Here is a 57,671-nt window from a genome sequence, read left to right as displayed (position 1 = left end):
GCCCGCTGACGACGCGGTGCGCCGCCTGGCCGCCCTGTCGGTGGAGGCGGGCGCCACGGCGCTGGTGTGCTCGCCCAACGAGGTGTCGGCGGTGCGGGCGGAGGTGGGGGAGGGGATCACGCTCATCACGCCCGGAGTGCGCCCCACGGGGGCCGACACGCAGGACCAGGCGCGGGTGGCCACGCCTGAGCAGGCGCTGGCGGACGGGGCGGATCTGCTCGTCATCGGACGGCCGATCACGGGCTCCCCGGATCCCGGCGCGGCGGCGGCCGCCATCGCCGCCTCCCTGCGCCGCGTGGCCTGATGTCCGCGTCGAGTCGTGTCGCGTCAAGTGGCGCGCGCGGGTCTTAGTGGCGCATGTCGCATTACCCCGTGTTGCTAACTCTGTGCTGTGCCTGACCCCCGCACGGTGCTCGGCGTCCGTGTTGCATCCTCGTGCGGTGCTGAGTTCTGTGCGGTGCTCGGCGTCCGTGTTGCATCCCCGTGCGGTGCTGAGCTCTGTGCGGTGCTCGGCGTCCGCGTTCCTCGGCCGCGTGTCAGCGCGCTCCTCTCCGCCGTGGCCGGCCTTCGCCGCGCCGTGCCCGTCGTCCCGCGTCAAAAGATCCTTTTACGGCAAGCCGGCCTGCCCGCACGCGCCGTAGCCGGTGGCCGTCCGTCATGGCCGGTCGTGAAGGCTCACGGGCTGCTCGCCGTGACGAGCGCACGCTCGGCCCACGCCGTGGTGAATCGGCACCCCGTCGCGCCCGTGTCGGGTGGCCGCCAACGCCCCGTCGCGGACCCTCGTACGCAAGATCATAATGCATGCCGCAGAGTCGCGCGCGCCGTTCCTGTACTGGGTTTCGGCGCTATACGGGCGGGATTTCGGACATCGACTTGGGACTCGAATGCGATCATCATTGCGTTTCCCGACATCGTCGCGTGCCGACGCGCGAACGGGGAAGTGGGGACGATTTGATCAGCACTGGGTGATTTTTCGGGCACGCATAGTGATGAAGTGGATTTTGTGGCGAGAGAAACCGCTCTTGACGTTGCTTAGGGGGCGATGACCAGCTAGTTTCCCTTCCCGTCCGAGTACATCGACAGAAATTCGAGGTGACCCGGCGTGGCTCTTCCTCCCCTGACCCCTGAGCAGCGCGCCGCAGCCCTGGAGAAGGCTGCCAAGGCCCGTAAAGAGCGTGCCGAGGTCAAGAACCGGCTCAAGCATGGCGCGGTTTCTCTGGCTGAGGTGCTCAAGGATGGGCAGACCGACGACGTCATCGGCAAGATGAAGGTGTCGGCCTTGTTGGAATCGCTCCCCGGCGTGGGCAAGGTCCGCGCCAAGCAGCTCATGGAGCGGCTTGCCATCGCCGAGTCCCGCCGCGTGCGGGGTCTCGGCGCGAACCAGAGGGCCTCCCTCGAGCGCGAGTTCGGTGGGAACGAGAGCTAATCTCTGTTCCAACGAAAGCGCAGGTTCAACGGGGGGTAGGAAAGTGACCGACAGGTCCTGGTCCGGCGATGCAGGTGCCCGCGAGGGGGTCGGACCAGGAGCGGAGGTCGATCTCCTGCCCATGAGCGAGCGGCGGCTGACGGTCCTCTCAGGGCCGTCGGGCGTCGGCAAGTCAACGGTCGTCGCCGAGCTCCGGCGGGCACACCCCGAGGTGTGGCTGTCGGTCTCGGTGACCACCAGGCGGCCCCGGCCCGGCGAGGTGCACGGGGTCCACTACTACTTCGTCGACGGCGAGGAGTTCGACCGGCTAGTGGAGGCCGGCGAGCTGCTCGAGTGGGCGGAGTTCGCGGGCAACCGCTACGGCACGCCGCGCGAGCCGGTGCTGAAGAAGCTGGCCGAGGGCGTGCCGACCCTTCTCGAGATCGACCTCGAGGGCGCCAGGCAGGTGCGCAGGAGCATGCCGGAGGCGCTGCTGGTGTTCCTGGCCCCTCCCACATGGGAGGAGCTGGAGAAGCGGCTGCGAGGCCGCGGCACCGAGCCCGAGGATGTCATCGCGCGCCGCCTGGCGGCCGGACGGGTCGAGATGGCCGCCGAGTCGGAGTTCGACCTCACGCTCGTGAACACGAGCGTCCAAGATGTGTGTCACCGGCTGATAGCCTTGATGACTGACCCTCAGGGGGTCACGACAACCACCAACCGAGAGGTCTGACAATCGTGGCAGGCACCACAGCGGCCGCGGAGGGCATCACCAACCCGCCGATCGACGCGCTGCTCGACATCGTCGACAGCAAATACTCTTTGGTGATCATGGGCGCGAAGCGCGCTCGCCAGATCAACGCCTACTACTCCCAGCTCGGCGAGGGCCTGCTGGAATACGTCGGCCCGCTGGTCGAGACGCACGCTCAGGAGAAGCCGCTGTCCATCGCACTGCGCGAGGTCTCCGAGGGCCTGCTCAATGCCGAGCCCATCGAAGGCGCGGTCTGACCCCTTCGATGAAGGTCGTGCTGGGCGTCAGCGGCGGCATCGCCGCATACAAGGCATGTGAGCTGCTGCGCCTGTTCACCGAGTCGGGGCACGAGGTGCGGGTCGTCCCGACCCGCGAGGCCCTCAAGTTCGTGGGCGAGCCCACCTGGGCCGCCCTGTCGGGCAACCCTGTGTCGGCCGAGGTGTGGGACGACGTTCACGAGGTGCCCCACGTGCGGATCGGCAAGCGGGCCGATCTCGTCGTGGTGGCGCCCGCGACCGCCGACGTGCTGGCCAAGGCCGCGCACGGGCTGGCCGGCGACCTGCTCACCAACACGTTGCTGACGGCCACGTGCCCGGTCGTGTTCGCGCCCGCGATGCACACCGAGATGTGGCAGCACCCCGCCACCCGCGCCAACGTCGCGACGCTGCGCGAGCGGGGGGCCGTCGTGATCGACCCGGCCGTGGGGCGCCTCACCGGCGCCGACACCGGCCCCGGGCGGCTGCCGGATCCCACCGAGATCTTCCAGGTCTGCCTGCGCGTGCTGCGCGGCCGGCCGCGTGACCTGGCCGGGCGCAAGGTGGTCGTCTCCGCCGGCGGCACCCGCGAGGCGATCGACCCGGTCCGCTACATCGGCAACCGCTCGTCGGGCCTGCAGGGCTACGCGCTGGCCCGCACGGCGGTCGCCAGAGGCGCCGAGGTGACCCTTGTGGCCGCGAACGTGGCGCTGCCGGACCCCGCGGGGGCCGCGGTGGTGCGGGTGGAGTCCGCGGCGGAGTTGCGCGAGGCCGTGCTGGCCGCCTCCGGTGACGCCGATGTGGTCGTGATGGCCGCCGCCGTGGCCGACTTCCGGCCCGCGAACAGGCACGAATCAAAGATCAAGAAGACCGATGGCGAGCCGGAGCCCATCCATCTCACCAAGAATCCCGACATCCTCGCCGAGCTTGGAGAGCGCCGCGGCCGGGCCCGTGCCGCCGCGCCGGGCGGGCCATCGGACGGTGGTGTCCGTGGAGGTCTCGCGGCGGGTGCCGGGATGGCCGCATCGGCCTCTGGTGATGCTGGACGGGCGCCGGACGCCGAGATTGTCGTGGATGGCGCGGGGGCGGCGTCCGGTGGCGGTCAAGGTCTTCGTGGCCGGGGGCGCGGGGCGTACCCTCTGGTGATCGTCGGGTTCGCGGCCGAGACGCACGACGTGCTCGCCAACGGGCAGGCCAAGCTCGCCCGCAAAGGCTGTGACCTGCTGGTCGTCAACCAGGTCGGGGAGGGGCTGGCCTTCGGCACCCCCGACAACGCGGCCACCGTGCTGGTCGCGGGCGGAGACCCGGTCGAGGTGCCGCGCGGGCCCAAGGAAGACGTCGCCGACGCGGTCTGGGACCTGGTCGCCGCCCGCCTGTCCTGACGGGTGCGCCCGGGCCGCGACGGCCCGGCGGAACGCGCCAAATGCTACAAGACCGATTACCCGATCAGCTGTTGCGACATCCCTCCATGCCTGCGGATACTTGGGGCAAAGGGGGACAGAATGCCGGTCGGTTCTGTTGTCAGAGATCGTTGTAGAACGTTGCTTGGTGATCGAGGGGCGATCCACTATGTCTTCCCCGCGCTATCCGCTGGGCCGGAGGAGGCGGGGAATTTCCTGATCGTGGTCACCGGCGTGTCCGTTACGGTGCTGGCCACGAGGACGCTCAGGAGCGATCGGCCGGTGTCGGTGGTCGCGGAGTTCTCGCGCCACACCAGACTCGGCCCGATCCTGCCTGGATTCGTCATCGAGCTGGGCTCCATGGCGTTCGAGTTCGATGAGGAGTACGCGGCGGTGGTCGCCGCCGCCGACGCGGAGATCTTCGCCCCGGAGATCTTGCCTGCCGATCCCTTGCCGGAACTATGATCGGAGCAGACCGTGTACAGTTTCGCGACCCGGCACCGGGTAGGGCTAGACTTCGGCGAGGCCCTGGCATGTCCATGCGTCCGGGGCCTTTCATCCGTCAGCAGCCGCTGCATGAGGAGCCACTGAGTTGTCACGTCGCCTGTTCACCTCCGAGTCGGTCACCGAAGGCCACCCGGACAAGATCGCCGACCAGATCAGTGACGCGATTCTCGACGCCATGCTCAAGGACGACCCCAAGAGCCGGGTCGCCGTCGAGACGATGATCACTACCGGCCAGGTCCACGTCGCGGGCGAGGTGACGACCGAGACCTATGTCGACATCCCCGGCGTCATCCGGGAGAAGATCCTGGAGATCGGCTACGACGCCTCCCACAAGGGCTTCGACGGCGCCTCGTGCGGCGTGTCGGTGTCCATCGGCGCCCAGTCGCCCGACATCGCCCAGGGCGTCGACGACGCCTACGAGCACCGGGTGGGCGGCGACGGCGACGAACTGGACCGGCAGGGCGCGGGCGACCAGGGCCTCATGTTCGGCTTCGCCTGCCGCGAGACCCCCGAGCTGATGCCGCTGCCGATCACGCTGGCCCACCGCCTGGCCCAGCGGCTGTCGCAGGTGCGCAAGAACGGCACCGTGCCCTACCTGCGTCCCGACGGCAAGACCCAGGTCACCATCGAATACGACGGCGACACTCCGGTCCGCCTCGACACCGTGGTCGTCTCCACGCAGCACGCTGCCGAGATCGACCTCAAGGAGATGCTGACGCCCGACATCAAGGAGCACGTGGTCGACCCCGTGCTCGCGGACCTCGACCTCGACACCGAGGGCTACCGCCTGCTGGTCAACCCGACCGGCCGCTTCGAGATCGGCGGCCCGATGGGCGACGCCGGCCTGACCGGGCGAAAGATCATCATCGACACCTACGGCGGCATGGCCCGCCACGGCGGCGGCGCCTTCTCCGGCAAGGACCCGTCCAAGGTGGACCGCTCGGCCGCCTACGCCATGCGCTGGGTCGCCAAGAACGTCGTGGCGGCGGGGCTGGCCGACCGGTGCGAGGTGCAGGTGGCGTACGCGATCGGCAAGGCCCAGCCGGTGGGCCTGTTCGTGGAGTGCTTCGGCACCGAGAAGCTGCCGGTGGAGCAGATCCAGGGCGCCGTCCTGCAGGTGTTCGACCTGCGGCCGGCCGCCATCATCCGCGACCTGGACCTGCTGCGCCCGATCTACTCCGAGACCGCCGCCTACGGGCACTTCGGCCGTGAGGGCTTCTCCTGGGAGTCCACCGACCGCGCCGAGGCCCTGAGGACCGCCGCCGGTCTGTGACATGACCTCGGGCTCAGAGGCGCCGCGCCAGGACGCGGCGCCTCTGAGTGCGCCCGGGGATCGCTCGGGTCCGGCCGGGTCCGGGGCGCGATCGCTGACCGCGATGTCGACGTCGGCGGCTGGAGAGGCCGCTCGCCGGCGGACTCCGGACGACGGTGCGACCGGGCGGGGCTGGCGCCGGTGCGACCGGGCGCTCGGGGCTGTCGCGCGCCCGATTGCGGTTCTGGCTCAGCGCCCCTCGTGAGAGGCTTCGGCGCCGCCCTGTGAGGCGGCTCCGGCTGCTCCGAGGCGGGCGTCGCCGGTGATGAGGTCTGGTAGACGTAATGCGTGACCGACTCCGACGACGCCCTTCTGCCGCTCGACGCCGTGCGGCCCCCCGCGTCGTCCAAGGACACCACGGGGGCGCCCGTCCCCGCTCCTGAGCGGCCGGTGGCGAGGGTAGCGGTGGACAGCCCGCTGCCGCACCTCGACCGCCCCTTCGACTACCTGGTGCCCGCCTCCCTGCATGAGACCGCCGAACCCGGAGTCCGCGTCCGGGTGCGGTTCGCGGGCAAGCTGGTCGACGGGTTCATCCTGGAACGGGCCGACGAGAGCGATCACGTCGGCAAATTGACGCCCCTCGAACGCGTGGTCTCCCCCGAGCGGGTGCTGACGCCCGAGATCGCCGGGCTGGCCAGAGCGGTCGCCGACCGGTACGCGGGCACCCTCGCCGACGTGCTCCGCCTCGCCGTCCCGCCGCGCCACGCCAAGACCGAGTCGGAGATCCCCAAAGAGGACGAGCCGGACGCCGCCCAGCCGCCCGAACCGAGCGGGAGCGCCTGGGACGCCTACCCCACCGGCCCCTCCTTCCTGGACGCGCTACGCAGCGGCCGGGCGCCCAGAGCCGTGTGGTCGGCGTTGCCGGGCGCCAGGGGGTGGGCCGCCGCCATGGCCGAGGCGGTGCGGGCGACCCTGGACGGCGGCAGGGGAGCGGTCGTCGTGGTCCCCGACGGCAAGGACGTGGCGCTCGCCGACGCCGAGTTCGCACGGGCGATCGGCCCCGGCAGGCACGTGGCTCTCACCGCGGACCTGGGTCCCGCCGAGCGCTACAGACGGTGGCTGAAGGTGCTGAGAGGCCAGGTGCGCGCCGTCGTCGGCACCAGGGCCGCCATGTTCGCCCCCGTAGCCGATCTCGGCCTGGTGGCGATCTGGGACGACGGCGACGATCTGCACGCGGAACGCCTGGCTCCCTACCCCCACGCCCGTGAGGTCCTCGGCCTCAGAGCCCTCAGGACCGGCGCGGCCATGCTGATCGGCGGCTACGCGCGCACCGCCGAGGCCACCCAGCTCATCGCCGGCCGCTGGGCCAGGCCCATCGTGGCCACCCGCACGGTGATCAGAAGCCTCGCCCCCCGGGTGCGCCCCGCCGGCGAGGACGCCGAGCTCGCCAAGGACCAGGCCGCCCGCCAGGCAAGGCTGCCCAGCCTCGCCTGGCGAGCCCTGCGCCACGGGCTGGAGAGCGGCCCCGTGCTGGTGCAGGTCCCCAGGCGCGGCTACCTCCCCGCCCTGGCCTGCCGCCACTGCCGCACTCCCGCCCGCTGCGTCCTGCCTCCCACCCGGACTGCCGCGGTCCTCCTGGCCTCTGCCGTCCCGCAGGCGGGGAGCGTCGCCACGGGCTCCCGGCTGACCATTCCGCTGAGTCCTCCGACCGGTTCATTGAGCGGTGGTCCGGCAGGCGCAGCCGTTCCTCCGGACAGGCCGGCCGCGCAGGGTGCTCCGGGAGGGCCGCTGGGTGGGCCCGGCGGCGCGGGGGCGCTGGGCGGACCCACCGGCGTGACAGAGGCGGGCGGTCTCAGCGGGGCCGGTGGTCTCGGCGGGGCAGGCGGGCCCGCGTCGCACTGCCATGGGCCGCTCGCGCTCAGGGCCGGCCACGCCGCCCCCTACTGCCGCTGGTGCGGCCGGGTGGACGCCGACTGGCGATGCCCCTCCTGCGGCAGCCCGAGACTGCGCGCCGTGGTCACCGGCGCCCGGCGCACGGCCGAAGAGCTCGGCCGCGCCTTTCCCTCCGTCCCGGTGCGCACGTCCGGCCGTGACGGCGTGCTGGCGACCGTGCGCGCCACCCGTGCCCTGGTCGTCGCCACGCCGGGCGCGGAACCCGTGGCCGAAGGCGGCTACGCGGCGGCCGTGCTGCTGGACGGGTGGGCGTTGCTCGGCCGGGCCGACCTGCGGGCCGCCGAGGAGGCCGTGCGCCGCTGGATGAACGCCGCCGCCCTGCTCCGCCCCGGCGCCGAGCTGGTGGTGCTCGCCGACGCCGCCCTGCCCGCCGTACAGGCCCTGCTGCGATGGGATCCCGTCACTCACGCCGAGCGCGAGCTCGCCGACCGCGCCGAGCTGGGCTTCCCCCCGGTGGTGCGGATGGCGACCCTGACCGGCGCGGCGAGCGCGGTCAGGCAGATGCTCGACGAAGTACGCCTGCCGCCCGACGCTCAGGTGCTCGGCCCCGTGCCCGTGGAGGAGACCGGCCAGGAACGCGCCATGATCCGGGTACGCAGGAGCGGCGGCGCGGCGCTGGCCGCCGCGCTCAAGGGGGCCAGCGGGGTGCGGGCGGCGCGTAAGGCGCCAGATGTCGTGAGGGTGAGTGTCGACCCCCTCGACCTGATTTAGACCCTTTCCCCGATTCGCTCATCTGGAGGCCAGCCGTTAGCGTGCCCCTGTGTCGATCGAATGGGTGAACCAAGCCATCGACGACCTGCGTGCTTGGGGGCGCGCGCGGGAAGTCGAGGTTGACGCGGACGAGGTCCGCCTGCTCTGCGACTACGCCAGCGACTATCTCAACGTCAACGAACTCGCCGATTTCACTCCGGAAACCTTCGACGAGCTGCTGCTGTCCATCTACCCGCGCAAGGTCATCGCGCCGCCCGAAAGCGCGCCGGAAACCGTCGAGGCTGCCCGCACCTTGGTCGACTACCTCAGCGAGTCAGGCGCGGTGCCCGAGCCGAGAGCGGCTCGGATGCGCGAAAGGCTCGACGACATCGCGCCGCGCATGCCCGAGGCGCTCGCCGACCCGGCGAACTTCGGCATGGCCAAGAGCCTGTTCAGCTCGATCGGCCCCGAGTCGCTCGAGCAGTCGATCGCCATCCCGTCGGGCGAGCTTCCCGACCTGGGGGAGGCGCCCTGCGACTGCCCCGGTTGCACGCCCCTGCCCGCCGCCCGGCTGGCCCCGCCCGAAGACCTCCTCGCCGCGCTGCGGACCGTGCCAATGCTGCGTGAGCAGCCGCTACCGGGCGTGGACGAGCCGCTGACCGAATGGGCGCAGACCGTCGCCCGCATCATCGAGCACGACACCGGCGGCGCGATCACCGGCTCCAGCGAGCTCGACGAAGGTCTCTACGACCTGTTCGACATGCTCTACCGGCTGCAGGTGCGGGTGCCCGTCAGCGTGATCGGCGACTACCTCGACGAGATCGGCGGCGCCGCCGGGATCGACCTGGCCGCGGTGCTCGACCGGCTGGCCTGGTGCGGACTGCTCCACGTCGCCGGGGACCACGCGGAGCTGACGCCGCCGGCCGTGTGGGCGCTGCGCGAGCACTACCTGTCGCTGGGACTCGACGCCCCGGAGGCCCCCGACCTGGCCGAGGCCGACGCGCGCGGCCTCATCGAAGGGCTGCTCGACGGCGTGCCGACCGAGCTCGCCGAGGACGACATCGACCGCTGGCTGACCGGCAGGACGCCCGGTGAGGCCGCCGCCGAACTGCTGGCCGCCGCCTCCGGCGCGCCCGCCGTGGCCCGCGGCATCGCGATCACCATCGTGGACCGGCTCGGCGCCGAGGCCGAGCCGCAGGTGCGCGACTACCTGGACGATCAGGAGCTGCGGCCGCACGCCATCCACTGGCTGGCCGCAAGACGGCTGCCCGCGCCCGCGCTCACCCAAGAGGAGCTGCTGTGGGTCAGCGTCGACATGCTGGCGCTGGCGCTGCCCGCGGCCGAGGAGGACCCGGAGGTGTTCGCCGAGAACATGGCCGCCTCCGGCCCGCCCGCCCACATGATCGAAGAGATGTGGCGAGTCGACCACCCTGACGTCGTCGACGTTCTGGAGTTGCTCGGACGCTCCATTCAGGACGGCACGGTGGCCAAGGCGGCCCGCAAGGCCGCGTTCAAGGCCCGCTCCCGGGCCATCCGTTGAGTACGCCGATGTGACTGCTGTGCAGTAAGTTTCGTGGGTGGCCAACAACGTCTTCGACCTCGCCGAGCTGCGTAAGCTGATCGATGAGCAGGCTGCCGTGCCGCCACGGCAGGCCGAGGAGACTCCCGTGGAGGAGCACGAGGCGCTCACGTTCCCGCCCGTCCTGCTGGCATCCGACGCCGAACTGGCCAGGGCGGTGCCCGCGGTGCCGCTCGTCGCCGACGCCATCAGGCTCACCGCCTGGACCGGCACCCGCCAGGTGAGCCGCGAGGGGCACCTGAGCGAGGCCGACGCGGCGGCCGCCGCCGAAGAGCTCGGCGTGCCCGCCTCCCGGCTCCGCCTCGTGTGGATCGTCGCCGTCAACACCGGCCTGCTGAAGATCATCGGTGGCCGCGCCTCCAGAGGCCCGCTGTCGATGCAGCTCACGGTCGAGGCCACGCTGGAGTTCTGGGACGGCGTGGTCATGGACGTGCTCGATCGCGCCGACGCCGGCCTGACCGGCTCCGCCGTCGTCGACGGCCACCTGGCCGAGATGCTCGCCACGGTCTACTCCGTACGCTCCGGCGTCGCCACCGCCAACCTCGCCCGCGGCATCCTCCAGTCCCACGAGGTCGCCTGCGCGCCCGGCCCCGCCGAGATGCGCAAGATCGCCGCCGCGCTTCCCGCCGAGCTGCTGGAGGCGCTGTCGCTGCTGGCCTACTGCGGCCTGGTCGAGCAGACCGCCGCCGGCCGCACCGCGCTCACCCCGCTCGGCGTCTGGGCCATCCGCCGCGACCTGCTGCGCGAGGGGCACGACGCGCCGACGGCGGCCGAAGTGGAGGTCTTCGCCGACCTGTCCGCGGCCGAGCTGGTCGAGGCGCTCGTCCGGGGCACGGCCACGCAGAGCGCCGTCGCCGGCTGGCTGGAGCGCCGCTCGCCGGACTCGGCCGCCCGCGACCTGATCGAGATAGCCGCCTCCGGCACGGCCGGGCAGCGCGGCGCGGTCGGCGCCATACTCGAAGAGCTGGGCCCGGAGGCCGAGGTGCCCGTCAGACAGGCCCTCGACCACCCGCTGATGCGCCGCTACGCCGCCTCCTGGCTGCACATCCGCGACCTGGACGCGCCGCCGCTCAGCCCCGAGGACCACACGTGGATCGCGGTCGACTCCCTGGCCGCCCTCATGCACCTGTCCGGTCCCGCCGCGGGCCGGCTCGACCCGCCCGATCCCGGAGAGGACCTCATCAAGCTGGTCGGTGAGATGCCCGCGGTCGGCCACCCCGACACGATCGCCGTGCTCGACATGCTCGCCTCCGCCCACGACGACCAGGCGGTGGCCAAGGCGGCGCGCAAGGCCGCGATGAAGGCCCGCTCGCTGGAGCACGGCGGGCCACGCCCGGTGGCCCGCCGCAGTTAGCGGGGCCGAGTGCGCCGTGTCGGGCGGTTTTGCGGGAGACAACGGGGCCGAGTGCGACGCGTCGGGCCGCGGGCCACGCCCGGTGGCTCGCCGCAGCCAGCGGGGCCGAGTGCGCCGTGTCGGGCGGTCCGCGGCAGACAGCGGGCCGGGGCCGGGCGGGGTGCGGCCGGTGGCTCGCCGCGGGTAGCGAGGTCTGGCTCCACAGCTGCACTAAACTGGGCTGATCCACCCTCGAGAAACGGAGTGAGCCCCTTGGCGATCCAGTCGATCCGGCTGTTCGGAGATCCGGTGCTGCGCACCCCGGCGGCCCCGGTCGTCGACTTCGACAAGGAGCTCCGCAAGCTGGTCAAAGACCTCACCGACACGATGATGGACGCGCCCGGCGCGGGCCTGGCGGCCCCCCAGATCGGCGTCGGCCTGCGGGTGTTCACCTACTACGTGGACGACCAGCTCGGCCACCTGATCAACCCCGACCTGGACCTCTCCTCCGAGCTCGACGAGGAGGGCGAGGAGGGCTGCCTGTCCTTCCCCGGCCTGTCGTTCCCGACGCCGCGCGCCATCCGCGCCGTCGCCAAGGGCTTCGACATGCACGGCGAGCCCGTCACGCTGGAGGGCACCGACCTGATGGCCCGCTGCTTCCAGCACGAGACCGACCACCTCGACGGCATCCTGTTCATCGACCGCATGGACCCCAAGCAGCGCAAGCTGGCGATGAAGGCGGTCCGCGAGGCCGAATGGAGCGGCCTGGCGGCCCCTGTGGTCAAATACTCGCCGCACGTGACCGGCGGAAAGGCGCTCTGAGAGCATGCGTCTGGTCTTCGCGGGCACACCCGAGACGGCGCTGCCGTCACTGCGCACCCTGATCGACTCGCCGCGGCACGACGTGGTGGCCGTCGTCACCCGCCCGGACGCCCAGTCGGGCCGGGGACGCAAGGTTCACCCCTCGCCGGTGGCCGAGCTCGCCGAGGAGGCGGGCATCGAGGTGCTGCGCCCGCAGAAGGCCGGCGACCCGGCCTTCCTCGACCAGCTGCGCGCCCTGGAGCCCGACTGCTGCCCAGTGGTCGCCTACGGCGCGCTGCTGCCGCAGTCCGCGCTCGACGTGCCCCGGCACGGGTGGATCAACCTGCACTTCTCGATCCTGCCCGCCTGGCGCGGCGCGGCGCCCGTCCAGCACTCCATCCTCCACGGCGACGAGATCACCGGCGCGACCACGTTCCAGATCGTCAAGGAGCTGGACGCAGGACCCGTCTACGGCGTGGTCACCGAGCCGATCCGCACCACCGACACCAGCGGGGGGCTGCTGGAGCGGCTGTCGGTCTCGGGGGCCGGGCTGCTCGCCGCCACGTTGGACGGCGTCGAGGACGGCGCCCTGGAGGCGCGGCCGCAACCGGCCGACGGGGTCACCATCGCCCCCAAGATCAACGTTACCGACGCCCGGGTCGACTGGGCCAAGCCCGCCATGCACGTCGACCGGCTGATCCGGGCCTGCACGCCCAACCCCGGTGCCTGGACCGAGTTCCGCGGGCACCGCATCAAGCTCGGACCGGCGCGCCTGGTGCCCGGCGAGCGGCTGGCGCCGGGCGAGATCGCCGCCACGAAGACGGCGGTGCTGGTCGGGACCGCCACCCACGCTGTGGAGCTGGGTGAGGTGCAGCCGCAGGGCAAGCGGCTGATGGGTGCCGTGGAGTGGGCTCGTGGAGTCCGCCCGGAGAGCAAAGAGATCTTCGCGTGACCCGGCCGGAGCAGTCCGGGGGCACGCCCGGCCGGAGGGGCCAGGGGGGCGGCGGGAGCCGTCCGCGCAGACCCACGCGCGACCCGGCCCGCAACGCCGCCTTCGACGTCATACGGGCCGTCGACGAGCGCGACGCGTACGCCAACCTGCTCCTTCCGCGCCTCCTGCGCGACCGCGGCATCAAGGGGCGCGACGCGGCGCTGGCCACCGAGCTCGCCTACGGCACGCTGCGCGGTCTCGGCACGTACGACGCGATCATCGAGATGTGCAGCGACCGCGCGCCCGACCCCGACGTGCGCGATGCCCTGCGGCTCGGCGCCCACCAGCTGCTGCGCATGCGCGTCCCGCCGCACGCGGCCGTCGGCACGACCGTCGACCTGGTACGCCTGCGCGTCGGTCCCGGCGCGGCCAAGTTCGCCAACGCCGTGCTGCGCAAGATCGCGTCCAGGACGCTCGAAGAGTGGGTGCCCATCGTCGCGCCCGACGCGGCCGACGACCCCGTCGGCCACCTCGCCGTCGCCCACGGTCATCCCCGGTGGATCGTCTCCGCCTTCCGCGACGCGCTGGGCGGGGACGCCGAGCTGACCGACCTGCTCGCCGCCGACAACGCCCGCCCCCAGGTGACGCTGGTCGCGCGGCCAGGACGCAGCTCGGTCAAGGAGCTCGAAGCCGCGGGGGCCCTCCCGGGCCGCTATTCGCCGTATGCAGCCTACCTGCCCGAAGGTGATCCCGGGCAGATCGAGGCCGTGGCCGAGACGCGCGCCGCCGTGCAGGACGAGGCCAGCCAGCTCGTGGCGCTCGCCCTGACCCGCGTACCCGTCGAGCGGGACGGCGAGGAGCTGTGGCTCGACATGTGCGCGGGGCCGGGCGGCAAGGCGGGTCTGCTCGACGCCATCGCCACGCACGGGGACGTGAGCGGCTCGGGGTTCCCCGGCGGGGCCCGGCTGGTGGCCGCCGACGTGCAATACCACCGGGCGCGGCTGGTCTGGCAGACCACCCGCGACGCGACCGTGGTCACCGCGGACGGCACGGAGCCCGCGTGGCGGCCGGGCGTGTTCGACCGGGTCATGCTCGACGCGCCCTGCACCGGGCTCGGGGCGCTGCGGCGGCGGCCGGAGGCGCGGTGGCGGCGCGATCCCGCCAGCATCGCCGAGCTGGGCAGGCTGCAGCGGCGGCTGCTCGACACGGCGCTGGAGGCCGTGCGGCCCGGTGGCGTCGTGGCGTACGTCACCTGCTCGCCGCACCTGGCCGAGACCCGGGTGGTGGTCGGGGACGTCATCGCGCGCAGAGGCGATGCCGACCAGCTCGACGCGCGGGACTACCTGCCCGAGGTGGACGGGCTCGGCGCCGGGCCGCACGCCCAGTTCTGGCCGCATCGGCACGGCACGGACGCCATGTTCCTCGTCCTCCTCCGCAAGCGTCCCTGACGACGACGCCGGGCTCACGCGGTCCGGAGCGGGCACGCTGAGGACGGCGTACACGTGCCGGGCATACCCGGACCCACTCCGAACAGGCGGCGGTATTCAGCCGCATGTTCGGCCGTGTGCGCCTGGTGTGGAGCGAGACCCTCGCCGAAGTCAATAGACTTGGCAAATCATGGCCGTACAGATCTCGCCCAGCATCCTCGCCGCCGACTTCGCCAGGCTCGCCGACGAGGCCGCCGCCGTTCCGAACGCCGACTGGCTGCACGTCGACGTCATGGACTACCACTTCGTGCCCAACCTCACCCTCGGGCTGCCGGTGGTCGAGGCGCTGCGCAAGGCGACCTCGACGCCGCTCGACTGCCACCTCATGATCGAAGACCCCGACCGCTGGGCGCCGCAGTACGCGGAGGCCGGCGCGGGCAGCGTCACCATCCACGCGGAGGCGGCCAAGGCCCCTGTCCGGACGCTTCGCGAGATCCGCGCGCTCGGCGCCAGGGCGGGGCTCGCGCTCAACCCGGCCACGCCCGTCGAGCCCTACGAGGACCTGCTCGGCGAGCTGGACATGCTGCTGCTGATGACCGTCGAGCCGGGGTTCGGCGGGCAGAAGTTCCTCGACATGGTGCTGCCGAAGATCCGCCGGGCGCGGGCGCTCGCCGAGCGGCACGGCGGCCGGATCTGGGTGCAGGTGGACGGGGGAGTGGACGCCGAGACCATCGGGCGCTGCGCCGAGGCGGGCGCCGATGTGTTCGTGGCGGGCAGTGCCGTCTACGGCGCCTCCGACCCCGTCGCCGCCATCGATGAGCTGCGCGCCGCCGGAGCCCGCGCCAGCCGCGTGACATGATTACGCCCCCATTTGGGTAACCAATCACTTATGGGGGACCATGGGATCTTCGGTCCGCGCTCGGTGACGTGGCGCGTGATGGGCGAGCCCATCCTGCTGGTCGGCGGCATCCGGGCGCTGCTGATGCAAGGGCTGCACCCGCGCGCGATGCGCGGCGTGCTGCAGAACTCCGCGCTCATGGATCCGCATGAGGCCTGGTCGCGGTTCGTGCGTACCACCGAGTTCGTCCGTGTGCGCACGTACGGCACCCGCGCCGAGGTCGAGCGGGCCGGACGCCGGGTGCGCAAGATCCACGCCACGCTCACCGCCTACGACCCCGACACCGGCACCACGTTCCGGCTGGACGAGCCCGCCGCCCTGCGCTGGGTGCACGTCGGCGAGGTGGACTCCTATCTGACGGTCGCCCGCCGGGCCGGGGTGCGGCTGACGGACGCCGAGGCGGACGCCTTCGTCGCCGAGTGGCGGCGGGCCGCCGAGGTGGTGGGGTTGAAGGCGGAGGACGTCCCGGGCTCGGTGGCCGAGCTGCGCGACTACATCGAGGCCGAACGCCCCGGCCTGCGATTCGTCCCCGAGGCCGCCCACCCGCTGCGCCTGTCGTTCAACGCCCCGCTCCCGCTCCTGCTGACGCCTCTCAAGCCCGCGCTGCCCGCCCTGACGTGCCTCGCCTTCGCCACGCTGCCCCGCTGGGCCAGAAGGTTGTACGGGCTGCCCGCCACGCCGATCGGCGACCTGTGGGCGACCGTGACGCTCAGGACCCTGCAGACCGGGCTCGGGCTGGTCCCCGCCCAGGTGAGGTACGCCCCAGCGGCCCGCCGCGCGCACCGGATGACGGCCGCCTGAAGCGAGCGCTTGTTCTGAATTGCGGGGGCGGTCGCGTCCGCCGCACCGGGCATGGCACACTGATTACCAGAAAGAGAGCTAGCGTGCTCCGGGGTCGGTGAAAGTCCGAACCGGCGGTGACAGTCCGCGACCCGGCCGATGCCATCGGCCGGTTGACTCGGTGAAATTCCGGGACCGACGGTTAAAGTCCGGATGGGAGGTAGCGCGCGAGGTGTCCGGTGTCCCAGCCGGACGCCTTCTGTGGTGCATCCGTGCATCGCGAGAATCCCCCGGGGCCCGCCGTGGCTTGGAGCTACTGGCGAGTAGGAGACCCGGGTGCAGATACCCGAGCGGGACGCCGCGCACATGGCGCGCGCCGTCGACCTGGCCGGGCGCGGACGCGGCACCACCAGCCCCAACCCCGTCGTGGGCTGCGTCGTGCTCGACGCCGCGGGCGGGGTGGCCGGCGAGGGCTTCCACGTGTACGCGGGCGGGCCGCACGCCGAAGTCGTCGCGCTGCGGCAGGCGGGGGAGCGGGCCAGGGGCGGCACCGCGTACGTGACGCTCGAGCCCTGCGACCACACCGGCAGGACGGGTCCGTGCAGCCGGGCACTGCTCGACGCGGGCATCGCGCGAGTCGTGGTGGCGGTGGCCGACCCCAGCCCGAAGGCCGCGGGCGGGGCCGCGCGGCTGCGGGCTCACGGGGTCGCGGTCACCATCGGGGTGCTGGCGCACGCGGCCGAGCGGGTCAACGAGGAATGGCTCACCTACGCGCGGCGCGGCCGGTCCCACGTGACCTGGAAGTTCGCCGCCACGCTGGACGGCAGGTCGGCCGCCGAGGACGGCACCAGCCAGTGGATCACCTCCCCCGAGGCCAGGGCCGACGTGCATCGGCTGCGGGCCGCCTCCGACGCGATCGTGGCCGGCATCGGCACGGTCCTCGCCGACGACCCGCGGCTCACCGCCCGCCCCGCCGTCCTGGCCCCGAACGCCGGCGGCCCCTCGAACGCCGAGCCGGCCCTGGACGGTGCCCTGACCCCGCATGCCGGCTCGGCCTCGGGTGCCGGGCGGGACGCGGCCCTGAGTGGTCGTTCCGGTTCGGCCGCCGCCCACCTCGGCTCAGCGGATCGCCCCGCTCTCGACGATGCGGGGAGCCGTCACAGCGCGGGGACTGCCGATGACGGGAGCCTGCCTGACGGCACGCCGGCGGGCGGGCGGGCCCCGTTGCGGGTCGTCGTCGACACCGATGCCCGGACGCCGCCGGCCGCCAGGGTGCTCGACGGCGCGGCGCCCACGCTCGTCGCCGTGGCCGCCGACGTCACCACCGATCTCCCGGCCGAGCTGCTGCGCCTGCCCCGCCACGAGGACGGCCTCGACCTGCACGCCCTGCTGAAGGAGCTGGCGGCGCGCGAGGTGGTCAGCGTGTTCCTGGAGGGCGGCCCGGAGCTCGCCGGTTCGTTCATGAGGCAGGGCCTGATCGACCGCGTGGTCGCGTACCTGGCGCCCGCGGTTCTCGGCTCCGGGCCGGCCGCGCTCGGCGCGGCCGGGGTGCGGACGATCAGCGACATCCACCGCCTGACATTTGACGAGATTTCCCCCATCGGGCCGGACGTGCGGCTGATCGCCCGGCCCATCGCACAACCAGGCAGGGAGCAGTGATGTTCACCGGAATCATCGAGGAAAAAGGCGAGGTAGTCGCCATTGAGCAGGCCGGCGGCGGAGCCCGGCTGTCGGTGCGCGGCCCGATCGTCACCTCCGACGCCAAGCACGGCGACTCGATCGCGGTCAACGGCGTGTGCCTCACGGTCGTGGCGGTCGAAGGTGACGTGTTCACCGTTGATGTGATCAAGGAGTCGCTCGACCGCAGCTCACTGGGCGCGCTGACCGAGGGCTCCGTGGTGAACCTGGAGCGGGCCGTGCGCGCCGACCAGCGCCTCGGCGGCCACATCGTGCAGGGCCATGTGGACGGCACCGCCGTGCTGCTGTCGCGGGAACCCGGCGAGAGCTGGGACGACCTGCGGTTCTCGCTGTCGGAGGCGCTCAGCCGGTACGTGGCGGAGAAGGGCTCGATCGCGATCGACGGAATCAGCCTGACGGTCACGACGGTTGACGACGAAAGCTTCGGCGTGAGCCTTATCCCCACCACGCTGAAGCTCACCACCATGGGCGACCGCCAGGTGGGCGACATGGTGAACATCGAGGTCGACGTGATCGCGAAATATGTGGAAAGGCTGGTGGGCAGGCAGTGAACTGGGCCAACGCCGGATTCGAGATATTCGGCACACATGTGCTCTGGACGGACCTGATCGGCAACATCGCCGCTCTGTCCACGGTCCTGCTCGCCATGCGCAAGTCGATGTGGACGTGGCCGGTGCAGTTCACCGGCTCGGTGCTGCTGTTCATCGCCTCCATCAACGCGCACATCACCGGGAACGCGCTCAAGCAGGCGTTGTTCGCGGGCCTCGCGGTCTACGGCTGGTGGGCCTGGCGGCGCGGCACGCAGGACGGCAAACAGCTGGCCATCCGCCCCGCCCAGTGGTGGGAGCGGTCGGTGCTGATCGGCGTCATGCTGGTGGGCACGGCGGTGGTCGGGTTGCTGTTCTTCGTCACCGGCCTGTCGTGGGGCGCGCACGTGCCGCTGCCGAAGGGCGCCTTCCTGGTGGCCGCCGACGCCTACATCTTCGTCGGCAGCGCCGTGGCCACCTGGGCGCAGGGCAGGGCACTGGTGGACTTCTGGATGGTGTGGGTGGCCGTGGACCTGGTCGGGGTGCCACTGGCGTTCAGCTCGGGGCTGGTGGTCTCCGGATACGTGTACGCCGTGTTCTTCGTGCTGGTCGTCATCGGGTTCGTCAAGTGGCTGCGCGAATACCGCGCGGCGGCGGCGCCGGCCGTGGTGGTGGCGCAATGAGCCGGATCAAGCTCGACCCGATCGAGCGCGCGATCGAGGACATCCGCGCCGGCAAGGCGGTCGTGGTCGTCGACGACGAGAACAGGGAGAACGAAGGCGACCTCATCTTCGCCGCCGCCAAGGCCACGCCCGAGCTGTGCACGTTCACGATCCGGCACACCAGCGGGATGATCTGCGTGGCCATGGAGGGCAAGGAGCTCGACCGGCTCGGCCTGCCGCTCATGGTCTTCCACAACAAGGAACGCATGCGCACGGCGTACACGATCACCGTGGACGCCCGCGACGGCGTCACCACCGGCATCTCGGCGGCGGACCGGGCCAAGACGATCCGCACGCTCGCCGACTCCGCAACCGAGCCCAACGAGCTCGTCCGCCCGGGGCACATCTTCCCGCTGCGCTACCACGAGGGCGGCGTGCTGGCCCGGCGCGGCCACACCGAGGCGGCCGTGGACCTGTCCAGGCTGGCCGGGCTGTCGGCGGCGGGCGCGCTGGCCGAGGTCGTCAACGACGACGGCACCATGGCCAGGCTGCCCGAGCTGCGCCGCTTCGCCGACGAGCACGACCTGGCCCTGGTCTCCATCGAGCAGCTCGTCGACTACCGCCGCCGGGCCGAGAGCATGGTCACCAGGGTCGCCGAGACGCGGCTGCCGAACGTGTACGGGGTGTGGCGGGCGTACGGCTACGCCAGCGCGCTCGACGGCGGCGAGCACGTCGCCCTGGTCTTCGGCGAGCTGGGCGACGGCGAGAACGTCCTGGTCAGAGCCCACTCTGAGTGCCTGACCGGCGACGTGTTCGGCTCGCTGCGCTGCGACTGCGGCGTGCAGCTCGACCACGCCATGTCGGCCATCGCGCAGGAGGGCCGCGGCGTGGTCGTCTACCTGCGCGGCCACGAGGGCCGGGGGATCGGGCTGCTGGCCAAGCTCAGGGCGTACGGGCTGCAGGACAACGGCAGCGACACCGTCGACGCCAACGTGGAGCTGGGGCTGCCGGTGGACGCGCGGGAGTTCTCCAACGCCGGGCAGATCCTGGCCGACCTCGGGGTCAGGTCGGCGCGGCTGCTCACCAACAATCCGGCCAAGCTCAAGGGCATGGACGGGTACGGCGTCAAGGTCCTCGGCCGCGAGCCCATGCCCGTGGCCATGAACCCCTACAACGAGCGATACCTGAAGGCCAAGCGCGAACGGCTCGGCCATGACATCTCGGAGGCCTCTTGACTCCCTCTCCACAGCCGAAGCCGGGAGATTCCAGCCTTCGCAAGCTGGATCTACCTGTTGCGCAGGCGGTCGCCGTCCCGGTCAAGGCGAGGGACGGGGAACCGTCCGACGGTCTTACGCGGCCTCCGCAGGCGTCACATCCCGCCAGCTGGGCGGTGGGTCCGGCGGCTTGGTTCTCGCCGCCGGACGACCGTTACGATAGCGCAGAGTCACCGGCCGCATACAACGTTTCCTCCTCGGGGTTGAAACCTCGGGGTCTTCACGCCAAGGAGGCTCGATGAGCGGAGAAGGACGGCCAGGCGTCGCGGTGCCCGACGCCGCCGGGCTGACGGTCGGGGTGGTGGCGGCCGGCTGGCACGCCAAGATCACCGACCAGCTGGTGGCGCGGGCCGTGCAGGCCTGCGCCGACAGCGGCGCCACGGCCACGGTGGTCCGGGTGCCGGGCTCGCTGGAGATCCCGGTGGTCGCGCAGGCGCTGGCCCGCCGCTGCGACGCGGTGGTGGCGCTGGGCGCGGTCATCAGGGGGGAGACCGCCCACTTCGACTACGTCTGCGACTCGGTGACCTCCGGCCTGACCCGGATCTCGCTGGACGAGCAGACCCCGGTCGGCAACGGCGTGCTCACCTGCGACACGATGGACCAGGCCCTCGACCGCTCGGGGTTGCCCGGAAGCAAGGAGGACAAGGGGTACGAGTCCACCGTGGCCGCGCTGGAGACCGCGCTCCTGCTGCGGGATCTTCGGTGACGAGAAAGGCCTGGTGGGGGCCCTTGCAGCGGTCCGCTTAGCGGATTCTCGCCCGGACCTGCGGTAGGTTTCCCTCGTGTCACAGCCCGTCTCGCCTCCGCCCCTGCCCGTCACCTGGCGTCCGCGCCGGGCAAGGATCGTCGCCTACGGCTTCGCCGTGCTGATCGTGGCGGGGGCGGTGATCATGGCGGTCTTCATCGCCGAGCCGTTCAAACTGCCCGACCGGCTGGCGATCGTGGCGTTCGGGTGCGCGGTGGCCTACGTGCTGCATCTGCTGGGGCGGGTGCGGGTGGAGGCCGACGAGGAGGGCGTCACGATCGTCAACGCGGTCCGTACGCACCGCTATACGTGGCCGGAGATCCTGGACGTCACGCTGCTGGTGGGGGATCCGTGGCCGCGGATCGACTTCTCCGACGGGCGGACCATCGGGGCCATGGGGATCCAAGGGTCGGAAAAGCCCCGCGCCCGCCGGGCCACGGCCGAGCTCGAGGCTTTGATCCGGGAGCGCGGGGAAGCCAAGGAATGAGCACCACGGGCTGTTGCCGGCGGTGAATATCGCCGGATCCGGTGTCGACGTAGCCTGAAGGCGTGCTGAGGCGGACAATCAAGGCAATGGACATCGAGTCGCCTGAAAAGCTCATCGAACTCCTCGACCGGCATGCCTATCTGGCCGACGAAGGACTGGCCACGGCCGCCTTCCTGGCGCTGAAGATGGGGCGGCCGCTGTTCCTGGAGGGGGAGGCGGGCGTCGGGAAGACGGAGCTGGCCAAGACCCTGGCGGCGCTGCTCAAGGCGCCCCTCATCAGGCTCCAGTGCTACGAGGGGCTGGACGCGGCTCAGGCGCTCTACGACTGGGACTTCGCCCGCCAGCTCCTGCATCTCAAAGCCGCCGAGGCGGCCGGCATCACCGATGTGGGCAGGCTGGAGGGGGAGATCTACGACCGGCGGTTCCTGATCGCGCGGCCCCTGCTGAAGGCCATCGAGACGCAGCCGAGTGTGCTGCTCGTGGACGAGATCGACCGCGCCGACGACGAGTTCGAGGCGTTCCTGCTCGAGGTGCTCTCCGACTTCACCATCTCGATCCCCGAGCTGGGCACGGTCAGGGCGGCCACGCCGCCGGTGGTCGTGGTGACCTCCAACCGGACGCGGGAGGTGCACGACGCGCTCAAACGGCGCTGCCTCTACCACTGGCTGGAGCACCCGAGCTTCGACCGCGAGGTCGCGATCTTGCTGCGGCGGCTGCCGGACTGCACCGAGACGCTGGCCATGCAGGTGGCGGGGGCGGCCGAGCGGCTGCGGCGGGCCGATCTGGTCAAGCCGCCCGGGGTCGCCGAGACGCTCGACTGGACCGAGGCGCTGCTGACGCTGGGCGCCAAGGAGCTCGACCCGGGCCGGGCGGCGGCCACGCTCGGCGCGGCGCTGAAATACCGGGAGGACGTCGCGCACGTCCTCGGCAACGGGCTGCTCACCCATGGATGACCTCGTCGCCACCATGACCGGCTTCGCCAGGACGCTGCGCGCGGCCGGGGTCGGCGCCGATCACGACCGTACGCAGAGCCTGCTCCAGGCGCTCGCCCACCTCGACGTGACCGATCCCGGCGAGGTCTACTGGGCCGGGCGGCTCACGCTCTGCGCCATGCCCGACGACCTGCCCAGGTACGACCGGTGCTTCGCCGCGTACTTCGGCGGACGGAAGGCGGCGACGGCCCGTACGAGCACCACGAGCGTCACCAGGCACCTGGCAGCGCGGGAAGAGGCGGAGGAGGGCCGCGACGACGGTACGGCGGCCCCCGCGGCCGCGAGCCGGGCCGAGATCCTGCGGCACCGCGACGTGGCCCGGCTGACCGAGGCCGAACGGGCCGAGGTGCACCGGATGCTGGCCATGCTGAAAAGCCGCCGGGCGCGGCGGCGCTCGCGCCGGTTCGAGAGCGCCCACCGGGGCATCCTGGACCAGCGCCGCACGATCCGCGACGCGCTCAGGAAGGGCGAGGTGGCCAGGCTCCGCCGCAAGAGGCACGCCACCCGCCCCCGTACGGTCGTGCTGTTCGTCGACGTCAGCGGGTCGATGGCTCCCTACGCCGAGACGCTGCTGCGCTTCGCCCACGCGCTGGTCAGGAGCGAGCCGCGGGCCACCAGGGTCTACTCGGTCGGCACCAGGCTCACCCCGATCACGGCCGAGCTGCGGCACCGCGACCCGGGCACCGCGCTCAACGAGGTGTCCAAGGCCGTCCCGGACTGGAGCGGCGGGACCCGGCTGGGGGAAGAGCTCAAGGAATTCCTCGCCCGGTCCAGCGCACGGGGGGCCATCGCGGTGATCGCCTCGGACGGGTGGGAACGCGGCGACCCCGAGCTGCTGGGCACGCAGATGGCCAGGCTGGCCAGGCAGGCGCACCGGGTGATCTGGGTCAACCCGCACAAGGGGTACGCGGACTACCAGCCGCTCACCGGCGGCATGCGGGCCGCCCTGCCGTACCTCGACGACCTGGTGGCCGGGCACAGCCTGGCCGCCTACGAGCGACTCAGCGAAAGGCTCGCCCATGCGTGACGTGCTGCCGGAGATCATGCCGTGGTGGAGGTCCGGGCTCAGGTTCGGGCTGGCGACGGTGGTGGGCACGTGGAGCAGCGCCCCGCGGCAGCCGGGCGCGGCCATGGCGGTGCGCGGCGACGAGGTGGTCGGCAGTGTGTCCGGCGGCTGCGTCGAGGGCGCCGTGTTCGAGCTGGCCGCCGAGATCGACACGCCCGTCCTGCAGAGGTACGGCGTCAGCGACGACGACGCCTTCGCCGTCGGGCTCACCTGCGGCGGCATCATCGACATCCTCGTCGAGCCCGTCTCGATCGAGACGTTCCCGGAGCTCGGCGAGGTGGCCGCGGCCGTGGAGGCGCACGAGCCGGTCGCCGTGGCCACCATCGTCTCCGGCCCCGGCCGGGTCGGCGCCCGCCGGATCATCTGGCCGGACCGCTCGTCCGGCACCCTGGGCCTCGAACGCCTCGACGTAGCCGTCGACGACGACGCCCGCGGCATGCTCGCCCAGGGCCTGACCGGCCTCCGCCACTATGGCGGGCACGGGGAGCGGCGGCTGGACGACCTGGCGGTGTTCGTGCATTCGTTCGCGCCGCCGCCGCGGATGCTGGTCTTCGGCGCGATCGACTTCGCCGCCGCGGTGGCCAGGGTGGGCAAGTTCCTCGGCTACCACGTCACGGTCTGCGACGCCCGCCCGGTGTTCGCCACCGCCAAGCGCTTCCCCGACGCCGACGAGGTGGTGGTCAAGTGGCCCCATGACTACCTGGCCTCGGTACAGGTGGACGAGCGCACGGTGATCTGCGTGCTCACCCATGACCCCAAGTTCGACGTGCCGCTGCTGGAGGTGGCGCTGCGTACCGACGCCGGCTACGTGGGCGCCATGGGCTCGCGCCGTACCCACGAGGACCGGCTCTCCCGGCTGCGCGAGAGCGGGCTCACCGACGCCGAGCTGGCCAGGTTGCGCTCGCCCATCGGCCTCGACCTGGGCGCGCGCACCCCCGAGGAGACAGCCGTGTCGATCGCGGCCGAGCTGATCCAGCTGCGCTGGGGAGGCTCGGGACGGCCGCTGTCCACCACCGAAGGCCGCATCCACCACGAGGTCCCATGAAGAGCGCCAAGGTGGCGGGGCTGCTGCTGGCCGCCGGCCGGGGCGCCCGGCTGGGCAGGCCGAAGGCGCTGGTCGAGTACGCGGGCGAGCGGCTGATCGACCGCGGCGTGCGGCTGCTGGAGGAGGGCGGCTGCCACCCCGTCGTGGTCGTGCTCGGCGCGGCCACCGTGTCGGTGAACGGCGCGGTCACCGTACGCAATCCGGACTGGGCGTCCGGCATGGGCTCCTCCCTGCGCGCCGGCCTCGGCGCGCTGCCGGACGAGGCGGAATCCGTCGTGATCGCGCTGGTCGACCAGCCGCTCATCAGGCCGGGCGCGGTGCGCGCACTGATCGGCGCGGGCGCCGAGGTGGCCGTCGCCACCTACGGGGGGCGGCGCAGGAACCCCGTGCTGATCGCCCGCCGGCACTTCGCCGAAGTGGCCGAGCGGGCCGTGGGCGACGTCGGGGCGCGCCCGTTCCTCAAGGCGCATCCCGAACTGGTCACCGAGGTGCCGTGCGACGCGCACGGGGACCCCGCCGACATCGACACGCCCGAGGATCTGCACCTCCTACAGGCGCAGTGAGGCGATGGCCGCCCGGTGGTCGCTGCCGGCCGCCGGGGCGACGCCTGCCTCGGTCGCCGTCATCCCCTTGAACAGGATGTGGTCCGGCCGGGTGATCGGGAACTCCGAGGGCCAGGTGAACCCGAAACCGTCGCCCGCCACGCTCTGCGCGTCGGTCAGCGGCGGTGTCAGCCCCCGCATGCCGCGGTCGGTGGTCGCGGTGTTGAGGTCGCCGAGCAGCAGGATCCGCTTGCTGGAGTCGGCGTCGATGAGCTTGCGGGCGTGCGCGAGCGAGGCGTCGCGCGAGGCGGTCTGCCCCGGCCGGGCCGAGGCCAGGTGCATGACGTAGACCGTGACCTTGCCCTTGGGCGTGGTGACCACCGCGCGCAGAGCCCGCGGCCAGCCCAGGCCGACGTCGAGCGGCTTGGCCTGGCTGATCGGATAGCGGCTCCACAGGCCGACCGTGCTGACCGGGTAGTGGTATTTGAACATCTTGTTGAGCTGCTTGGCCGCCGGGCCGCCGCTGGTCAGCTCCTGGGCGGCGAGCAGGTCGAGGTCCTTGGCGATCGCGCGTACGGCCTCGCCGGACGCGCTGTTGCGCACGCCCACGTTGACCGTGCCCACGGCCAGGTCGCTGGCGCCGCCGGGCGGCGTGCGGAACAACGTGGAGCCGAACATCACCGCCCACACCACCCCGGGAACCAGCGCCGCCGCGGCGGCCGGCCTGGAACGTGCCACGGCCGCCGCCACCAGCAACACCGGCACCGCCAGCCCCAGCCAGGGCAGCAGGCTCTCCAGGACGGGGGTGAACCCGCCGAGCGCCGGGATCAGCCGGTGTCCCACCAAGGCCGCGGCCACCACGACCGACAACACCACGACAACCCGTCCCAGCACCCCGACCATGCTCCTCGATCCGACTCGCGATTGTGAGTGATCACCAAGTTATCGCCTGTTACGGCATGGCCCCGTCCGGGGCGTCTCCCGAGCCGAAGCCACTCAGAGACGCTAGCCGCTCCCGGCGCGACATGCCCGCACGATAACCTGTTCCCGGAAAAACGGAATATCATTCGGTTCATCGGGAGCCCGGCATGCGCATCGGTATGGCACTCAACTACTCGGGTGGCTTCAAGGAGACGGTGGCTGAGCTGGCCGACTACGAGAGGGCCGGGCTCGACATCGTCTTCGTGGCCGAGGCCTACAGTTTCGACGCGGTCAGCCAGCTGGGATACATCGCGGCCAAGACCGAGCGGCTGGAGATCGCCTCGGGCATCCTGCCGATCTACTCGCGCACGCCGACGTTGCTGGCCATGACGGCCGCTGGCCTGGACTACGTGTCCGACGGGCGCTTCACGCTCGGGCTCGGCGCCTCGGGGCCGCAGGTGATCGAGGGATTCCACGGGGTGCCGTACACCGCGCCGCTCGCGCGTACCCGGGAGGTCATCGAGATCTGCCGCAAGGTGTGGCGGCGCGAGCGCGTGGAGCACGCGGGCCGGCACTACACGGTGCCGCTCCCGCCCGACCAGGGCACCGGCCTGGGCAAGGCCCTGAAGCTCATCAACCATCCGGTACGCCCCCGCATCCCCATCGTGCTCGCCGCCATCGGCCCCAAGAACGTCGAGCTGGCCGCCGAGCTGGCCGAGGGCTGGGAGCCGATCTTCTACGTGCCCGAGAAGGCCGGCGAGGTCTGGGGGGCGTCGCTGGCCGCGGGCGCCGCCAAGCGGGACCCCGAGCTGGGCCCGCTGGACGTGATCGCGCAGGCGTCATTGGCGATCGGCGACGACGTGGCCGGGCTGCTGGAGCTGGGGCGGCCGATGGCGGCCCTGTACATCGGCGGCATGGGCGCCAAGGGCAAGAACTTCTACAACGACCTGGCCAGGCGCTACGGCTACGAGAAGGAGGCCGAGCAGATCCAGGACCTCTACCTCCGGGGCGAGAAGGACGCGGCCGCCGCTCTGGTCCCGGCCGAACTGCTGGAGAAGATGTCGCTGATCGGCAGCGAGGGCTTCGTGCGCGACCGCGTGCAGGCGCTGCGGGAGTCGGGCGTGACCACCCTGAACGTGACGCCGTTCGGCAGGACGCACGAGGACCGTATGCGGCTGATCGAGAAGATCAAGGACATCGCCGGGTAGTGCGGTGAATCACCCTTTTTGAGGGGAATGCTCGAATTTTCCCGGCTGTTGATGGACCTCGTGAGGTTCTCCCTGGTGTTCGTGTGGCTCGTTGAGCGGCTGCACATCGATCTGTGCCGGTTGCACAGCTCGCTCTGTCGCTGACCGACTCGTCTCGCGATCCCTCCATACCTCACCCATCCGGCGTGTCTTCGGCATGCCGTGAATTTCCGGAGCCTTCCTCTCGTGAAGAGATTCTCTTTCTCCCTGGAACTGCTGCTGGGCCTGGCGATCGGCGTCGCACTGGGGTTCGTCGCCAAGATCTGGGACGTGTCCTGGCTGGCCGAGACGCTGACCAGGGTCGGCCAGATCTTCGTGCAGCTGCTCAAGCTGGCCGTGCCGCCGCTGGTCTTCACCGCCGTGCTGGTCAGCGTGGCCAATCTCCGCAACGTCAACGGCGCGGCCAGGCTCGCGTCCAAGACGCTGATGTGGTTCCTCATCACCGCGTCCGTCTCAGTGGCCTTCGCCATCGGTCTCGGCCTGGTCATCAACCCCGGCCAGGGCGTCACCCTCGACACCGGCGCCGCCAAGGCCGTGGACACCGAGGGCAAGGGCACCTGGCTCGACTTCGTCACCGGCATCCTGCCCACCAACGTCGTCACCGCCTTCACCGAGGTGAACGTCCTCCAGATCGTGTTCCTCGCAGTCGTGCTCGGCGCGGCCGCCCTGGCGATCGGCGAGCGGGCCGAGCCGTTCCTCAGCCTGAGCCGCTCCGTCCTGGAACTGGTCCAGAAGGCGCTGTGGTGGGTCATCCGGCTCGCCCCCATCGGCACGGCGGGCCTGATCGGCAAGGCCGTGTCCACGTACGGCTGGGACCTGCTGGCGCCGCTGGCGAAGTTCAGCGCCGGCGTCTACATCGGCTGCCTCGTCGTGCTGCTGGCCGTCTACCCGACGCTGCTGGCGGTGTGGGGCAAGGTCAACCCCGTCCAGTTCTTCCGCAACGCCTGGCCGGCCATCGAGCTGGCGTTCGCCTCGCGCTCGTCGGTCGGCACGCTGCCGCTGACGCAGCGGGTCACGATCGAGCGCAACGGCGTGGACCGCGACTACGCCTCGTTCGCGGTGCCGTTCGGCGCCACCACCAAGATGGACGGCTGCGCCTCGGTCTACCCGGCGCTGGCCGCGATCTTCGTGGCCCAGGTGTTCGGCGTGTCGCTCGGGGTGGGCGACTACCTGCTGATCGCGTTCGTCTCGGTCGTCGGCTCGGCCGCCACGGCCGGCCTGACCGGCGCGACCGTCATGCTCACGCTCACGCTCAGCACACTGGGGCTGCCGCTTGAGGGCGTCGGCCTGCTGCTGGCCATCGACCCGATCCTGGACATGATCCGTACCGCCACCAATGTGACGGGCCAGATGGTGGTGCCGGTCCTCGTGGCGCGCTCGGAGGGCCGCCTCGACACGGCCGTCTTCAACGCGCCGCCGCAGTCGCTCGACGACGCCCCGGCGGACCGTACGCGGCGCGTCCCTGAGCCCGCGACCGCCTGACCCGGGCCGCCGGGCGGCCTGCTCATGGGTGAGCGGGCCGCCCGTGCCCGGCGCCCGCATCAGCACGGTGAGCAGGCCGAACAGGCGCAGGCTCGGTGCGGCGTGCCGGAGAAGCGATCCCGCCGTCGGCGAGTTCGTCATGTCGGGCGCGTCGTGAATGGGATGCGGGGGGCGGCAGGAGCTGTGTGGCCCTATGGTGGGTCCGACATCCTGATGTTCGAGTAATTGGCGGTTATATGTCCGACGCGACGCCGTCTTTGGTCGCAAACCGTTACCGGCTTGACGAGCTCATCGGCAGAGGGCCGATGGGCGAGCTGTGGCGGGGGTACGACACGCGGGCCGACTGGGTCGTGGCCGTGAAGGTGCTCGGCGCCAAGGCGGCGGGGGCCGCCACGCGGGAGCGGCTGAGGCAGCACGCCCAGGCCGTGGCCAGAGTGATCCATCCGAACGTGGCCATGGTGCTGGACGTCGGCGAGCATGACGGGGCGCCGTTCCTGGTGATGGAGCATCTCACCGGGCTCAGCCTCGGCGAGGAGCTGGCCGCGCACGGGCCCTTGCCGATCGTGGACGTGTGCGATCTCGCCGGGCAGGCGGCGGCGGGACTCGACGCCGCGCACCAGGCCGGGGTCGTGCACGGGGAGGTCGACGCCGACAGCTTTCGCCGGGCCGCCAGCGGGGTGCTCAAGGTCGTCGGGTTCGGCATGAACGATCAGGAGCCCGCGCGGGGTGACGGCCGTTACCTGGCGCCCGAGCGGGCCGCCGGAGGGAAGGCGGAGGCTTCCGGAGACCTGTACGCCCTCGGCTGCGTCTGCTACGAGCTCTTGTGTGGCCGGTCGCCCTTCGAAGGCCGGTCACCGAACGCCGAGCCGGCCGCCGGCGCGGCTTTCGGTGGCGAGCCTGGTACCGGTGGCGAGCCCGGCGCTGATGGCGTGTCCCGCGGCGAGCCCGCCCCGCCCAGCACGTTCAGGGCGGAGGTGCCCGCCGAGCTCGACCGGCTGGTCCTGGCCATGATCGCGGAAGCGCCCGAGAAGCGGCCCTCCAGCGGTGAGGCCGTCCGCCGGGCACTTGCCGCCATCGCCAGACCGGGTACCAGGCCGGGCGCCAACCCGGCGATGCCGGTGACCGGCATCGCCCTGCGTGACAGCGGCTTGGCGGCCGGGCCCGCAGGCGGCGGGCAGAGCGGTCCGGGGCCGGCAGGTGCCGCGTACGGCGCGGCTGGAGCAGGTGCCGCGTACGGCGGGCAGCCGGGTGGCGCGGGTGCCACTGCGCCGCATGGCGCCACGGAGGTCTACCAGTTCGGCGGACCCGGCGGCGCAGGGCCGCGCGCGGGTGACACCGCGATCTACCAGTCCGGCGACCTGGAGCCCGAGCCCTCGCCGAACCGCAAGTTGGTCCTCCAGCTCGGGGTGGCCGTGGCGGCCATCGTGGCGGTGACTGTGGGCATGGTGCTGTGGGGCGGGTCGGGGCAGGAGCCGACGGTGGAGGCCACCCCCGCCGCCACCGTAGCCGCCGGCCCCACGCAGACGGTGCCCACCGAGCCGTCCACCAGCACGTCACCCCCCACCGTGGCCCGCATCCTGCCCGACACCGACCCGCCCGCCTCCCTGAGCGAGACGGCGCCCCCCAAGGCCACCCTCGGAGAGGGCATCCCGCCGGGCGGTTGGCGAACGTGGCTGAGGCGGTTCGATGAGGCGGTGACGCTGCAGGAGGGCATGCAAGGGCTGAACCCCGAGGTCGCCGCCAAGGCCCGGACCAAGATCAGGAAGGCGGCCAGGAAGTTCCAGGAGGGGCAGATCGACGCCACGATCGACCAGATCGGCGACGTGTACCGCGACCTGGCGAAGGCGCAGCAGAGGGGCGATATGGACCGGTCCGGGCCGCTCGCGGAGTTCATCGGCGCATGGCGGCTCCCGGCCGTTTGAGCGTGGCGCGTACATTGGCGCAATGACCGTCGACTATCCGGCGCGCCGGGCGCGGCTCGCCGAGCTGCTCCCGGCTCACGAGGTCTCCGCCCTGCTCGTCACCTCCCCCGTCAACGTGCGCTATCTCACCGGGCTGGCCAGCTCGAACGCCGCCGTCCTGGTCAGGGCCGACGGCTCGGCGCTGCTGGCCACCGACAACCGCTACATCGACATGGCGCGCACGCTGGACGTGCCGTCGGTCGAGGCACCGGACGTGGCGGGCAGGCTGGCCGAGCCGGGCGTGGGCATCGAGGCGGCGAGCATGAGCGTGGCCACCTTCCGGGGGCTGGCCGAGGGGCTGGTGCCGCTCGGGCCGGTGGTGGAGACGCTGCGGATGGTCAAGGACGAGGGCGAGCTGGAGCTGCTCCGTACCGCCTGCGAGATCACCGACCAGGCGTTCGCCGACATCTCACGGAAGATCGTGCCCGGCATGACCGAGCGCGACCTCGCCCGCCTCCTCGACAACCGCATGACGGAGCTGGGCGCCGACAAGCCCGCGTTCGACACGATCGTGGCCGCCGGCGAGAACGGCGCGATCCCGCACCACGCCCCCACCGGCCGGGAGTTGCGCGCCGGCGACCTGGTGACCATGGACTTCGGCGCCCGCTACCACGGCTACCACGCCGACATGACCAGGACGGTCTGCCTCGGCCCGCCCGCCGCCTGGCAGCGCGAGGTGTACGACCTGGTCGCAGCGGCACAACGCGCGGGCAGGCACGCGCTCGCCCCGGGCGCCGGGGCCGACGCCGTGGACGCGGCGGCCCGCTCCGTCATCGAGGACGCGGGCTACGGCGCCCGCTTCCGGCACGGCCTGGGGCACGGGGTCGGCCTGGAGATCCACGAGGAGCCGTTCCTGGGCCCCTCGCGGACCGGTAGACTAGAGGATCGAGTTCCGATCACCGTCGAGCCTGGGGTCTACCTTCCGGGCCGAGGAGGGGTTCGCATCGAGGACACCCTCGTGACACGCGAGGGCGGGCCGGAACTTTTCACCAAGACGACCAAGGAGCTGCTCGTCCTTTAGAGCGGCCACACGCGGGAGAAGAACGAGTGGCGACGACCAACGACCTCAAGAACGGCATGGTGCTGAAGCTCGACGGCGGTGAGCTCTGGGCCGTTGTGGAGTTCCAGCACGTCAAGCCGGGCAAGGGCGGCGCGTTCGTGCGGACCAAGCTCAAGAACGTGCTCTCCGGCAAGGTCGTCGACAAGACCTTCAACGCCGGTGTCAAGGTCGACGTGGCCAACGTCGACAAGCGCGAGATGCAATATTCCTACAAGGACGGCGACGACTTCGTCTTCATGGACACCGAGACCTACGACATGGTCAACGTCTCCAGCACGACCGTCGGCACCGCCGCCAACTACATGCTGGAGAACACCCTCGCCACGGTGGCCTTCAACGAGGGCGCCGCGCTCTACGTGGACCTGCCCGCGGCCGTCGAGCTGACCATCGCCAACACCGAGCCGGGCCTGCAGGGCGACCGCTCCACCGGCGGCACCAAGCCCGCCACGCTGGAGACGGGCGCCGAGATCAAGGTCCCGCTGTTCATCACCACCGGTGAAAAGGTCAAGGTCGACACCCGCAGCGGCGAATACCTCGGCCGGGCCTGAGGTGTCGGCACGCGGCAAAGCGCGCAGGCGAGCCCTCGACATCCTCTTCGAGGCCGAGTTGCGCAGCGAGGATCCGCTGAAGATCCTCGCCGAGCGGGTGGAGCGGCAGGAGCCCCCGGTGAACGAATACACCTCGACCATCGTCGAGGGCGTCGCCAGGCACAACGTGCGCATCGACGAGCTGATCACCACCTACGCCGAGGGCTGGACGCTCGACCGCATGCCCGCGGTCGACCGAAACCTGCTGCGCGGCGGCACGTACGAGCTGTTGTGGATGCCCGGCGTGCCCGAGGGCGTGGTCATCAGCGAGTGGGTGCACCTGGCGGGAGAGCTCTCCACAGACGAGTCGCCCCAGTTCATCAACGGGCTGCTGGCCCGGTTCAAGCAACTCAAGCCAAGCCTCACCCTTTAGACACCCTTTTGGGCGGGGCCATAGCCGCGTATTCGGGGTACGTTCCAACCACGCCGGCCTGTAACGGCTCGCGAGGCGAGGGACGTCTACCGCCGCGCGGTCAGGCCTCGCACCGCCTGCACGGCGGAGCCTGACCGGGTGGCCCGCGACCGGACCCGCGCCCGTTCGGAGAAGTGGCGCGTCACCAGCCGCGACGCGCCCTTTTCTGGTTTTGTGTGAGCATCGGGTGCATGGTGACCGAAGACGACATCCGCCGGATCGCGCTGGCGTTGCCCGAGACCGGCGAGAAGAGCATGTACGGCACCCCCGCCTTCTACGTGCGGGGCAAGTGGTTCGCCAGGGTCAAGGAAGACGGCGACGTGCTGGTGCTGCCGGTGGCGACCGAGGAGGAGAAGGCCGGGCTCATCGCGGCCGAGCCCGCCAAGTTCTTCACGACCCCGCACTACGACGGACACGCCAGCGTGCTCGTACGGTTCGGCGCGGTGGATGCCGGGGAGATGCGCGAGCTGCTCACGGAGGCCTGGCGGCTGCGCGCCCCGAAGAGAGTCGCGGCCGGCTACGACGGCTGACGGGACGGCGCACGCCCGGCGGCGGGGAACGCGTTCTACGTCAGCGGGCCGCAGCGGACGCGCGCGGCGAGGGGGCCCGCTTCGCGCGGCGGACGCGCCGGGAGCGGCCCATGGGGCATGATCGGCGCACAGCCGCGGCCGGGCGTGGTGAGCGGGTACCGGCGGCGGGGAGCGGACGATCTCGCGCACGGCGTAGGCTGGGGCCCGTCCGCGAAGAGCCGTACGCGAACACAGCGGTTCGCGGGAAGAGGGAGGCGAGCCGACGTTGCGTGCTGAAGGCGTCACGAGGACCCCGGCGGTGCGGACCGCCGTCGTCTGGGACGCGCTGCGGTCGGTGCTGGCCGAGCGGACGGCGGCCACGGGCCGCGGCACGCTCGACATCGTCGACGCCGGCGGCGGCACCGGCGGGTTCGCCGTGCCGCTGGCCGCGCTCGGCCACACTGTCACCGTCGTCGATCCCAGCCCCGACTCGCTGGCCGCGCTCGAGCGCCGGGCCAAGGAGAAGGGAGTGGGCGTCAGCGCCCTGCAGGGCGACGCCGCCGACCTGGGCGAGCTGCTCAGCCGCGACAGCGCCGACCTGGTGCTGTGCCACAGCGTGCTGGAATACGTCGAGGACCCGATCAGCGCGCTGACCGCCGTCGCGGGCGTGCTCCGCCGGGGCGGCGCCGTGAGCGTGCTGGCCGCCAATCCGGTCGCCAGCGCCATCCACCGGGCGCTCGTGGGCCACTTCGACGAGGCGCGGGCGGTGCTCGACGATCCCGGGGGGAGCTGGGGCGACCGCGACCCCACGCCCCGGCGCTTCACCGCTGACACGCTGGTCGAGCTGCTGAGCGCGACCGGGTTCGCCGTCGGCGCCGTTCACGGGGTGCGCGTCTTCGCCGACCTGGTGCCGAGCAGGCTCGTCGACGGGGAGCCGGGCGCGGCCGATGCCCTCGTGGCGCTGGAGCAGGCCGCCTCGACCCATCCGATGCTGCGGGACATCGCCACGCAGCTGCACGTCCTCGGACACAGGGCCTGAGAATCGATGGCCCAGCCACTCCTTATCGAAATCGCGTTCGGATAGAATCGGTTGCGTGTCCCGTAAGCAGATCACCGGCATCGGCCCCGCTCCGCGCACCGGGGCCGACGACAGCGGCTGCCCGATCCTGCACGTCGACATGGACGCCTTCTTCGCCAGCGTCGAGCTGCTCGACCGCCCGGAGCTGCGCGGCCGCCCGATGATCGTGGGCTCGACCGCCGGGCGCGGGGTCGTGCTCAGCGCCACCTACGAGGCCAGGGCGTTCGGGGTGCACTCGGCGATGCCGATGGGCAGGGCCCGCCGGCTGTGCCCGCAGGCCGTGATCATCCCGCCCAGCCACGGCAAATACTCCGAGGTCTCCAAGGGCGTCATGGAGATCTTCCACTCGATCACCCCGCTGGTCGAGCCCATCGCGTCCGACGAGGCGTTCCTCGATGTCGGCGGCGCCAGGCGCCGGCTCGGCTCGCCCGCCGCCGTCGCCGCCATGATCAGGGAGCAGGTCCTCGACCGCTTCGGCATCACCTGCTCCGTGGGCGTGGCCAGCAGCAAATTCGTCGCCAAGCTCGCCTCCAAGCAGTGCAAGCCGGACGGGCTGCTGGTCGTGCCCGCCGGCGAGGTGGTGGAGTTCCTCCACCCGCTGCCCGTGTCGGCCCTGTGGGGCGTCGGCGAGCGCACCGAGCAGTCCCTCGTACGCCTCGGCATCCGCACCGTCGGAGACCTGGCCAGAGTGCCTTCCGGCACCCTTCAACGCGAGCTGGGACAGGCCGTCGGCGGCCACCTCGCGGCGCTGGCCTGGGGGCGGGACGAGCGGCCCGTGAGCGCCCACGCGCCCGACAAGAGCATCGGCAACGAGGAGACGTTCGCGGCGGACGTCGACGACCCCGAGGTGATCAGGCGCGAGCTGCTGCGCCTGTCCGAGCGGGTGGCCGCCAGGATGCGTAAGGGCGGACACGTGGGAAGAACTGTAAGTGTGAAGCTACGCCGAGCCGATTTCACGACGATCAACCGCTCGCGCACGCTGCGCGAGCCGACCGACGTGGCTCAAGTGATTTACGCCACCGCCTGCGAGCTGTTCCAGGCCGCCGGCCTCCAACGGGTGCGGTTGCGCCTGGTAGGCGTCAGGATGGAAAATCTGCGTCCTGCTGATGAGGCCGCCTGGCAGCTCGGTTTGGGTGAGCGGGAGACCGGTTGGCGTGAGGCCGAGCAGGCCATGGACAAGGCGATCCGGAGATTCGGTCCCGATGCGGTGGTCCCAGCATCGCTTGTACGTGGCAAGCTTGATGAAATAGGGACATGAACCCGATGTCCGTACTTTGTGGTGCGTCGGTGTCACGATTTTTGGGGGAAGGGGGGCGAGATGGGCCACAATGGAGGGATGACGTCACCTCCGGTTTGGTCTGCGTTGGACGTTTGCTTTCGCCTACGTCTACAGCCTCGTATTCTGGGGATAACCGACCGCGAGGTCCGGACACCCCGTGTCGTCCGTTGCCGTCTTCCCCGTCCTGGGGCCGTCCTTGGGAGGCGCCGTGCCGCTCTCTGAGCACGAGCAGCGCTTGCTCGACCAGATCGAGCAGGCCCTCTACGCCGAGGACCCGAAGTGGGCCAACACCGTAAGGATCAGTGATCCGCGCAGTCATTACAAGCGTCGCCTGATCAAAGCCTCGATTGGCTTTGCTCTAGGCGTCGTCATCATGATGGTCGGCGTCGTGATGAGTGGCAGTGCCCTGATCCCGCTCGGCGTCGGCGGTTTCGTGGTCATGCTCGCCGCGTGTTTGTGGGGCCTGTCCAGCTGGAAACGCATGAACGGGTTCGGTGACTCCACTCCGGCCGCCGGCACGGGCGTCCCACCGGGCAAGCAGGCCCGCCGGGGCAACCGGGGCGGTTTCATGGAGCGCATGGAAGAGCGCTGGCGCCGTCGTCACGACGAGCGCTGAGCGGTCGGCCGATAGCCAAACCGGCAACGACCGACTCCGGCAACCCGCCGCCCGGACGGCAGCCCGGCGCGGGCCGCCGGGCCGGACCGGGAAGACGCCGGGCCATCGGGTCACCAGGGGTCACCGGGCCGTCGGTCACCGGTCTAGAGACGCCAGAGCATGCGGCCGTTCCCTCCGGGGAACGGCCGCACGCTTGGTCGGTCCGGCCTCAGGAGCCCTTCTGGGCTGCCGTCCGCCGCAACCTGATGTTCTCCAGCAGGTCGAACCCGTCGAGCAGGCGCTCGCCCAGGCCGCGCAGCCGCCGCAGCGTCGATGGGGGCAGCAGCACCGCGCGCAGCCGTCTCCCGCGTGACACAGTGGCCGCCAGGGCCTGCCGCACCGTGCGCAGGTCCTTTTTCATGGGCCCGATCCGGCCCGGGTCCCTGGCGAACAGCACGCGCTCGACCGCCGAGGCGATGGCGGTGATGGCCGCCGCCGACGCGGCGTCGAACTCGTACTGCTGGGTCAGCCGCCGCGCGAGCGCCCGCGGGGTCTCGCTGGTGTGGCGGGCCATGCCGTAGTCGTACAGGATGTCGTCCAGCTCCGCCCAGGCCGCGGCCACCGACGGATGCCGCCCGGCCGCGCCGTCGCCCGACACCATCCTCGCGGTCAGCTCGTCCGACGGTTGCGACACCTTCCAGCCCAGGGTGCGCACGCGCCGGTTCCTGGTGATCAGCCGCACGCCGGCGGGGATCAGCAGGAGCAGCAGCAGCGCACCGGCGCCGATGCCGATCTGGCCGATCAGCGGCATCGAGTCGTCCGGGGGCAGCGCGCCGGGGATGAGCTGGCTCTCCCGGTCGAGCGCGCGCGGGTTCGGCCGCTCCTGCGGGTCCACCGGCTCGTCGCTGGAGGAGCTGGTGGCTCCGGGAGTCGGCGTCGAAGCCTCGCCCGTGGCGCGGGGTTGCGGCTGCGTGTACGCCGGCACCCGCGCGCTGCCCTGACCGAGCGACCCCGCGGGAGTCGGCTCGAACGGCAGCCAGCCCACGCCCTCGAAGTAGAGCTCCGGCCAGGAATGGGAGTCGTTCGTGCCGACCTGCCACTGGTTGCCGACCTTCGTGCCGCCGGTGTAGCCGATCGCCACCCGCGCCGGGATGCCCACGATCCTGGCCAGCACCGCCATCGACGAGGCGAACTGCTCGCAGTAGCCCGCCCGGTCACGCAGCAGGAAGTCCCGCAGGGCCGAGTTGCTGTGTCCCTGCGTGCGCAGGGTGTAGGTGAAGCCGCCGTCCTTGGTGAAGAACTGCTGCAGCTTCACCGCCCGCTCGTAGGGCGACGTGGCGTCCGCGGTCACCCGGTCGGCCAGCTCGTAGATCTCGGGCGGCAGGTTCTCCGGCAGCCTGGTGTAGCGCTGGTCCACCGCCGGCTGGCCGGCGTTGAGCGACTCCAGCAACTCGGGGGTCGGTTCGGGCTCGCTGGTCGCCACCTCGTAGTCCAGCCCGGCCGCCTTGTCGCGGGTGGAGAAGACCATCAGCGTGTCGGCGTCGGCGCGCCAGTCGCCGTCCACCCGGATCTCCCTGGCGGGGTACGGCAGCGGCAGGAAAACCAGTCGCGCGACCTCATCGCTGATCTGCACGTTGGTGACCACACTGTTGATCTTCGTTTGCGGGCTGAGCCCGGCGGGGGCGGGCAGCGGTCCGTTGTCCGTCCTGTTCTGCGGGGTCCCCTTCGGCTGGGTCATGTCGAACTGCTGGCCGTCGAACTTGTCCAGCGCGTAGATCCGCAGGTAGCGCGGCTTGTCGTCGTTGTTGGTGTAGGTGAGCACCACCCGCCGCTCGGGCAGTTCCAGCTGGCCCTTAAGGTTCGCGACCGGGTTGGGGATGCTGATCGAGTTGCCCCCGCCCGTGCCGCTGCCGCCCACGCCGAACTGGAAGAACGACACCGGCTCCATCGCCGGCAGCAGCGCCGGCACCAGCACGGCCAGCGCGACCGCGGCGAACCCGATGCGCTTGCCGGACAGCCGCAGGCCGCTGGTGTCCGCGGAGGCGCGCGGGGTGCTCGCGGACGGCCCCTTGTCAGACGGTCCCTTATGAGAAGGCCCCTTATGAGCAGGCACCGCCGCCACGCGGGTCCTGCGCACCAGCACCGCGCGGCCCCAGTGGCCCACCCGCTCGCGCCCGTCGGCGATCAGCAGGCTGACGAAGCCGAGCGCGGCGATGATGAACGCCGGCCAGCTGATCGGGTCGGGCAGGATCGTCGCCGGGACCGTGGCCAGCGCCAGCAGCGGCAGCCCGGCCAGCGCCGCCCGCCGCAGCCGTGCCGCGAACAGGTCCACGGCGATCGCGATGAGCGCCACGCCGCCCGCCGTCAGCAGCGTGATGCCCTGCGTCGTGGGCACCGGCGCGGCGAACCGCTGGATGTCGTCCCAGCCGACGCCCAGCAGCCGGCCCAGCTCCGCCACCGAGCCCTTGGTCGGCACCAGCAGCGCCCACGCCTTGTCCGCGGCGAACGACGCGGTCAGGTAGATCCACGTCGCGGCCACTCCCAGCAGCGTCGCGGCCCACGCGGGCAGCGACAGGCGGCTGCTCACCAGGCCGGCCGCCACCACGGTGAGCGCCGCGCCCAGCACCGACCACAACCAGGTCCCGCCCTGGAAGAGCGGATAGAGCAGCACCGCCGCGGCGAACGCGGCCACTCCCGAAGCCGTCGTCAATCTCATGCCGCACCTCCCGCGGGATTGAGCGTGTACCTGCCGCGGCCCGCGGCGTCCTGCCAGACCGACGCGATCGAGGTGCCCGCGGGCAGCCGTACGATGCGCCAGCCGTACCCGGCCAGCACGGTCTGCACGGCCTGGTAATCCTCCGTCGATTCCGGGCCGCCGCCGTCCCACGTGCCCACGTCGAGCAGGACCGCGACCGCGGTGATGCCGCTGTGCCGCAACCTGGCCAGATCCCTTGCCTCCTCCGGGTCGAGCGCGCCCAGTACGGCCACGATCAGCCCGTCGCCGCCGCCCTGGCGAAGGGCGGACACACCCATCTCCAGCGACCGGGCCGGGCTGTGCCGCACCACGGCGAGCGTGTCGAGCAGCGACCAGCTCAGGCCCGTGTCCGTCAGGTGCTCCGCCCCCTGGTCGGTCACCAGCCGCAGGCCCAGGCCCTCATGGGCGAGGTGCACCCCGATCGAGGCCGCGGCCGAGACCGCCACCTCGAACGACGAGCGCGGCCCCTCGCCGCGGTGCGCGTATCTGCGCGTGTCCAGCAGGAGCGCGCCGCGGCTCTGCCACTGCTGCTCCTCGCGGCGCACCATCAGCTCGCCGTGGCGGGCCGTCGAACGCCAGTGCACCCGCCGCAGGTCGTCGCCCTGCCGGTATTCGCGCGGTGCCACGTCGTCGTCGCCCGCCGCCGCCACGCTCCTGGTACGGCTGTCGCCGCCGCCCGTCCACTCCCCGGACAGCCGTACATGCGGCAGCGCCGCGACGTGCGGCGTCACCACGAGCGTGTCGCTGATCGTGAACGAGCGGGTCAGCTCCACCAGCCCGAACGGGTCGGCGATGCGGATCGACAGCGGGCCGATCGTGTAGCGGCCCCGCAGGTCCGAGCGCACCCGGTAGTCGATCTCGCGCACGCCCCGCGGCTCCACCCGGTCGAGCACGAACCTCGGTCGCACGCCCAGCGCGTACGGCACGGTGTCCTCGATGAGCAGCAGCCCGGTCGGCAGCCTGGTGACGTTCTCCAGCCGCAGGGTCACGGTGGCCTCGCCACCCACCTCGGCTCTGGCCGGGTCCAGACGCCTGGCGCAGCTCAGCCGGTAGCGGGTGCGCGCCACCACCAGCGCGGCCAGCAGCGGCAGCGCCGTCACCAGCACCCCGATCCTGAACAGATCGTTCTCGCCGAGGATGACGGCCATCAGCAGCGCCGCGATCCCGGAAGCCAGGAACGATCTGCCTCTTGAGGTCAGCGCCCGCAGTCCGGCCCTCACGACGCTCGCGTCTCCGGCACCGGCACGCGCCTGATCAGGTCCGTCACCACCTGTTCGGGCAGCCGGCGCTGACCCTGGGCCTCGATGCTGGGCAGCAGCCGGTGCGCCAGCACGGGAATGGCCAGGTCCTGCAGGTCGTCCGGGATGACGTAGTCGCGCCCGGCGAGCGCCGCGTGCGCCCTGGCCGCCCTGACCAGTTGCAGCGTGGACCGCGGCGAGGCGCCCAGCCGCAGGTCGGGGGAGTGGCGGGTGGCCACGACCAGGTCGATGGCGTACTTCTTGACCGCCTGCGAGACGTAGACGCCGCGTACCGCCTCGATCAGCGCGCGCACCTCCGACGTGGTCGCCACCGGCTCCAGCTTGTCCAGCGGAGAGGTGCCGCCGTGCACGTCGAGCATCTCCAGCTCGGCGGTCGGCTCCGGGTAGCCCATCGCGACCCTGGCGGTGAAGCGGTCGCGCTGCGCCTCGGGGAGGGGATAGGTGCCCTCCATCTCGATGGGGTTCTGGGTGGCGATCACCATGAAGGGCGCGTCGAGCTGGTACGTCACCCCGTCCACCGTCACCTGGTGCTCCTCCATGCACTCCAGCAGCGCGGACTGCGTCTTGGGAGAGGCACGGTTGATCTCGTCGCCCACCACGATGTTGGCGAACACCGGACCCGGCTTGAACTCGAACTCCCGGGTCTGCTGGTTGTACGCGCTCACTCCGGTGATGTCGCTGGGCAGGAGGTCGGGGGTGAACTGCACCCGGCGGACGGGACAGTCGATGGATCGCGCCAGCGCCTTGGCCAGCATGGTCTTGCCGACTCCCGGGACGTCCTCGATCAGGAGGTGGCCCTCGGCGAGCAAGACGGTGAGCGTGAGGCGGACGGCGTCGCTCTTGCCCTCGATCACCGATTCGATGGCCTGCCCAATCCGGTGGGCAGTGGTGACCAGCTCGTCGAGCTGGGGAGGGACGTCATGGGTTACTGCCACCAGGCCTCCATGAGAAGTGCGACGGCCGTCCCGTACGGTGCCAATGCGGGAGCCATGCCATTCCTTTTCCATTGTGTGTACGACCCTACGACGCTGTGGGTTCTGGAGCGACATTTGTGGATATTCCAGCGAACCTGGGCGATGTTCCCGTTCTTGTGGCATGACCGTGCGAATCCAGTGACAGGTCACCCCCGCCCGCCGCTCCACTTTCCTCCACGGGGACCTTCCTGAAGCGCCCGAGCCCGTATTCCGGCGCTCTTTTGAACCCTCGACACGCCCATGAGGGTTGACCGGGCCCGCGCCGCCCTCCACCCTGCTCCATCGCTCTGACCTGCGGTAACGCAACGGAAACTGATGATGAAGACGGTTCGAATCAGTTGACGGTGGGGAGAAGTGGAGTATGGTGGTGCGCAGTGGAGGGCCCGGTGCGCCAGCGCTGAGCGCTTCACGAGGCACGGGAGGTGGGGCCGATGTTCCTCGGCACCCATCAACCGCGTCTGGACGACAAGGGACGGCTGTTCCTGCCGGCTAAGTACCGTGAGGAGCTGGCGGAGGGTCTTGTGATCACCAAAGGCCAGGAGCGATGCCTCTACGTCTTTCCTGTGGAGGAGTTCCAGCGCATTACCGAGGCTCTCAGCACCGCCCCGGTCACCGCCAAGGCGGTGCGTGACTACAGCCGCGTCTTCTTCGCCAGCGCGTCCGACGAGAAGCCAGACAAGCAAGGGCGCATCACGATCCCGCAGAGCCTGCGCCAGTACGCCGGCCTGGAGCGTGACTGCGTCGTCATCGGGGCCAACACCCGGTTGGAGATCTGGGACTCGCAGGCCTGGGACACCTATCTCAGCGCGCAGGAGCAGGCGTTCGCCGAGTTGTCGGAGGAGGTGCTGCCAGGGATCTTGTAGTGACCACGGTCGATCCGTCGGTGATGTCGTTCGGCGAGGTCTCCACCCGCAACCACTGCCCGCCAGCTGATGCACCTTCCCCGGTGTCAGATGGCAGGCGTCCACGAAGAGGGTGCGGATGGGGACCTGGCCGGGCGGCGCCGGGTGGGGACCCAGGAAGGACCGGCGATCGGCTATACGCGTCATCCGCGAGCAGGACGCGAGAGGGGGGTTGGAGATGGACGACAACGTTGGCACGGGCGGTCACGTTCCGGTGATGCTCGAGCGCGTTCTGGAGCTGCTGGGTCCCGCGCTGTCCGGGCCCGCACCGGTCGTCGTCGACGCCAACCTCGGTCTCGGCGGCCACTCCGAGGCCCTGCTCGCCGCCTACCCGGCGCTGCACCTGATCGGGATCGACCGCGACCCTTTCGCGATCGAGTTCTCGACCCGCAGGCTGAGCCCGTACGCGGACAGGATCACCCTGGTCCACGCCTCCTCCGGCGACCTGGCCGAGGTGCTGGCCGGCGCAGGGCGCACCACGATCGACGGAGTGCTGTTCGACCTGGGGGTCTCCTCGCCGCAGCTGGACGAGGCCGGGCGCGGGTTCGCCTATTCCTATGATGCGCCGCTCGACATGCGCATGGACACGGAGCAGGAGCTGACCGCCGAAAAGGTGGTCAACACCTACTCCGCGGCCGAGCTGACGCGCATTCTGCGCGACTACGGCGAGGAGAGATTCGCCCCGCGTGTCGCGGGGCTGATCATCAAGGAACGGGCCAAAGAGCCAATAACCTCGACCAAGCGGCTCGCGGACATCGTTCGCGAGGCGATTCCCGCCGCCACGCGGCGCACCGGGGGCAACCCCGCCAAGAGGACTTTCCAGGCGCTACGCATCGAGGTGAACGCGGAGCTGTCCGCCCTGGAGGCGGCGCTCCCCGCGGCACTCGACGCGCTGGTGCTGGGTGGGCGAGTCGTCGTGCTCTCCTACCACTCACTCGAGGACCGGCTTACCAAGCAGGCCCTCACGGCGCGAACCAGGGACACCAGCCCCCCCGGGCTGCCCGTCCCACTGCCGGCTCACCAGCCGAGGTTCCGCCTCCTGACGAGGGGAGCAGAGCTCCCGAGCGAAGAAGAGCTCGCCCGCAATCCGCGGGCGGCCTCGGCCCGGCTACGGGCGGCAGAGAGGATCCGTGTTGACGACTGAGCAGGAGACCGGCCGGGGTACGCCCGTCCGCCGCGCGGTGCCCAAGACCGGCACCCGCCGGTACGGTGCGCCGCACCAGCCCAAGCCGCGGCCCCGTCCTGACGCGCGCCCCGACCTCGACGGCAAGCGGCCGGCCGCGGCCGGCGCACGCCCGGCCACGGAGGCCCGGCCGGCGCCGGCCGAGCGGCTCGGCGCGGACGACGCGTCGTCCGCGCGGGCCCGCCGTCCCGTGCCGCGGCGGCGCCCCGCGCGCCGCCAGCGCGCGCCGTTCGTGCTGCTCGTCGTCGGGCTGATGTCCGGTGGGCTGGTGAGCCTGTTGCTGCTCAACACCATGCTCGCCAAGGACACCATCACCGACGCGAGCCTGCGCGAGGAGATCGCGGTGGCGCAGCAGGAGAAGGAGCAGATCGAGCAGGAATACCAGCGCAAGACGCAGCCCGGCGTCATCGCCGAGCTCGCCGAGCAGCAGGGGCAGCAACCCCGCTGGGACAGCGTCAACGCCTGGAACAGCGCGGATGACCAAGCCGGCCAGGCGGACACGGAGCGGTGAGGGACTCAGGCGGCAGGGGACAGGGTCCCGGCCGCGGCGCAGGCGGCGCCGGCTCTCAAGGAGGGCCCGGCGCCGCTCGACGTACGCCGGGAGGACCCGGGCGGCCAGGGCGCCAAGGGGGCTCTGCCCGTTCCGAGGGTGCGGGCCGCCCGGCGTCGCCCGACAAGCCTGACAATCCGCCGCGCCAGCCGCGCAAACCCCCGGCCGACCCGCTCGACCTGCCGTTCGGCCGCGACGACGCCTTCCGGGGCCGGCCACCGCGGGACCCTGACGACGACGAACGCGGCCGTCAGGGGGGCTCCGACCGAGCGCGCCGGGATGACGCCGATCGCGCGCGTCCCCGGGACGAGGGCCGGCGCGGCCGGTCGAGGGACGAAGGGGCCCGCCCGCGCGGAGACGAGGACGCGGGAGCGCGCCGGCGGCCACGCGGTGAGGACGACCGCCTGAGGGGCCGCGACGGGGACGGCCGCCGCCGGGGGCGTTCCCCTCAGGGGGACGACGAAGACGACGGTCCCAGGAGGCGTGCGGTCCCGCGGGCCGATGAAGGCGGCCGTCCCAGAGGGCGTGCGGTCCCGCGGGCCGATGAGAGCGGCCGTCCCAGGGGACGCGCCGTACCAGCGCCCGGCGAAGACGGGCGGACCAGAGGGCGCGTCGTCCCGGGCCGTGACGACGGCGATCGTCCACGCGGGCGCCCCTCCCAAGGGCGGGATGGGGACGACCGGCTCAAAGGGCGCGTTCAGGGGCGCGAGGACCGCGCACGCGGCCGCGGGGACAGGATCCCACCGCCCGACGCGGCACCGGGCGTCGCCCGGCCGCGCCGCGATCGCGCGCGCCCGGTCGCCGGCGACCCGCGCCATCAGGACAGGCGCGACGACCTCCGGCACCAGGGCACCGACCCGCGCAGCCGAGCAGGCCGGGACGACGACCCGCGCAGCCGGACCGGCCGGGACGACGACCCGCGCAGCCGGACCGGCCGGGACGACGACCCGCGCAGCCGGGGCAGGCAGGAAGACGGGCCGCTGCGCCGTACCCAGGCCGGAGGTTCCCGGCCCGAGGCGGTGCGGGGCCGTGAGCGGGTGGCGGCGCGCCGCGGCGGAGACGTGCCGCCACCCAGAGGACCGCGCAAGCCCCCCACGCCGCCGCGCCCGCCCAAGCCGCCGCTGGTGCTGCGGCTCGGCAGCCCGCGCAGGCGCGTCAACATCGGCCTGATCGGCATGACGTTCGTGCTGTCGATCTTCGCCGGGCGGCTGATCCAGATGCAGGGCCTCGACTCCAAGGTGTACGAGGCCGCCGCCGCCGACCAGCGCCTGCACACCGAGACCATCCCCGCCAAGCGCGGCTCGATCACCGACGTCAACGGCAACGAGCTGGCCGTGACCGTCGAGGCGCGCGAGTTGTCGATCGACCCGACGAAGATCCTGCTCGCCGAGCGCGCGAAGACGGCCAAGATCCTGGCCACGCAGCTCGGCAAGGACGAGCAGGAGATCACCGCCAAGCTGGCCAAGACGGACACCCGCTACCAGCTCCTGGCCAGGGACGTCGACCCGGTCGTGGCCACCCGCCTGCTCCAGGCCGACATACCCTCGCTCAACGCCAAGAAGACCTACCGCCGGGTCTACCCGGCGGGCGACCTGGCGGGCAGTCTCGTCGGGTTCGTCGGATTCGAGGGCAAGGGCCTGGCGGGCATGGAGGAGGCCAAGAACACGCTGCTGGGCGGCCGCGACGGCAAGCAACGCGTGGAGACCGGCCGCGACGGCCAGCGCATCCCGATGACCAGCAGCCAGCGCACCGCCCCCGTCAACGGCCAGGACGTGCGGCTGACCATCGACCGCGACATCCAGTGGGCCGCCCAGAAGTCGATCGGCGAGCAGGTGCGCAAGGCCGGGGCCGACAGCGGCACCGTGATCGTCATGGACGTCCAGACCGCCCAGATCATCGCCATGGCCAACGCCCCCGAGCTCGACCTGAACAACTGGCGCGAGGCCCCCGCCTCCAGCCAGATCAACAAGGCCGCCGCCGACGTGTTCGAGCCCGGCAGCACCAACAAGGTGATCACCGCGGCCGCGGCGCTCGAGGCCCGCATGGTGACCCCCGACACGGTGTTCCAGGTGCCCGACCGGATCAGGTGCGCCGACCAGGTGCTGCACGACGCCCACGCGCACAAGCCCGAGTCGATGACCTTCCGCCAGGCCATGGCCCAGTCCAGCAACGTGGCCACGATCATGGCCGCGCGCAAGGTCGGCAGCGAGCGCCTCTACCAGATGCTGAAGACGTTCGGGTTCGGCTCCGTGCCGGGCGGCGGCGTGCCGGGCGCGGAGGCCGGGCTGCTGCCCGACTACAAGAAGTGGTCGGGCAGCCAGAGCTGCACTGTCGCCTACGGGCAGGGCGTATCGGTGACGGCGCTGCAGATGGCCAGCGTCTACCAGACCATCGCCAACCGCGGCGTCAAGATAGAGCCGCAGATCGTCGCCGGCACCACGGACTCCTCCGGCAGGTTCGTCGCCGCTCCTCCCGGTAAGCAGACCAGGGTGGTGAGCGAGACGACGGCCAAGGAGATCACGACGATGCTGGAGAGCGCGGTCGGCGAGGAGGGCACGGGGCAGCTCGCCGCCATTCCCGGCTATCGGGTGGCGGGCAAGACGGGCACGGCCAACCGCTACGATGCGGAGCTCGGCCGCTACGACGGCTACACCGCCTCGTTCGTCGGGTTCAGCCCTGCGGACAAGCCCAGGCTGGTAGTGCTGTCGGTGCTGCAGAACCCCAAGAACGGCCACTTCGGCGGGCAGTTGGCGGCCCCCGTGTTCAAGGATGTGATGACCTTCGCCATCAAGAGCAAGAAGATTCCTCCCACAGGCTCCGCCGCGCCTCCGGTGCGTACGCGCAGCGGACAGTGACCAGGGAAGGTACGCTCTCGCCGTGCGTCCCCCGTCGTCTATGCGTCCCACGACCAGCCCGCCCCGTCCACTGACCGGGCTCGCGACCATGCTCGACGCCGATTCAGGCACGTCGAGGTCGCCCCATGCCGCCCTGACCGGCGTCACCATCGACTCCCGCAACGTCCGGCACGGAGATCTCTACGTGGCCTTGCCCGGCAACAGCGTCCACGGCGCCGCCTTCGCCGCCGAGGCGATGGCCGGCGGCGCGGTGGCCGTGCTCACCGACCGCGCCGGTCGCGACGCGGCCGTCGCGACCGGGCTGCCGGTGCTGATCGTCACCGACCCGCGTGCCCTGCTCGGGCAGATCTCATCCTGGGTGTACGGCCAGCCCGCACACGACATCCAGATCCTCGGCGTCACCGGAACCAGCGGCAAGTCCACCACCACCTTCATGCTCGAGGCGGGCCTGCGGGCCGCCGGGCACACCACGGGCCTGGTGGGCGGTGTCGAGATCCACGTGGGTGACCTGCGCTTCGAGCCGACGCTCACCACCCCGGAGGCGCCGGTCCTGCACGGCCTGTTCGCCCTGATGCGCGAGGACGGCGTCAGCGCGGCCGCCATGGAGGTCTCCAGCCACGCGCTCGCGCTCGGCAGGATCGACGGCGTCTACTACGACGTGGCCTTGTTCACCAACCTCTCGCAGGACCACCTCGACTTCCACAAGGACTTCGAGGACTACTTCGCGACCAAGGTGCGGCTGTTCCAGCCGGAGCTGAGCCGCGTCGGGGTGACCAACCTCGACGACCGCTACGGCCGCGAGCTGCTGGACCTGGCGAAGGTGCCGATGACCACGTTCTCGGCGCTGGGCGATCCGGAGGCCGACTGGCGGGCGCTGGAGGTCAGGCTCGGCGCGGACGGCAGCGCGTTCCGGGTGGTCGGCCCGGGCGGCGTCGAGGCCGACGCGCAGATCTCGCTGCCGGGGCCGTTCAACGTAGCCAACGCGCTCGGCGCCATCGTCACCCTGGTCGAGGCCGGAGTGCCGCTGCAGGCCGCCGTACACGGCGTCGGCACCCTCACCGGCGTGCCCGGGCGCATGCAGCGCATCACCGGCGCAGAGGACGAGTTCCAGGCGATCGTCGACTACTCCCACAAACCGGGCGCCGTGGAATCGGTGCTGCGCTCCCTGCGGTCCGTCACCGCCGGCACGCTCACCATCGTGCTCGGCTGCGGTGGCGACCGCGACAAGGGCAAGAGGCCTCTCATGGGGGAGATCGCCGCACAGCTGGCGGATGTGGCCATTTTCACCAGTGACAATCCCCGTTCGGAGGATCCGCTGGCCATCCTCGCGACGATGATGGAAGGCGCGCTCCGCGTTCCGCAGCACGACCGCGCTCATGTGATCATTGAGCCCGACCGCGCGGCCGCCGTCGGCCTGGCGATCGCCCGGGCCGGGCGCGGCGACGTGGTCGTCGTGGCAGGCAAGGGTCACGAGCAGGGCCAGTACGTTTCAGGCGAGGTGATCCCCTTCGACGACCGCGAAGTGGTCGCCGAAGCGATCGATGCACGCAAGGAAAGCAGGAAGCACTAATGATCCCGTTGCCTCTGGCCAGGATCGCCGAGATAACCTCGGGCGCCCTGTCGGGCATGGCCGATCCCCGCGCGGTGGTGCGCGGACCCGTCGTGATCGACTCGCGGGCCGTAGAACCGGGATCGCTGTTCGTCGCCTTGAGGGGCGCGCGGGTCGACGGTCACGACTACGCCGCGCAGGCGATCCGGGCCGGAGCCGTCGCCGTCTTGACCACCAGGCCGGTCGACGTGCCGGCGATCATCGTGCCTGACGCCGCCGCCGCGCTGGCCGAGCTGGCCGCCGCCCAGGTCGCCGCGCTGCCCCACGTCACCGTGATCGGTGTGACCGGCTCGGCCGGCAAGACCAGCACCAAGGACCTGCTGGCCCGGCTCACCGGCCGGATCGGCCCCACCATCGCTCCGGTCGGCAGCTTCAACAATGAGCTCGGCCACCCGCTGACGGTGCTGCGCTCCGACGCCGACACCCGGTTCATGGTGCTGGAGCTGGCCGCGCGCAACCTCGGCCACATCAAGGACCTCACCCGCATCGCGCCGCCGCGGATCGGCGTCGTGCTCAACGTCGGCACCGCGCACCTCGGGGTGTTCGGCGGCAAGGAGGCCATCGCCAAGGCCAAGGGCGAACTCGTCGAGGCGCTGCCGCGCTCCGGGGTGGCCGTGCTCAACGCCGACGACCCCTACGTGCGGGAGATGGCCTCGCGCACCGACGCGCGGGTCACGTACTTCGGCAGGGGCGAGGACGCGGCGATCCGGGCTGAGGACGTCGTGGTGGACGCCCGCGGGCGCGCCTCCTTCACGTTGTGCACCCCGTCGGGGTCCGCGCACGTGTCGCTCAAGCTGTACGGGGAGCACGCGGTCGACAACGCGCTGGCGGCCGCGGCGGCCGGCTACGAGCTCGGGCTGCCCGTCGCCACCATCGCGGCGGAGCTGGCGGAGGCCACACCGGCCAGCCGGTGGCGGATGGAGGTCACCGACCGGGCCGACGGGGTGACGATCGTCAACGACGCGTACAACGCCAATCCGGACTCGATGCGGGCGGCCTTCGAGATGTTCGACGTGCTGGGGCGGGGGCGGCGGCGCTTCGCCGTCATCGCGGCCCTGCGGGAACTGGGCGACGAAGGGCCCGCGCTCAACGCCGAGATGGGCCGGATGGCCGGCGCAGCCGGGCTGACGGGGCTGATCGTCGCCGGGCCGGATGCGGGCCCGGTCCTGGAGGGCGCCCACGCCGCGGCCCAGGCGGCCGCCCACGGGAGCGCCCCCACGCCTCAGACGGCCGCTCAGACGGCCGCTCAGGCATCCGCACCGACCCTCCAGCCCGCCCCCGGCACCTCAGTCCCCGGCTCTCCGGTCCCCGGCCCCGGCTCGGTCCCCGGTCAGCAGGATCCTGGCTCCGGCGCTCAGGACACCGGTTCCGGTCCTCAGGTCCCCGCCCCCGGCTCGCAGGCCACTGGCGGACAGGTCGCCGGCCCGGAGCAGGCTTCCGGTCCTCAGCCGGCGGGACCGTCGCCGATGGCACCACCCGGCGCGCAGGCGCCCGGACATCAGGGGGGCGAGCCGCACGGCCGGCAGGGCGCAGAGCACAGTGGAGCGCCGCAGGGCTGGTACGGACCGGGTCCGGAGGCGGGTGCGCCGCAGCCGGGTCGGCACGGGCCGGTGGCTGGTGGCGGTAGCGGTCCGCAGGGTTGGCAGGCGCCGGATCAGGGGCGTGTGCCGCAGGGGTGGCAAGGGCCTGTGGCCGGCGGGCCGCCCGTTGGCGGGCCGACGCGGATCGTTCATGTCCCCGATGCCGAGGCGGCGGCGGCCGAGCTGGCCGCGTGGTTGCGGCCCGGTGACGCGGTGCTGATCAAGGGGCCGAGGGCGATGGGGCTGGAGCGCACGGCGGAGCTCGTGCTCGGAGGTACCGCCCAGTGATCAACATCGTCATCGCCGGCGCCATCGGCCTCGTCCTTTCGATGCTGGGCACGCCGCTGGCGATCAGGCTGTTCTCGCGGCGCGGCATCGGCCAGCAGATCCGCGAGGAGGGCGTTCAGGCCCACCACGGCAAGCGGGGCACGCCCACCATGGGCGGCACCGTGTTCGTGCTGGCCGCGCTGTTCGCCTACGGCGCCTCCCATCTGGCCACCCTCACACCGCCCACCGTCTCGGGCATGCTGGTGCTGTTCCTGATGACGGGCCTCGGCGCGGTCGGGTTCCTCGACGACTTCATCAAGATCTACAAGCAGCGCAGCCTCGGCCTGCGCAGCGGCGCCAAGGCGCTCGGGCAGCTCATCGTCGGCGCGGTCTTCGCGTTCCTGGTGGTCCGCCAGCCCAACGTCTATGGCATCACCCCCGCCGAGACCCGCGTGTCGTTCCTGCGCGACATCGGCCCGTCGATCGGCCTCGTCGGGTTCACCATCTGGGTGCTCATCATGATCGTCGGGTTCTCCAACGCGGTGAACCTCACCGACGGGCTCGACGGCCTGGCGAGCGGCGCGACCGGGGTCGTGCTCGGCGCGTACGTGCTGATCGGCAACTGGCAGCTGCGCAACAACTGCATCGATCAGCTCGGCCCCAACTGCTACTGGGTGCGAGATCCGCTCGACCTGGCCGTCGTGGCGGCCGCCGTGCTCGGGGCGCTGATCGGTTTCCTGTGGTGGAACGCCCCGCCCGCGAAGATCTTCATGGGCGACACCGGCTCGCTGGCGCTCGGCGGCGTGCTGGCCGGGCTGGCCATCACCACCCGTACCCAGCTCCTGCTGATCATCCTCGCCGGGCTGTGCGTGATCATCACGATGTCGGTGATCATCCAGGTCGGGTTCTTCAAGATGACCCGCAAACGGGTGTTCAGGATGGCGCCGCTGCAGCACCACTTCGAGCTGAAGGGCTGGGCGGAGACCACCATCGTGGTCCGCTTCTGGCTGGTCGCGCTGCTCTGCGCGGCGCTCGGGATCGGACTGTTCTACGTCGAGTGGATGCCCAGGCCATGAGTTTCACCTGTGTGGCCGGGCTCGGCGTCTCCGGCACCGCGGTGGCCAGGGTGCTGGCCGAGCGCGGCGAGCGGGTCGTGGTCGTGGAGGCCGTGGAGGGGGAGCGGCAGCTCGCCGCCGCGGCGGAGCTGGCCCGGCTCGGCGTCGAGACGCGGTTCGGCCGGATGGCGCTGCCGGAGGGGGCCACGCGGCTGGTCACCACCGGGTGGGCGCCGCACCATCCGCTGGTCGCCGCGGCGCTCGCAAGCGGCCTCGAGGTGGTGGGCGAGGTGGAGCTGGCCTGGCGGCTGCGCTCGCCGCAGGGCGCCCCGTGGCTGGCGCTGACCGGCACCAACGGCAAGACCACCGCCGTGCGCATGCTCACCTCGATCCTGCTCGCCGCCGGGCACAAGGCCGTGGCCGTGGGCAACGTCGGCGTGCCGATCGTGAGCGCGGTGGGTGAGCCGTACGACGTGCTGGCCGTCGAGCTGTCCAGCTTCCAGCTCCACTGGTCCAGCACCGTGGCCCCCCACGCGGCGGCGATACTCAACGTCGCCCCCGACCACCTCGACTGGCACGGCTCCATGGAGTCCTACGCGGCCGCCAAGGGCCGCATCTACGCGCGCGCCGGCATTGTGATCTACAACGCCGACGACCCCGAGGCGACCAGGCTCGCCGAGCCCTATCCGGGCGCGATCGGGTTCACCCTGCGGGTGCCCGGGAGGGGGCAGATCGGCCTGGTCGAGGACCTGCTCGTCGACCGGGCCTTCGTCGCCGACCCCGATGAGGGGGCCGAGGAGCTGGCGACGCTGGCGGACGTGCGGCCCCTCGCGCCGCACAACGTGGCCAACGCGCTGGCCGCCGCCGCCCTGGCCCGCTCCTTCGGCGTCCCCTCCGAGGCGGTACGCCAGGGCCTGCGGGACTTCGTGCCCGACCCGCACCGCCTGTCGCACGTCGACCGGATCGGCGAGGTCGACTACATCGACGACTCCAAGGCGACCAACCCGCACGCCGCCGCCGCGGCGCTGGCGTCGTACCCGTCGATCGTGTGGATCGCGGGCGGTCAGCTCAAGGGCGCCGACGTCGACGACCTGGTACGCCAGGCGGCTCCCAGACTCCGGGGCGCGGTGCTGCTCGGCGCCGACCGGGCCAGGATCGCCGAAGCGATCGCGCGACACGCCCCGAATGTCCCCGTGGTCGACATCGCCGATCGGGAGACTGGTGCGATGGACCGAGTCGTCACCGAAGCCGCACGGCTGGCCTCGCCAGGGGACACCGTGCTGCTCTCCCCGGCGGGGGCCTCCCTCGACATGTTCGCCAACTATCCGGCGCGGGGGGAGGCCTTCGCACGCGCCGTACGTGAGCTGAGGCCGCGACGTGAGCACGACCGCTGAGGAACGCGCGCGGCCGGGCACCCCCGCGCGGCCGAGCGCCACGGAAAGGCCGGCAAGCTGGTTCCGTGAGCAGCTGGCCGCGCTGAGGGAGCTGCTCGGCAAGCCGCTGACCACCTACTACCTGATCATCATGTGCAGCGCGCTGCTGCTCGCGCTCGGGCTGATGATGGTGCTGTCGGCCTCCAGCATCGAGGCGCTGCAGAAGACCGGCAGCCCGTTCTCGTGGTTCATCAAGCAGTCGCTGTCGGCCGCGGTCGGCGTGCTGGTGATGTACGTATGCTCGCGCCTGCCGGTGAAGTTCTTCCGCTGGGTCGGCTACCCGCTGATGGTGATATCGATCATCGCGCTGGTCATGGTGCTGTTCATCGGCTCATCCGAGCTGGGCGCGCAGAGGTGGATCTACCTGCCCGGCGGGCTGACGATCCAGCCGTCGGAGCCGGCCAAGCTCGGACTCGTGCTGTGGGGCGCCGACCTGCTGGCCAGGCGGGCGCGGCAGGGCCGGATCGAGTGGCGGCAGCTGCTGATCCCGCTCATGCCGGGCACCGCGATCCTGGCCGTGCTCGTCATGCTGGGCCGCGACCTGGGCACCACGCTGGTGCTGTTCATGATCTTCCTGGCGCTGCTGTGGGTGGTGGGGGCACCGATCAAGCTGTTCGGCGGCATCATGGCGCTGGCGGTGCTGGCCGCGGCCATCATGATCAAGGTGGAGCCGTACCGGATGGCGCGCATCTCTTCCTTCCTCAACCCGTGGGCCGACGCCCAGAACGGCGGATACCAGGCCGTGCAGGGGCAGATCGCGATGGGCTCTGGAGGCTGGTTCGGGCTCGGGCTCGGCGCCAGCCGGCAGAAATGGAGCTGGCTGCCGCACGGTGAGAGCGACTTCATCTTCGCCATCCTCGGCGAGGAGCTGGGGCTCATGGGCACGCTGATGGTCGTGGCGCTGTTCGGGCTCCTCGGTTACGCGGGACTGCGCGTGGCCCTGCGGGTCAACGACGCCTTCATCAGGCTGTCGGCCGCCGCGATGGTGGCCTGGATCGTCGGGCAGGCCACGGTCAACATGGGGGCCGTGCTCGGTGTGCTGCCGATCACCGGCATCCCCCTGCCGCTGGTCTCGTACGGCGGTTCCGCGTTGCTGCCCACGCTCGCCGCGCTCGGCATGCTGCTGTCGTTCGCCAAACGCGAGCCCGGCGCGCGGGAGGCCTTGGCAGCCCGTGGCCCCGGACCGGCCGCCCGGGCCCTAAGCTGGCTTGGCCTGGGAGGTACGACCAAAGGCCGAGTGACACGTTAGGGAGTGACCGAGATGAGGGTGGTCCTCGCCGGTGGGGGGACGGCCGGGCACATCGAGCCCGCGCTCGCCCTTGCGGATGCGCTACGCCATCTTGACCGGGGCGTCGGCATCACCTGCGTGGGCACCGAGCGCGGCTTGGAGTCGCGGCTCGTGCCCGCCAGGGGCTACGAGCTGGAGTTGGTGCCCGCCGTGCCGCTGCCGAGGGCGATCACACCGAGCCTGCTGACCGTTCCCGGCAGGCTCGCCGGGGCGATCAACGCCACGGCCGCCATCCTCGACCGCGTCAAGGCCGACATCCTGGTCGGCTTCGGCGGCTATGTGGCGACCCCCGCCTACCTGGCGGCCAAGCGGCGCGGTGTGCCGATCGTCGTCCACGAGGCCAATCCCCGCCCGGGACTGGCCAACCGGCTGGGCGCCCGGCTCACCGAGCACGTGTTCACCGGCTTCCCCGAGTCCACGCTGCCCAAGGCCGAGTTCATCGGCACCCCGCTGCGCCGCGACATCGTCAACCTCGACCGGCTGTCCATGGGTGACAAGGCCCGCTCCTGGTTCGGGCTGGAGAACGACCGGCCCACGCTGCTGGTGTTCGGCGGCTCGCAGGGTGCCAGGTCGCTCAACCAGGCGGCGCTCGCCGCGTCGCCCGCCCTGCGCCGCGCGGGCGTGCAGGTGCTGCACGTGCTCGGCCCGAAGAACACCGTCGACCGCGAGCCCCCGCCCGGCGACCCGCAATACGTCCTGCTGCCCTACGTCGACCGCATGGACCTCGCCTACGCGGCCGCCGACCTGGCGCTGTGCCGCAGCGGCGCGCTGACCTGCGCCGAGCTGACCGCGGTCGGGCTGCCGGCGGCGTACGTGCCGCTGCCGTACGGCAACGGCGAGCAGCGCATCAACGCCGAGCGCGTCGTGCGCGGCGGCGGCGGCCTGATGGTCGACGATTCCGACCTGTCACCCGATTGGATCATCCATAACGTGCTGCCCATGCTTCACGACCCCGAGCGGGTCGCCCATATGTCGGAGGCCGCCTCCCGACTGGGGCGCAAGGACGCCGATATCATGCTGGCCAGGAAAGTGTTGGAGATAGCCCGATGAGCCTCGTCAAGCTGGTCGATCCCGTCGCCGAAGCAGATCTGGGGCGGGTGCATTTCATCGGCATCGGCGGCGCGGGGATGTCCGGCATCGCCCGCATCCTGCTCAAACGCGGCGTGCGGGTGACGGGCAGCGACGCGCGCAGCTCCGAGCAGGTGACCGAGCTGCGCGAGCTGGGCGCCACCGTCCACATCGGCCATGCCGCCTCCCACATCAGGGACATCGACACCGTGGTCGTCTCGACCGCCATCCGCGACTCCAACCCCGAGCTGGGCGAGGCGCTCAAGCAGGGGCTGCGGATCATCCCGCGGGCCGCCGCGCTGGCCTCCGTCATGGCCGGGCGCACCGCCGTGGCCATCGCCGGCACCCACGGCAAGACCACCACCTCCTCGATGCTCACCGTGGCGCTGCAGAAGTGCGGCGCCGACCCGTCCTACTGCGTGGGCGGCCAGCTCGTCACCACGGGGCTCGGCGCCGACGACGGCGCCGGGACGGTGTTCGTGGCCGAGGCCGACGAGAGCGACGGGTCCTTCCTCATGCTCGCTCCCGACATCGCCGTGGTGACCAACGTCGAGGCCGACCACCTCGACAACTACGGCGACCCGCGGGCCGTGCACGACAGCTTCGCCCGCTTCGCCGACCGGGTCGGCACGCTGCTGATCGTGTGCGCCGACGACCCCGGCGCGGTCGAGCTGGCCGACAAGGCGCGGGCGCGGGGGCTGCGCGTCAAGACGTACGGACTCGAGGGCGAGGACTACCGCGTGAGCGGCGTACGCCCCGACGGGTTCGGCACCGTGTTCGAGATCGACGGCAGGGGCGACGTACGGCTGGCCGTCCCCGGGGCGCACAACGCGCTCAACGCCACCGCGGTGATCGCCGTGGCCGACGAGCTGGGGCTGCCCTTCGAGGAGATCAGGGAGGGCCTGGGGGCCTTCACAGGGGCCAAGCGGCGCTTCGAGGCCAAGGGCGAGGCCGGTGGTGTCGCGGTGTTCGACAGCTACGCCCACCACCCGACCGAGCTGACCGCCGACCTGCGGGCCGCCCGCGACGTGGTCGCCTCCTACTCCGGCACCGGCCGGGTCATCGCGATCTTCCAGCCGCACCTCTACTCGCGCACCAGGTTCTTCGCCGACGAGTTCGGCGCGGCGCTCGGGCTGGCCGACGAGGCCATCGTGCTCGACGTCTACGGGGCCCGCGAGGACCCCGAGCCGGGCGTGTCCGGCGCGATGGTGGCCGGGCGGGTGCCCTTGCCGCCGGAACGCGTGGCCTACGCGCCCGACCGGCGCGCGGTGCCCGCGATGGTGGCCGAGCGGGCGCGGCCCGGCGACATCGTGCTCACGATGGGCGCCGGCGACGTCACGGAGCTCGGCCCGCAGATCGTGGCCCGCCTTTCCTGATCGCGAACCTTGACGACGGGAGATTCTCCGTCCTGCCGCCGGGGGCTGAGGTCCGGGTGGATCCCTGGACGGTGGGGGAGTCTCATCCCGCCGTCCGCGCGCGTCAGTCGGGGAGTGGGCCGATCGGGACGGGTCGCGCCTTTTGGGCGTGGCGCGCGGTGTTATGCCGCACGGCGGCGTAGGTTCTGTGCCGATGCGGAGAGTGCCGAGTGCAAGAGGAGCGATGAAGGCGCGGACGGCGTTCCTGGTACTGCTCACGGCGGGGGTGGTGGGCATCGCCGCCTGGCTGGTGTTCTTCTCGCCCGTACTGGGCGTGCGCTCGATCGAGATCGTGGGAAATATCACAGTGCCGAGCGAGCGGATCAAGCAGCAGGCCGGAGTGGCGGACCTCCACCCGCTCGCCACCGTCGATCTCGCCGGCGTCCAGAACCGCTTGCTGGGCATCAGGCAGCTCGCCTCCGCGAGGGTGGACAGGATCTGGCCGGGCACCCTCAAGATCGAGGTGGTCGAGCGGGAGCCCGTCGCCGCCATCGCCGCGGGCGACAAGTTCGCGATCGTCGACGAGCAGGGCGTGGTGATCGAGGTCAAATCGGCGCTCCCGCCCATGCTGCCGCTGCTCAAGGTGGACCGCCCCGCCACGGGCGACCCCGCCATGATGGCGGCCCTGAAGGTCATCCAGGCGGTCCCGGACGAGGTGGCGCCCAAGGTCAGGGAAGTACGCGCGGGAACTGCCGAGGGCGTGACCCTGGAGCTGTCCGACGGGCGCAGCGTCGTCTGGGGCGGTACCGACCGTCCCGCCGAGAAGGCCCGCATTCTGGCCTCGCTGCTCAAGCGCGAGAAGGCCACGGTCTACGACGTCAGCTCCCCGGACGTGGTGACCCTGAAGTGATCAAGAATGTCCCTGAAGTGATCAAGAGTGTCAGGGTCTGGCAACCCCCCGGCAAGAGCATCGCCGAGCCTGTGCGAGGTGGAGGCCGAGGCGTGAGAGCCTGTAACTCGGACGCCGGGCAGAGGAGTGCCCCCACCAGGCGCGACTTCGGAGCGAAACGGACAGCCCGCGACACGCCGGACGTGCTTGCGGCGCGGTTAGTTGACCCGCCAGGTAGGGGGCTCCTACTGTCCGTATCAATCCTCAGGTTGACATAAATCTAAATCTCAACTTGAGGTTGAGAGTTACCCGAACTGACAACAAGCGGAGACAATCCGCACCGAAATGGCAAGTCAACGAGCGGAAAGGCCCCTCGTCGTGGCAGCACCGCAGAACTACCTCGCGGTCATCAAGGTCGTCGGCATCGGCGGCGGCGGAGTGAACGCCGTCAACCGGATGATCGAGGAGGGACTCAAGGGCGTCGAGTTCATCGCCATCAACACCGACGCCCAGGCGCTGCTG

General features: G+C 71.6%; 52 protein-coding genes, 1 pseudogene and 1 riboswitch (2 of these 54 only partly in view). Of the genes and pseudogenes, 48 read left to right on the top strand and 5 right to left on the bottom strand.

The features are described 5' to 3' along the window. The 25 genes from pyrF to ACTMTI_RS15285 form a co-directional block, all read left to right on the top strand. Positions 1-304: the final stretch of an orotidine-5'-phosphate decarboxylase gene (gene pyrF, locus ACTMTI_RS15405; RefSeq protein WP_441120990.1), read on the top strand. The gene continues 389 nt to the left of window position 1, outside the view; only the last 304 of its 693 coding nucleotides appear in the window; its start codon lies off the left edge, out of view; the stop codon is at positions 302-304. Between the two features lie 798 nt (positions 305-1,102). Next, positions 1,103-1,426, top strand: coding sequence for an integration host factor, actinobacterial type (mihF, locus tag ACTMTI_RS15400; RefSeq protein ID WP_020541698.1), 324 nt, complete (start codon positions 1,103-1,105; stop codon positions 1,424-1,426). 121 nt (positions 1,427-1,547) lie between these two features. After that, the gene (gmk, locus tag ACTMTI_RS15395) at positions 1,548-2,135 is read left to right on the top strand and encodes a guanylate kinase (protein ID WP_441121203.1); all 588 of its coding nucleotides are present in this window, start codon (positions 1,548-1,550) and stop codon (positions 2,133-2,135) included. Between the two features lie 5 nt (positions 2,136-2,140). Continuing rightward, on the top strand, positions 2,141-2,410 hold the full coding sequence (rpoZ, locus tag ACTMTI_RS15390; protein WP_127931975.1) for a DNA-directed RNA polymerase subunit omega: 270 nt from the start codon (positions 2,141-2,143) through the stop codon (positions 2,408-2,410). A gap of 8 nt (positions 2,411-2,418) precedes the next feature. Further along, on the top strand, positions 2,419-3,789 hold the full coding sequence (gene coaBC / locus ACTMTI_RS15385) for a bifunctional phosphopantothenoylcysteine decarboxylase/phosphopantothenate--cysteine ligase CoaBC (RefSeq protein ID WP_441120989.1): 1,371 nt from the start codon (positions 2,419-2,421) through the stop codon (positions 3,787-3,789). Positions 3,790-3,948: 159 nt separating this feature from the next. Continuing rightward, a complete protein-coding gene (locus ACTMTI_RS15380; RefSeq protein ID WP_441120987.1) occupies positions 3,949-4,272 on the top strand; it encodes a hypothetical protein in 324 nt (107 codons plus the stop codon). A gap of 127 nt (positions 4,273-4,399) precedes the next feature. Next, the gene (metK, locus tag ACTMTI_RS15375; RefSeq protein ID WP_441120986.1) at positions 4,400-5,587 is read left to right on the top strand and encodes a methionine adenosyltransferase; all 1,188 of its coding nucleotides are present in this window, start codon (positions 4,400-4,402) and stop codon (positions 5,585-5,587) included. A 327-nt stretch (positions 5,588-5,914) separates the two neighbouring features. Further along, a complete protein-coding gene (locus tag ACTMTI_RS15370) occupies positions 5,915-8,230 on the top strand; it encodes a primosomal protein N' (protein ID WP_441120985.1) in 2,316 nt (771 codons plus the stop codon). Positions 8,231-8,279: 49 nt separating this feature from the next. Next, positions 8,280-9,749 (top strand): hypothetical protein, encoded by a 1,470-nt coding sequence (locus ACTMTI_RS15365; RefSeq protein WP_441120984.1) that lies wholly within the window; start codon positions 8,280-8,282, stop codon positions 9,747-9,749. A gap of 37 nt (positions 9,750-9,786) precedes the next feature. Then, complete coding sequence (locus ACTMTI_RS15360; protein ID WP_441120983.1) at positions 9,787-11,142, top strand: hypothetical protein; 1,356 nt, start codon at positions 9,787-9,789, stop codon at positions 11,140-11,142. A 252-nt stretch (positions 11,143-11,394) separates the two neighbouring features. Further along, the gene (gene def, locus ACTMTI_RS15355; protein ID WP_441120982.1) at positions 11,395-11,943 is read left to right on the top strand and encodes a peptide deformylase; all 549 of its coding nucleotides are present in this window, start codon (positions 11,395-11,397) and stop codon (positions 11,941-11,943) included. A 4-nt stretch (positions 11,944-11,947) separates the two neighbouring features. Beyond that, on the top strand, positions 11,948-12,874 hold the full coding sequence (fmt, locus tag ACTMTI_RS15350; RefSeq protein ID WP_441120981.1) for a methionyl-tRNA formyltransferase: 927 nt from the start codon (positions 11,948-11,950) through the stop codon (positions 12,872-12,874). Further along, positions 12,871-14,301, top strand: a complete 1,431-nt coding sequence (locus tag ACTMTI_RS15345) for an RsmB/NOP family class I SAM-dependent RNA methyltransferase (RefSeq protein ID WP_441120980.1) — start codon at positions 12,871-12,873, stop codon at positions 14,299-14,301. The genes fmt and ACTMTI_RS15345 overlap by 4 nt, the downstream gene beginning before the upstream one ends. Before the next feature lie 169 nt (positions 14,302-14,470). Continuing rightward, positions 14,471-15,139: a ribulose-phosphate 3-epimerase gene (gene rpe / locus ACTMTI_RS15340; protein ID WP_441120978.1), complete on the top strand. Its 669-nt coding sequence runs from the start codon at positions 14,471-14,473 to the stop codon at positions 15,137-15,139. Positions 15,140-15,169: 30 nt separating this feature from the next. Continuing rightward, positions 15,170-15,979 carry an oxygenase MpaB family protein gene (locus tag ACTMTI_RS15335; RefSeq protein WP_441120977.1) on the top strand — a complete coding sequence of 270 codons (810 nt, stop codon included), beginning with the start codon at positions 15,170-15,172 and terminating at the stop codon, positions 15,977-15,979. A gap of 79 nt (positions 15,980-16,058) precedes the next feature. Then, a riboswitch (FMN riboswitch) is annotated at positions 16,059-16,189 on the top strand. Between the two features lie 105 nt (positions 16,190-16,294). Next, positions 16,295-17,617: a bifunctional diaminohydroxyphosphoribosylaminopyrimidine deaminase/5-amino-6-(5-phosphoribosylamino)uracil reductase RibD gene (ribD, locus tag ACTMTI_RS15330; protein ID WP_441120976.1), complete on the top strand. Its 1,323-nt coding sequence runs from the start codon at positions 16,295-16,297 to the stop codon at positions 17,615-17,617. Beyond that, entirely contained in the window at positions 17,617-18,207 is a 591-nt protein-coding gene (locus tag ACTMTI_RS15325) for a riboflavin synthase (RefSeq protein ID WP_441120975.1), read from the top strand. The genes ribD and ACTMTI_RS15325 overlap by 1 nt, the downstream gene beginning before the upstream one ends. Continuing rightward, positions 18,204-18,866, top strand: a complete 663-nt coding sequence (locus ACTMTI_RS15320; RefSeq protein WP_441120974.1) for a nicotinamide mononucleotide transporter family protein — start codon at positions 18,204-18,206, stop codon at positions 18,864-18,866. Before ACTMTI_RS15325 ends, ACTMTI_RS15320 begins: the two co-directional genes overlap by 4 nt. Further along, the gene (locus tag ACTMTI_RS15315; protein ID WP_441120973.1) at positions 18,863-20,080 is read left to right on the top strand and encodes a bifunctional 3,4-dihydroxy-2-butanone-4-phosphate synthase/GTP cyclohydrolase II; all 1,218 of its coding nucleotides are present in this window, start codon (positions 18,863-18,865) and stop codon (positions 20,078-20,080) included. Before ACTMTI_RS15320 ends, ACTMTI_RS15315 begins: the two co-directional genes overlap by 4 nt. A gap of 277 nt (positions 20,081-20,357) precedes the next feature. Beyond that, positions 20,358-20,825: a 6,7-dimethyl-8-ribityllumazine synthase gene (ribH, locus tag ACTMTI_RS15310; RefSeq protein WP_441120972.1), complete on the top strand. Its 468-nt coding sequence runs from the start codon at positions 20,358-20,360 to the stop codon at positions 20,823-20,825. A gap of 76 nt (positions 20,826-20,901) precedes the next feature. Continuing rightward, positions 20,902-21,351 carry a PH domain-containing protein gene (locus tag ACTMTI_RS15305; RefSeq protein ID WP_441120971.1) on the top strand — a complete coding sequence of 150 codons (450 nt, stop codon included), beginning with the start codon at positions 20,902-20,904 and terminating at the stop codon, positions 21,349-21,351. 86 nt (positions 21,352-21,437) lie between these two features. Then, the gene (locus ACTMTI_RS15300; protein WP_441121202.1) at positions 21,438-22,304 is read left to right on the top strand and encodes an AAA family ATPase; all 867 of its coding nucleotides are present in this window, start codon (positions 21,438-21,440) and stop codon (positions 22,302-22,304) included. Then, complete coding sequence (locus ACTMTI_RS15295; RefSeq protein ID WP_441120969.1) at positions 22,297-23,370, top strand: vWA domain-containing protein; 1,074 nt, start codon at positions 22,297-22,299, stop codon at positions 23,368-23,370. The genes ACTMTI_RS15300 and ACTMTI_RS15295 overlap by 8 nt, the downstream gene beginning before the upstream one ends. Then, entirely contained in the window at positions 23,363-24,454 is a 1,092-nt protein-coding gene (locus tag ACTMTI_RS15290; RefSeq protein WP_441120968.1) for an XdhC family protein, read from the top strand. The genes ACTMTI_RS15295 and ACTMTI_RS15290 overlap by 8 nt, the downstream gene beginning before the upstream one ends. Further along, positions 24,451-25,017 carry a nucleotidyltransferase family protein gene (locus tag ACTMTI_RS15285; protein WP_441120967.1) on the top strand — a complete coding sequence of 189 codons (567 nt, stop codon included), beginning with the start codon at positions 24,451-24,453 and terminating at the stop codon, positions 25,015-25,017. The genes ACTMTI_RS15290 and ACTMTI_RS15285 overlap by 4 nt, the downstream gene beginning before the upstream one ends. Here ACTMTI_RS15285 and ACTMTI_RS15280 read toward each other — a convergent pair. Next, positions 25,003-25,890 (bottom strand): endonuclease/exonuclease/phosphatase family protein, encoded by an 888-nt coding sequence (locus ACTMTI_RS15280; RefSeq protein ID WP_441120966.1) that lies wholly within the window; start codon positions 25,888-25,890, stop codon positions 25,003-25,005. The two genes, ACTMTI_RS15285 and ACTMTI_RS15280, sit on opposite strands and share 15 nt — an antisense overlap. Positions 25,891-26,084: 194 nt before the next feature. Here ACTMTI_RS15280 and ACTMTI_RS15275 point away from each other — a divergent pair, with 194 nt between their 5' ends. From ACTMTI_RS15275 to ACTMTI_RS15230, 10 genes are all read left to right on the top strand, one after another. Continuing rightward, positions 26,085-27,125 carry an LLM class F420-dependent oxidoreductase gene (locus ACTMTI_RS15275; protein ID WP_441120965.1) on the top strand — a complete coding sequence of 347 codons (1,041 nt, stop codon included), beginning with the start codon at positions 26,085-26,087 and terminating at the stop codon, positions 27,123-27,125. A gap of 225 nt (positions 27,126-27,350) precedes the next feature. Beyond that, complete coding sequence (locus tag ACTMTI_RS15270; protein WP_441120964.1) at positions 27,351-28,646, top strand: dicarboxylate/amino acid:cation symporter; 1,296 nt, start codon at positions 27,351-27,353, stop codon at positions 28,644-28,646. Between the two features lie 236 nt (positions 28,647-28,882). Beyond that, complete coding sequence (locus tag ACTMTI_RS15265; RefSeq protein WP_441120963.1) at positions 28,883-30,568, top strand: serine/threonine-protein kinase; 1,686 nt, start codon at positions 28,883-28,885, stop codon at positions 30,566-30,568. Between the two features lie 22 nt (positions 30,569-30,590). Further along, positions 30,591-31,628 (top strand): M24 family metallopeptidase, encoded by a 1,038-nt coding sequence (locus tag ACTMTI_RS15260; RefSeq protein ID WP_441120962.1) that lies wholly within the window; start codon positions 30,591-30,593, stop codon positions 31,626-31,628. Between the two features lie 26 nt (positions 31,629-31,654). Continuing rightward, positions 31,655-32,215 (top strand): elongation factor P, encoded by a 561-nt coding sequence (gene efp / locus ACTMTI_RS15255; protein ID WP_441120961.1) that lies wholly within the window; start codon positions 31,655-31,657, stop codon positions 32,213-32,215. A gap of 1 nt (position 32,216) precedes the next feature. Continuing rightward, positions 32,217-32,627 (top strand): transcription antitermination factor NusB, encoded by a 411-nt coding sequence (gene nusB / locus ACTMTI_RS15250; RefSeq protein WP_441120960.1) that lies wholly within the window; start codon positions 32,217-32,219, stop codon positions 32,625-32,627. A 230-nt stretch (positions 32,628-32,857) separates the two neighbouring features. Beyond that, positions 32,858-33,196 carry an MmcQ/YjbR family DNA-binding protein gene (locus ACTMTI_RS15245; RefSeq protein ID WP_441120959.1) on the top strand — a complete coding sequence of 113 codons (339 nt, stop codon included), beginning with the start codon at positions 32,858-32,860 and terminating at the stop codon, positions 33,194-33,196. Positions 33,197-33,494: 298 nt separating this feature from the next. Next, positions 33,495-34,214, top strand: coding sequence for a methyltransferase domain-containing protein (locus ACTMTI_RS15240; RefSeq protein WP_441120958.1), 720 nt, complete (start codon positions 33,495-33,497; stop codon positions 34,212-34,214). Between the two features lie 55 nt (positions 34,215-34,269). Then, on the top strand, positions 34,270-35,511 hold the full coding sequence (locus tag ACTMTI_RS15235; RefSeq protein WP_441120956.1) for a DNA polymerase IV: 1,242 nt from the start codon (positions 34,270-34,272) through the stop codon (positions 35,509-35,511). Between the two features lie 229 nt (positions 35,512-35,740). Continuing rightward, positions 35,741-36,148, top strand: a complete 408-nt coding sequence (locus ACTMTI_RS15230; RefSeq protein WP_441120955.1) for a DUF3040 domain-containing protein — start codon at positions 35,741-35,743, stop codon at positions 36,146-36,148. Between the two features lie 208 nt (positions 36,149-36,356). Here ACTMTI_RS15230 and ACTMTI_RS15225 read toward each other — a convergent pair whose 3' ends face one another. Genes ACTMTI_RS15225 through ACTMTI_RS15215 form a run of 3 tightly spaced genes read right to left on the bottom strand, consistent with a single transcriptional unit; the run spans position 36,357 to position 41,148 of the window. After that, a complete protein-coding gene (locus ACTMTI_RS15225; RefSeq protein ID WP_441120954.1) occupies positions 36,357-38,843 on the bottom strand; it encodes a transglutaminase family protein in 2,487 nt (828 codons plus the stop codon). Beyond that, entirely contained in the window at positions 38,840-40,102 is a 1,263-nt protein-coding gene (locus ACTMTI_RS15220; protein ID WP_441120953.1) for a DUF58 domain-containing protein, read from the bottom strand. The genes ACTMTI_RS15225 and ACTMTI_RS15220 overlap by 4 nt, the downstream gene beginning before the upstream one ends. Further along, positions 40,099-41,148 (bottom strand): AAA family ATPase, encoded by a 1,050-nt coding sequence (locus ACTMTI_RS15215; RefSeq protein WP_441120952.1) that lies wholly within the window; start codon positions 41,146-41,148, stop codon positions 40,099-40,101. Before ACTMTI_RS15215 ends, ACTMTI_RS15220 begins: the two co-directional genes overlap by 4 nt. Before the next feature lie 398 nt (positions 41,149-41,546). Here ACTMTI_RS15215 and mraZ point away from each other — a divergent pair, with 398 nt between their 5' ends. The 3 genes from mraZ to ACTMTI_RS15200 all read left to right on the top strand — a co-directional run bounded on the left by mraZ (position 41,547) and on the right by ACTMTI_RS15200 (position 43,711). Further along, positions 41,547-41,978 carry a division/cell wall cluster transcriptional repressor MraZ gene (mraZ, locus tag ACTMTI_RS15210; protein ID WP_441120951.1) on the top strand — a complete coding sequence of 144 codons (432 nt, stop codon included), beginning with the start codon at positions 41,547-41,549 and terminating at the stop codon, positions 41,976-41,978. A 217-nt stretch (positions 41,979-42,195) separates the two neighbouring features. Then, positions 42,196-43,161, top strand: a complete 966-nt coding sequence (rsmH, locus tag ACTMTI_RS15205; protein WP_441120950.1) for a 16S rRNA (cytosine(1402)-N(4))-methyltransferase RsmH — start codon at positions 42,196-42,198, stop codon at positions 43,159-43,161. Continuing rightward, entirely contained in the window at positions 43,151-43,711 is a 561-nt protein-coding gene (locus ACTMTI_RS15200; protein WP_441120949.1) for a hypothetical protein, read from the top strand. The genes rsmH and ACTMTI_RS15200 overlap by 11 nt, the downstream gene beginning before the upstream one ends. A gap of 5 nt (positions 43,712-43,716) precedes the next feature. On the opposite strand, the gene ACTMTI_RS15195 is transcribed toward ACTMTI_RS15200, so the two are convergent. Then, positions 43,717-44,595 carry a hypothetical protein gene (locus ACTMTI_RS15195; RefSeq protein ID WP_441120948.1) on the bottom strand — a complete coding sequence of 293 codons (879 nt, stop codon included), beginning with the start codon at positions 44,593-44,595 and terminating at the stop codon, positions 43,717-43,719. 174 nt (positions 44,596-44,769) lie between these two features. On the opposite strand from ACTMTI_RS15195, the gene ACTMTI_RS15190 reads away from it, so the two are divergent. The 10 genes and pseudogenes from ACTMTI_RS15190 to ftsZ form a co-directional block, all read left to right on the top strand. Then, positions 44,770-46,605 carry a peptidoglycan D,D-transpeptidase FtsI family protein gene (locus tag ACTMTI_RS15190; protein ID WP_441120947.1) on the top strand — a complete coding sequence of 612 codons (1,836 nt, stop codon included), beginning with the start codon at positions 44,770-44,772 and terminating at the stop codon, positions 46,603-46,605. 40 nt (positions 46,606-46,645) lie between these two features. Then, positions 46,646-48,175: a UDP-N-acetylmuramoyl-L-alanyl-D-glutamate--2,6-diaminopimelate ligase gene (locus ACTMTI_RS15185; protein ID WP_441120946.1), complete on the top strand. Its 1,530-nt coding sequence runs from the start codon at positions 46,646-46,648 to the stop codon at positions 48,173-48,175. Next, positions 48,175-49,521, top strand: a pseudogene (locus ACTMTI_RS15180) (UDP-N-acetylmuramoyl-tripeptide--D-alanyl-D-alanine ligase); the annotation flags it as partial. The gene ACTMTI_RS15185 and the pseudogene ACTMTI_RS15180, both read left to right, overlap by 1 nt. Before the next feature lie 557 nt (positions 49,522-50,078). Beyond that, entirely contained in the window at positions 50,079-51,137 is a 1,059-nt protein-coding gene (gene mraY / locus ACTMTI_RS15175) for a phospho-N-acetylmuramoyl-pentapeptide-transferase (RefSeq protein WP_441120945.1), read from the top strand. Next, positions 51,134-52,510, top strand: coding sequence for a UDP-N-acetylmuramoyl-L-alanine--D-glutamate ligase (gene murD / locus ACTMTI_RS15170; protein WP_441120944.1), 1,377 nt, complete (start codon positions 51,134-51,136; stop codon positions 52,508-52,510). Before mraY ends, murD begins: the two co-directional genes overlap by 4 nt. Continuing rightward, positions 52,494-53,798 carry a putative lipid II flippase FtsW gene (gene ftsW, locus ACTMTI_RS15165; protein WP_441120943.1) on the top strand — a complete coding sequence of 435 codons (1,305 nt, stop codon included), beginning with the start codon at positions 52,494-52,496 and terminating at the stop codon, positions 53,796-53,798. Before murD ends, ftsW begins: the two co-directional genes overlap by 17 nt. 12 nt (positions 53,799-53,810) lie before the next feature. Further along, on the top strand, positions 53,811-54,887 hold the full coding sequence (gene murG, locus ACTMTI_RS15160; protein ID WP_441120942.1) for an undecaprenyldiphospho-muramoylpentapeptide beta-N-acetylglucosaminyltransferase: 1,077 nt from the start codon (positions 53,811-53,813) through the stop codon (positions 54,885-54,887). Beyond that, positions 54,884-56,281 carry a UDP-N-acetylmuramate--L-alanine ligase gene (gene murC / locus ACTMTI_RS15155; RefSeq protein WP_441120941.1) on the top strand — a complete coding sequence of 466 codons (1,398 nt, stop codon included), beginning with the start codon at positions 54,884-54,886 and terminating at the stop codon, positions 56,279-56,281. The genes murG and murC overlap by 4 nt, the downstream gene beginning before the upstream one ends. A 223-nt stretch (positions 56,282-56,504) precedes the next feature. Further along, positions 56,505-57,170, top strand: a complete 666-nt coding sequence (locus ACTMTI_RS15150; RefSeq protein WP_441120940.1) for a cell division protein FtsQ/DivIB — start codon at positions 56,505-56,507, stop codon at positions 57,168-57,170. 357 nt (positions 57,171-57,527) lie between these two features. Next, on the top strand, positions 57,528-57,671 hold the beginning of the coding sequence (gene ftsZ, locus ACTMTI_RS15145; protein WP_441120939.1) for a cell division protein FtsZ. The gene runs 1,314 nt beyond the window's last position; the window shows 144 of its 1,458 coding nt (coding positions 1-144); its start codon is at positions 57,528-57,530; the stop codon falls past the right edge of the window.

It is taken from the genome of Nonomuraea sp. H19 (genome assembly GCF_052068215.1).
Lineage (GTDB): Bacteria > Actinomycetota > Actinomycetes > Streptosporangiales > Streptosporangiaceae > Nonomuraea.
This window is presented reverse-complemented; position numbering and strand designations above follow the sequence as displayed.

Bases quoted from the DNA above. Each gene is read 5' to 3' on its own strand.
- coaBC (WP_441120989.1), top strand. From the start codon at position 2,419: ATGAAGGTCGTGCTGGGCGTCAGCGGCGGCATCGCCGCATACAAGGCA.
- ACTMTI_RS15265 (WP_441120963.1), top strand. From the start codon at position 28,883: ATGTCCGACGCGACGCCGTCTTTGGTCGCAAACCGTTACCGGCTTGAC.
- ACTMTI_RS15225 (WP_441120954.1), bottom strand. From the start codon at position 38,843: ATGAGATTGACGACGGCTTCGGGAGTGGCCGCGTTCGCCGCGGCGGTG.
- ACTMTI_RS15245 (WP_441120959.1), top strand. From the start codon at position 32,858: ATGGTGACCGAAGACGACATCCGCCGGATCGCGCTGGCGTTGCCCGAG.
- rsmH (WP_441120950.1), top strand. From the start codon at position 42,196: ATGGACGACAACGTTGGCACGGGCGGTCACGTTCCGGTGATGCTCGAG.
- ACTMTI_RS15150 (WP_441120940.1), top strand. From the start codon at position 56,505: ATGAAGGCGCGGACGGCGTTCCTGGTACTGCTCACGGCGGGGGTGGTG.
- ACTMTI_RS15185 (WP_441120946.1), top strand. From the start codon at position 46,646: ATGCGTCCCACGACCAGCCCGCCCCGTCCACTGACCGGGCTCGCGACC.
- ACTMTI_RS15275 (WP_441120965.1), top strand. From the start codon at position 26,085: ATGCGCATCGGTATGGCACTCAACTACTCGGGTGGCTTCAAGGAGACG.
- ACTMTI_RS15215 (WP_441120952.1), bottom strand. From the start codon at position 41,148: ATGGAAAAGGAATGGCATGGCTCCCGCATTGGCACCGTACGGGACGGC.
- rpe (WP_441120978.1), top strand. From the start codon at position 14,471: ATGGCCGTACAGATCTCGCCCAGCATCCTCGCCGCCGACTTCGCCAGG.
- murC (WP_441120941.1), top strand. From the start codon at position 54,884: ATGAGCCTCGTCAAGCTGGTCGATCCCGTCGCCGAAGCAGATCTGGGG.
- mraZ (WP_441120951.1), top strand. From the start codon at position 41,547: ATGTTCCTCGGCACCCATCAACCGCGTCTGGACGACAAGGGACGGCTG.
- ACTMTI_RS15290 (WP_441120968.1), top strand. From the start codon at position 23,363: ATGCGTGACGTGCTGCCGGAGATCATGCCGTGGTGGAGGTCCGGGCTC.
- ACTMTI_RS15335 (WP_441120977.1), top strand. From the start codon at position 15,170: ATGGGGGACCATGGGATCTTCGGTCCGCGCTCGGTGACGTGGCGCGTG.
- ACTMTI_RS15295 (WP_441120969.1), top strand. From the start codon at position 22,297: ATGGATGACCTCGTCGCCACCATGACCGGCTTCGCCAGGACGCTGCGC.
- fmt (WP_441120981.1), top strand. From the start codon at position 11,948: ATGCGTCTGGTCTTCGCGGGCACACCCGAGACGGCGCTGCCGTCACTG.
- murG (WP_441120942.1), top strand. From the start codon at position 53,811: ATGAGGGTGGTCCTCGCCGGTGGGGGGACGGCCGGGCACATCGAGCCC.
- ACTMTI_RS15285 (WP_441120967.1), top strand. From the start codon at position 24,451: ATGAAGAGCGCCAAGGTGGCGGGGCTGCTGCTGGCCGCCGGCCGGGGC.
- ACTMTI_RS15260 (WP_441120962.1), top strand. From the start codon at position 30,591: ATGACCGTCGACTATCCGGCGCGCCGGGCGCGGCTCGCCGAGCTGCTC.
- murD (WP_441120944.1), top strand. From the start codon at position 51,134: ATGAGTTTCACCTGTGTGGCCGGGCTCGGCGTCTCCGGCACCGCGGTG.
- ribH (WP_441120972.1), top strand. From the start codon at position 20,358: ATGAGCGGAGAAGGACGGCCAGGCGTCGCGGTGCCCGACGCCGCCGGG.
- ACTMTI_RS15300 (WP_441121202.1), top strand. From the start codon at position 21,438: ATGGACATCGAGTCGCCTGAAAAGCTCATCGAACTCCTCGACCGGCAT.
- ACTMTI_RS15315 (WP_441120973.1), top strand. From the start codon at position 18,863: ATGAGCCGGATCAAGCTCGACCCGATCGAGCGCGCGATCGAGGACATC.
- gmk (WP_441121203.1), top strand. From the start codon at position 1,548: ATGAGCGAGCGGCGGCTGACGGTCCTCTCAGGGCCGTCGGGCGTCGGC.
- ACTMTI_RS15325 (WP_441120975.1), top strand. From the start codon at position 17,617: ATGTTCACCGGAATCATCGAGGAAAAAGGCGAGGTAGTCGCCATTGAG.